This is a genomic window from Aquimarina sp. AWH4_224 (assembly GCF_056160245.1).
Window position 1 is genome coordinate 288,356 of record NZ_JBSWWU010000007.1, and the last position, 57,671, is coordinate 346,026.

Annotated in this window: 56 protein-coding genes and 1 tRNA gene (2 of these 57 running past the window's edge); 13 read left to right on the forward strand and 44 right to left on the reverse strand. The window is 35.5% G+C overall.

The window, feature by feature from the left end; all coding sequences use genetic code 11:
- The 3 genes from ACXAGJ_RS15355 to pbpC form a co-directional block, all read right to left on the reverse strand.
- Nucleotides 1-842, reverse strand: the beginning of a protein-coding gene (locus tag ACXAGJ_RS15355) for an AMP-binding protein (RefSeq protein WP_474841027.1). Its footprint begins 847 nt before the window's first position; 842 of the gene's 1,689 nt are visible here — the first part of the coding sequence; it begins with the start codon at nt 840-842; its stop codon lies off the left edge, out of view.
- 9 nt (nt 843-851) lie between these two features.
- Entirely contained in the window at nt 852-1,505 is a 654-nt protein-coding gene (locus ACXAGJ_RS15360) for a TetR/AcrR family transcriptional regulator (RefSeq protein ID WP_170864646.1), read from the reverse strand.
- A 108-nt stretch (nt 1,506-1,613) separates the two neighbouring features.
- Complete coding sequence (pbpC, locus tag ACXAGJ_RS15365) at nt 1,614-3,965, reverse strand: penicillin-binding protein 1C (RefSeq protein WP_474841028.1); 2,352 nt, start codon at nt 3,963-3,965, stop codon at nt 1,614-1,616.
- A gap of 303 nt (nt 3,966-4,268) precedes the next feature.
- Between pbpC and ACXAGJ_RS15370 the strand changes: the two genes are divergently transcribed.
- Complete coding sequence (locus ACXAGJ_RS15370) at nt 4,269-6,491, forward strand: tetratricopeptide repeat-containing hybrid sensor histidine kinase/response regulator (RefSeq protein WP_474841029.1); 2,223 nt, start codon at nt 4,269-4,271, stop codon at nt 6,489-6,491.
- A 12-nt stretch (nt 6,492-6,503) separates the two neighbouring features.
- On the opposite strand, the gene ACXAGJ_RS15375 is transcribed toward ACXAGJ_RS15370, so the two are convergent.
- From ACXAGJ_RS15375 to ACXAGJ_RS15400, 6 genes are all read right to left on the reverse strand, one after another.
- A complete protein-coding gene (locus tag ACXAGJ_RS15375; RefSeq protein ID WP_474841030.1) occupies nt 6,504-7,421 on the reverse strand; it encodes a bifunctional metallophosphatase/5'-nucleotidase in 918 nt (305 codons plus the stop codon).
- Nucleotides 7,411-8,175, reverse strand: coding sequence for a 5'-nucleotidase C-terminal domain-containing protein (locus ACXAGJ_RS15380; RefSeq protein WP_474841031.1), 765 nt, complete (start codon nt 8,173-8,175; stop codon nt 7,411-7,413). Before ACXAGJ_RS15380 ends, ACXAGJ_RS15375 begins: the two co-directional genes overlap by 11 nt.
- Nucleotides 8,176-8,298: 123 nt before the next feature.
- Nucleotides 8,299-13,827: an alpha-2-macroglobulin family protein gene (locus ACXAGJ_RS15385; protein ID WP_474841032.1), complete on the reverse strand. Its 5,529-nt coding sequence runs from the start codon at nt 13,825-13,827 to the stop codon at nt 8,299-8,301.
- Nucleotides 13,828-13,915: 88 nt separating this feature from the next.
- Complete coding sequence (locus ACXAGJ_RS15390; RefSeq protein ID WP_474841033.1) at nt 13,916-14,845, reverse strand: hypothetical protein; 930 nt, start codon at nt 14,843-14,845, stop codon at nt 13,916-13,918.
- Between the two features lie 166 nt (nt 14,846-15,011).
- Entirely contained in the window at nt 15,012-16,082 is a 1,071-nt protein-coding gene (locus ACXAGJ_RS15395) for an isoaspartyl peptidase/L-asparaginase family protein (RefSeq protein WP_474841034.1), read from the reverse strand.
- 13 nt (nt 16,083-16,095) lie between these two features.
- Nucleotides 16,096-17,079, reverse strand: a complete 984-nt coding sequence (locus ACXAGJ_RS15400; RefSeq protein ID WP_474841035.1) for a toll/interleukin-1 receptor domain-containing protein — start codon at nt 17,077-17,079, stop codon at nt 16,096-16,098.
- A gap of 148 nt (nt 17,080-17,227) precedes the next feature.
- On the opposite strand from ACXAGJ_RS15400, the gene ACXAGJ_RS15405 reads away from it, so the two are divergent.
- The 3 genes from ACXAGJ_RS15405 to ACXAGJ_RS15415 all read left to right on the forward strand — a co-directional run bounded on the left by ACXAGJ_RS15405 (nt 17,228) and on the right by ACXAGJ_RS15415 (nt 24,107).
- The gene (locus ACXAGJ_RS15405) at nt 17,228-18,301 is read left to right on the forward strand and encodes a PA0069 family radical SAM protein (RefSeq protein ID WP_474841036.1); all 1,074 of its coding nucleotides are present in this window, start codon (nt 17,228-17,230) and stop codon (nt 18,299-18,301) included.
- A gap of 458 nt (nt 18,302-18,759) precedes the next feature.
- A complete protein-coding gene (locus tag ACXAGJ_RS15410; protein ID WP_474841037.1) occupies nt 18,760-20,751 on the forward strand; it encodes a M12 family metallo-peptidase in 1,992 nt (663 codons plus the stop codon).
- 74 nt (nt 20,752-20,825) lie between these two features.
- Complete coding sequence (locus ACXAGJ_RS15415; RefSeq protein ID WP_474841038.1) at nt 20,826-24,107, forward strand: discoidin domain-containing protein; 3,282 nt, start codon at nt 20,826-20,828, stop codon at nt 24,105-24,107.
- Between the two features lie 82 nt (nt 24,108-24,189).
- Here the strand turns inward: ACXAGJ_RS15415 and ACXAGJ_RS15420 are convergent, their stop codons facing one another.
- The 4 genes from ACXAGJ_RS15420 to ACXAGJ_RS15435 form a co-directional block, all read right to left on the reverse strand.
- A complete protein-coding gene (locus ACXAGJ_RS15420; protein WP_474841039.1) occupies nt 24,190-24,843 on the reverse strand; it encodes an HD domain-containing protein in 654 nt (217 codons plus the stop codon).
- 12 nt (nt 24,844-24,855) lie between these two features.
- Nucleotides 24,856-25,851, reverse strand: coding sequence for an acyl-ACP desaturase (locus tag ACXAGJ_RS15425; RefSeq protein ID WP_474841040.1), 996 nt, complete (start codon nt 25,849-25,851; stop codon nt 24,856-24,858).
- Between the two features lie 13 nt (nt 25,852-25,864).
- Nucleotides 25,865-26,605: a lysophospholipid acyltransferase family protein gene (locus ACXAGJ_RS15430; RefSeq protein WP_474841041.1), complete on the reverse strand. Its 741-nt coding sequence runs from the start codon at nt 26,603-26,605 to the stop codon at nt 25,865-25,867.
- Between the two features lie 174 nt (nt 26,606-26,779).
- Nucleotides 26,780-27,190 (reverse strand): BrxA/BrxB family bacilliredoxin, encoded by a 411-nt coding sequence (locus ACXAGJ_RS15435; protein WP_073320105.1) that lies wholly within the window; start codon nt 27,188-27,190, stop codon nt 26,780-26,782.
- A gap of 215 nt (nt 27,191-27,405) precedes the next feature.
- On the opposite strand from ACXAGJ_RS15435, the gene ACXAGJ_RS15440 reads away from it, so the two are divergent.
- Entirely contained in the window at nt 27,406-28,137 is a 732-nt protein-coding gene (locus ACXAGJ_RS15440; RefSeq protein ID WP_473284766.1) for a TerB family tellurite resistance protein, read from the forward strand.
- A gap of 3 nt (nt 28,138-28,140) precedes the next feature.
- Here ACXAGJ_RS15440 and ACXAGJ_RS15445 read toward each other — a convergent pair whose 3' ends face one another.
- From ACXAGJ_RS15445 to crtD, 3 genes are read right to left on the reverse strand one after another with little or no spacing between them, the layout of a single operon-like run.
- Nucleotides 28,141-29,280, reverse strand: coding sequence for a lycopene cyclase family protein (locus tag ACXAGJ_RS15445; RefSeq protein ID WP_474841042.1), 1,140 nt, complete (start codon nt 29,278-29,280; stop codon nt 28,141-28,143).
- Nucleotides 29,281-29,907, reverse strand: coding sequence for a carotenoid biosynthesis protein (locus tag ACXAGJ_RS15450; protein WP_474841043.1), 627 nt, complete (start codon nt 29,905-29,907; stop codon nt 29,281-29,283).
- 5 nt (nt 29,908-29,912) lie between these two features.
- A complete protein-coding gene (crtD, locus tag ACXAGJ_RS15455; protein WP_474841044.1) occupies nt 29,913-31,394 on the reverse strand; it encodes a 1-hydroxycarotenoid 3,4-desaturase CrtD in 1,482 nt (493 codons plus the stop codon).
- 97 nt (nt 31,395-31,491) lie between these two features.
- Here crtD and ACXAGJ_RS15460 point away from each other — a divergent pair, with 97 nt between their 5' ends.
- Both ACXAGJ_RS15460 and ACXAGJ_RS15465 read left to right on the forward strand, forming a co-directional pair.
- A complete protein-coding gene (locus ACXAGJ_RS15460; protein WP_474841045.1) occupies nt 31,492-31,911 on the forward strand; it encodes a hypothetical protein in 420 nt (139 codons plus the stop codon).
- Nucleotides 31,912-31,956: 45 nt separating this feature from the next.
- Entirely contained in the window at nt 31,957-32,883 is a 927-nt protein-coding gene (locus ACXAGJ_RS15465) for a DMT family transporter (protein ID WP_474841046.1), read from the forward strand.
- Here the strand turns inward: ACXAGJ_RS15465 and ACXAGJ_RS15470 are convergent.
- From ACXAGJ_RS15470 to ACXAGJ_RS15485, 4 genes are all read right to left on the reverse strand, one after another.
- Nucleotides 32,880-33,032 carry a FeoB-associated Cys-rich membrane protein gene (locus ACXAGJ_RS15470; protein ID WP_474841047.1) on the reverse strand — a complete coding sequence of 51 codons (153 nt, stop codon included), beginning with the start codon at nt 33,030-33,032 and terminating at the stop codon, nt 32,880-32,882. The two genes, ACXAGJ_RS15465 and ACXAGJ_RS15470, sit on opposite strands and share 4 nt — an antisense overlap.
- Before the next feature lie 39 nt (nt 33,033-33,071).
- The gene (gene feoB / locus ACXAGJ_RS15475) at nt 33,072-35,168 is read right to left on the reverse strand and encodes a ferrous iron transport protein B (protein WP_474841048.1); all 2,097 of its coding nucleotides are present in this window, start codon (nt 35,166-35,168) and stop codon (nt 33,072-33,074) included.
- Between the two features lie 15 nt (nt 35,169-35,183).
- Nucleotides 35,184-35,411: a FeoA family protein gene (locus ACXAGJ_RS15480; protein WP_073320079.1), complete on the reverse strand. Its 228-nt coding sequence runs from the start codon at nt 35,409-35,411 to the stop codon at nt 35,184-35,186.
- A gap of 93 nt (nt 35,412-35,504) precedes the next feature.
- Complete coding sequence (locus ACXAGJ_RS15485; protein WP_474841096.1) at nt 35,505-36,182, reverse strand: SCO family protein; 678 nt, start codon at nt 36,180-36,182, stop codon at nt 35,505-35,507.
- Nucleotides 36,183-36,338: 156 nt separating this feature from the next.
- Between ACXAGJ_RS15485 and rseP the strand changes: the two genes are divergently transcribed.
- Both rseP and ACXAGJ_RS15495 read left to right on the forward strand, forming a co-directional pair.
- Nucleotides 36,339-37,661, forward strand: coding sequence for an RIP metalloprotease RseP (gene rseP, locus ACXAGJ_RS15490; protein ID WP_474841049.1), 1,323 nt, complete (start codon nt 36,339-36,341; stop codon nt 37,659-37,661).
- 91 nt (nt 37,662-37,752) lie between these two features.
- Nucleotides 37,753-37,826 (forward strand) — tRNA-Asn (locus ACXAGJ_RS15495).
- Between the two features lie 237 nt (nt 37,827-38,063).
- Here ACXAGJ_RS15495 and ACXAGJ_RS15500 read toward each other — a convergent pair.
- From ACXAGJ_RS15500 to ACXAGJ_RS15575, 16 genes are all read right to left on the reverse strand, one after another.
- Nucleotides 38,064-38,330, reverse strand: coding sequence for a hypothetical protein (locus tag ACXAGJ_RS15500; RefSeq protein WP_474841050.1), 267 nt, complete (start codon nt 38,328-38,330; stop codon nt 38,064-38,066).
- Between the two features lie 42 nt (nt 38,331-38,372).
- Nucleotides 38,373-38,795, reverse strand: coding sequence for a hypothetical protein (locus ACXAGJ_RS15505; RefSeq protein ID WP_474841051.1), 423 nt, complete (start codon nt 38,793-38,795; stop codon nt 38,373-38,375).
- Between the two features lie 71 nt (nt 38,796-38,866).
- Complete coding sequence (locus ACXAGJ_RS15510; RefSeq protein WP_474841052.1) at nt 38,867-39,871, reverse strand: hypothetical protein; 1,005 nt, start codon at nt 39,869-39,871, stop codon at nt 38,867-38,869.
- 39 nt (nt 39,872-39,910) lie between these two features.
- A complete protein-coding gene (locus ACXAGJ_RS15515) occupies nt 39,911-40,453 on the reverse strand; it encodes a hypothetical protein (RefSeq protein WP_474841053.1) in 543 nt (180 codons plus the stop codon).
- Nucleotides 40,454-40,726: 273 nt separating this feature from the next.
- On the reverse strand, nt 40,727-41,140 hold the full coding sequence (locus ACXAGJ_RS15520; RefSeq protein ID WP_474841054.1) for a DUF3157 family protein: 414 nt from the start codon (nt 41,138-41,140) through the stop codon (nt 40,727-40,729).
- A gap of 127 nt (nt 41,141-41,267) precedes the next feature.
- Complete coding sequence (locus tag ACXAGJ_RS15525; RefSeq protein WP_474841055.1) at nt 41,268-41,666, reverse strand: GIY-YIG nuclease family protein; 399 nt, start codon at nt 41,664-41,666, stop codon at nt 41,268-41,270.
- A 37-nt stretch (nt 41,667-41,703) separates the two neighbouring features.
- Complete coding sequence (locus tag ACXAGJ_RS15530) at nt 41,704-42,603, reverse strand: hypothetical protein (RefSeq protein ID WP_474841056.1); 900 nt, start codon at nt 42,601-42,603, stop codon at nt 41,704-41,706.
- 123 nt (nt 42,604-42,726) lie between these two features.
- Nucleotides 42,727-43,017 carry a hypothetical protein gene (locus ACXAGJ_RS15535; protein ID WP_474841057.1) on the reverse strand — a complete coding sequence of 97 codons (291 nt, stop codon included), beginning with the start codon at nt 43,015-43,017 and terminating at the stop codon, nt 42,727-42,729.
- A 21-nt stretch (nt 43,018-43,038) separates the two neighbouring features.
- Nucleotides 43,039-43,407: a hypothetical protein gene (locus ACXAGJ_RS15540; protein WP_474841058.1), complete on the reverse strand. Its 369-nt coding sequence runs from the start codon at nt 43,405-43,407 to the stop codon at nt 43,039-43,041.
- Between the two features lie 52 nt (nt 43,408-43,459).
- A complete protein-coding gene (locus ACXAGJ_RS15545; RefSeq protein WP_474841059.1) occupies nt 43,460-44,785 on the reverse strand; it encodes an ATP-binding protein in 1,326 nt (441 codons plus the stop codon).
- A 158-nt stretch (nt 44,786-44,943) separates the two neighbouring features.
- Nucleotides 44,944-45,780: a trypsin-like peptidase domain-containing protein gene (locus ACXAGJ_RS15550; RefSeq protein WP_474841060.1), complete on the reverse strand. Its 837-nt coding sequence runs from the start codon at nt 45,778-45,780 to the stop codon at nt 44,944-44,946.
- A gap of 96 nt (nt 45,781-45,876) precedes the next feature.
- Nucleotides 45,877-46,644, reverse strand: a complete 768-nt coding sequence (locus ACXAGJ_RS15555) for a hypothetical protein (RefSeq protein WP_474841061.1) — start codon at nt 46,642-46,644, stop codon at nt 45,877-45,879.
- A 102-nt stretch (nt 46,645-46,746) separates the two neighbouring features.
- Nucleotides 46,747-47,271 (reverse strand): hypothetical protein, encoded by a 525-nt coding sequence (locus tag ACXAGJ_RS15560; protein WP_474841062.1) that lies wholly within the window; start codon nt 47,269-47,271, stop codon nt 46,747-46,749.
- A complete protein-coding gene (locus ACXAGJ_RS15565) occupies nt 47,264-48,244 on the reverse strand; it encodes a hypothetical protein (RefSeq protein ID WP_474841063.1) in 981 nt (326 codons plus the stop codon). Before ACXAGJ_RS15565 ends, ACXAGJ_RS15560 begins: the two co-directional genes overlap by 8 nt.
- 211 nt (nt 48,245-48,455) lie before the next feature.
- Entirely contained in the window at nt 48,456-49,625 is a 1,170-nt protein-coding gene (locus ACXAGJ_RS15570) for an antirestriction protein (RefSeq protein ID WP_474841064.1), read from the reverse strand.
- A 59-nt stretch (nt 49,626-49,684) separates the two neighbouring features.
- Entirely contained in the window at nt 49,685-50,590 is a 906-nt protein-coding gene (locus tag ACXAGJ_RS15575; protein WP_474841065.1) for a DNA adenine methylase, read from the reverse strand.
- 433 nt (nt 50,591-51,023) lie between these two features.
- Between ACXAGJ_RS15575 and ACXAGJ_RS15580 the strand changes: the two genes are divergently transcribed.
- The 4 genes from ACXAGJ_RS15580 to ACXAGJ_RS15595 all read left to right on the forward strand — a co-directional run bounded on the left by ACXAGJ_RS15580 (nt 51,024) and on the right by ACXAGJ_RS15595 (nt 54,341).
- On the forward strand, nt 51,024-51,359 hold the full coding sequence (locus tag ACXAGJ_RS15580; RefSeq protein ID WP_474841066.1) for a hypothetical protein: 336 nt from the start codon (nt 51,024-51,026) through the stop codon (nt 51,357-51,359).
- Between the two features lie 91 nt (nt 51,360-51,450).
- The gene (locus tag ACXAGJ_RS15585) at nt 51,451-53,235 is read left to right on the forward strand and encodes a tetratricopeptide repeat-containing sensor histidine kinase (RefSeq protein WP_474841067.1); all 1,785 of its coding nucleotides are present in this window, start codon (nt 51,451-51,453) and stop codon (nt 53,233-53,235) included.
- Entirely contained in the window at nt 53,232-53,852 is a 621-nt protein-coding gene (locus tag ACXAGJ_RS15590; RefSeq protein ID WP_474841068.1) for a response regulator, read from the forward strand. Before ACXAGJ_RS15585 ends, ACXAGJ_RS15590 begins: the two co-directional genes overlap by 4 nt.
- 108 nt (nt 53,853-53,960) lie before the next feature.
- Nucleotides 53,961-54,341, forward strand: coding sequence for a hypothetical protein (locus ACXAGJ_RS15595; protein ID WP_474841069.1), 381 nt, complete (start codon nt 53,961-53,963; stop codon nt 54,339-54,341).
- Nucleotides 54,342-54,355: 14 nt separating this feature from the next.
- Here ACXAGJ_RS15595 and ACXAGJ_RS15600 read toward each other — a convergent pair whose 3' ends face one another.
- The 8 genes in view from ACXAGJ_RS15600 to ACXAGJ_RS15635 are tightly spaced (at most 38 nt apart) and all read right to left on the reverse strand, a layout consistent with a single transcriptional unit that may run on beyond the window.
- Complete coding sequence (locus tag ACXAGJ_RS15600) at nt 54,356-54,586, reverse strand: DUF4248 domain-containing protein (protein WP_474841070.1); 231 nt, start codon at nt 54,584-54,586, stop codon at nt 54,356-54,358.
- 4 nt (nt 54,587-54,590) lie between these two features.
- Entirely contained in the window at nt 54,591-54,809 is a 219-nt protein-coding gene (locus ACXAGJ_RS15605) for a hypothetical protein (RefSeq protein ID WP_474841071.1), read from the reverse strand.
- Between the two features lie 20 nt (nt 54,810-54,829).
- Nucleotides 54,830-55,006 (reverse strand): hypothetical protein, encoded by a 177-nt coding sequence (locus ACXAGJ_RS15610; RefSeq protein ID WP_474841072.1) that lies wholly within the window; start codon nt 55,004-55,006, stop codon nt 54,830-54,832.
- A 2-nt stretch (nt 55,007-55,008) separates the two neighbouring features.
- Nucleotides 55,009-55,668 carry a hypothetical protein gene (locus ACXAGJ_RS15615; RefSeq protein WP_474841073.1) on the reverse strand — a complete coding sequence of 220 codons (660 nt, stop codon included), beginning with the start codon at nt 55,666-55,668 and terminating at the stop codon, nt 55,009-55,011.
- A 12-nt stretch (nt 55,669-55,680) separates the two neighbouring features.
- Entirely contained in the window at nt 55,681-56,679 is a 999-nt protein-coding gene (locus ACXAGJ_RS15620; protein WP_474841074.1) for a peptidoglycan-binding domain-containing protein, read from the reverse strand.
- 38 nt (nt 56,680-56,717) lie between these two features.
- Nucleotides 56,718-57,146, reverse strand: a complete 429-nt coding sequence (locus ACXAGJ_RS15625; RefSeq protein ID WP_474841075.1) for a hypothetical protein — start codon at nt 57,144-57,146, stop codon at nt 56,718-56,720.
- Nucleotides 57,146-57,328, reverse strand: coding sequence for a hypothetical protein (locus ACXAGJ_RS15630; protein WP_474841076.1), 183 nt, complete (start codon nt 57,326-57,328; stop codon nt 57,146-57,148). The genes ACXAGJ_RS15625 and ACXAGJ_RS15630 overlap by 1 nt, the downstream gene beginning before the upstream one ends.
- Nucleotides 57,329-57,331: 3 nt before the next feature.
- Nucleotides 57,332-57,671, reverse strand: the 3' end of a protein-coding gene (locus ACXAGJ_RS15635; RefSeq protein WP_474841077.1) for a hypothetical protein. 476 nt of this gene lie beyond the right edge of the window; the window shows 340 of its 816 coding nt (coding positions 477-816); its start codon lies beyond the right edge, outside the window; the stop codon is at nt 57,332-57,334.

Sequence of the window (57,671 nt, forward strand, 5' to 3'; positions counted from 1 at the left end):
GCCAGATAAAATTTGGTCCAAATTCTGGGCACTGCAAAAAAGATTGTGGGTTGTGTATCTTGTAAGTTTTTGGCAAAGGTATCGATGCTCTCTCCAAAAGAAACAGTCCCACCAAGCATGAGTGCTACGGCATATACCCCTATTTTTTCGGCAACATGATTTAGCGGTAAATATGATAATAAATTAGGTGTTGGATGCTTAGCGATCCCTACCCAATCATTCTTACTGTCGTCCTTAATAATCTGCACCGGAGTATTATGGATATGCATTACTCCTTTTGGTGTACCTGTGGTCCCAGAGGTAAATAAAATCGTCCATAATTCTTCTGGATCCGAAACATGAACTTCTGGTAATAGTTCATTACTATTCACCAAATCATCCCACAAAACACCTTGGGTTACTTCTGCATTGCCTTGATAATGCGGAAAACGTATAATTTGAACATCATTGGGTACGTGCTCTGGATGAGCTAACCATTGATCGAGCTTACCTATAAAAACTGCTTTTGCATCAGCTAACTTTAGTACTGTAGAAAGTTGGTTTGCAGAAAGGTTGTGATATAAGGGTACCGAAACCATCCCACTCATCATTATGGCCAAATCTGCCAGAATCCAGTGGTAACAGTTTTTGGAATAAATGGCTACATGATCTCCTTTTTTTAAACCCATAGAAATCAAAGCATTTGCCATTTTTGAAGCCTGTTTGTAGGCTTCACCAAAGGTTACTATTTTCCATTGTGTTCCTTTTGGTTGTTTTAAGAATGGAGCATCAGGCTTTTCCTGCACCCAATGATAAAAATACTCTGGGAGCGAATCATGATCTGGAATACCGATGCTAGCCATATCTGAAGTTTAAAAGTTGATATACGATTCCATAGTTTGATCAAATCCTTCGCCCAAACTATCCAAATAAGCATCTCCAAAGAATTTTTTGAAGGAAGCCAATCCCTTTTCAGTAAGATGAGGCAGTAACAAACTCCAAATTACCTTCTCTCCATCTTCCTTTGTTTTATCTCCTCGAATCATTTGCTGGGATGACCAAAAAAACATCATCATCCAGGATGTTAATGCCAGGTTTTTATATACCCCTGGTACTGGTTCTGTTTGCATATTTCCTAATTGAATAGAAAATGCAATTGCTGTTTCGATATCCTTTACCGTTTTATCACAAAGGGATTTCATTTTCGGTGCGATCAGTTTGTGTTTCAACACCTGGTTATCATGAAATATAAAAGAGTATTCTTTTTGCAGCTTGTAATACAATTGTGCATCATGATGCAAGTTCTGAAATGAGGGAATCCCTTTGGCCACTCGCCCACTGGTTAGCTTTTCCCACAATTGGTCCATCAATGCTTTCAACAAAGCTTCTTTATCCTTGAAGTGATAGGTCATATTACCTCTGCTCATCTCCAAAGATTTTGCAAGTTCGAATAGATTTACTGCACCGTATCCTGATTTATTGAAGGCCTTAAGCGCCTGACTGAGTATCCTTTGTTTCGTTTCCACGTATTCCTTTTTACTCAAATATAGAAATAAATTTTATATAATTAGCAATATTTTTAGTCATTTATGACTAATTTAAGAAACTGAAAGCACTAATACAGCAAAAGAATACTATTCCTTCACTTCCATAACGCGTTTTAATTCATTCCCATTTTCATCCAGAATGGTGATCAGATGTTTCCCCGGCTCGGGTAGGATTGGCATTTCATGAAATTGCCGGGTTGTCCCAACAAACTGCTCATCGACGTACCAGAACACTTGCGCTTCTGGATTGGTATGCGCAATTTTAAGAACAACTTCGTTGGTTTTACCATCAAAACCCTTAGGCAAGTAAACACTACTATTGGCTTTGGGAAAAATAAAATCCATTCGATCTTCATCTACGGTACTACAACCAGGACGAAACGAAGGCAATTCATGATAATCAGCATTGTTATTTTTGAAATAGTATGCTTGCAATGATGGTAATACAAACCACGACTCGTGAATCATATTATCTACAGATTCGCAAGAGGAATTTACCTGATACCTCCTCTCTTTGTCCAAATGAATTAGTCGATGATAAGTACAAGGTTCTGTTTTGGTTCCAGAAAGCGAAACATTAATAGTTTTTTTAGGACAATGCTCTCCAGCTATATGACCACTTTGAGCACATATTGTTGTCGTAACCAGATCGTCGTATGGAGTTGCAAACCATTTTGTATCCGGAACAATATTAAACACATCAAAGAGCACAGGTGCTGCAGCAGTTAGGCCAGTAACTTCTGGACGACCTTCTCCATCGGCATTTCCGATCCATACGCCAACCACATATTTTGAAGTAGCACCTATTGCCCAAGCATCGCGATTACCATAACTGGTACCTGTTTTCCAAGCGATTTCTTTGGAAGAATCATAGAACTCCCAAGCATCGTCTCCTTCAGGTCGGTTTACTTCTTTCATGGCTTCAAAAGTGAGCCAAATACTTCCTGCTCCAAAAATCAATTTTTCTTTGATTGGTTTCCCAAAATCAACCTCCCTATTCTTTTCAAGGATAGGTTCTGCAAATTCATTGGTAAAATACTCACTCGAAGACTCCAAAAAATGGTTCAGCGTTCCTGCCATCCCCGCATAAGTTTTACATAGGTCCCAAAGGTTAGCCTCTGCACCTCCTACTATCAAAGACAACCCATAATGATCTGCGCTATATTGAATATCTTTAATATGAAACGCGTTCAATTCATCTCGAAAACGCTGTAATCCATATTGCTGCAATAATCGTACGGCGGGCACATTAAGAGATCTTGCCAATGCCCTGTTTGCCGGTACGGCGCCACTATAGGTTTCATCAAAGTTTTTGGGATTATACCCTGCTATTACCGTTGGGATATCGGATACCAATTGTTCTGGCAACAATTCTCCTTTATCCATCATTGCTGCGTACAATAATGGTTTTAAAGTACTCCCTGTGCTTCGAGCTGCTTGAATAATATCTACATCTTTTTGATGCGTCTTGTCTGTGGGAGTGTTCCCTACATAACTCAATACATTTCTGGTCTCTACATCCAATACCAAAACCGCCATGTTGTACACCTCATTTTGACGAAGCTGATCATAATGTTTTTTTACAATGTCATTGACTTGTTTTTGAAGTGCCAATCGGAGTGTAGTTTGCACTCTTTCTCCTTTATGTTTTTTTGCGATGTTATCCACCAAATGCGGAGCAATTTGCGGCAATCTGTATGGCCTTTGCGGTAAAGTTTCTTGAATGGAAAGTGTATAGGTCAATGAATCAATAGTCTGCTGTTCTAGTAACGTTTTTAATAGTCGATTCCTTTTCTTCAGCAATCGCTCTTGATTTTTTCCGGGATAAATCAATGAAGGTGCATTGGGTAAAACAGCCAAGGTCGCACTTTCTGCCCAGGAAAGCTGATGCGCAGGCAATCCAAAGTAACGCCATGCTGCCATATCAACTCCCACTACATTTCCTCCAAAAGGAGCGTGAGAAGCGTATAGTTTGAGGATGTCGGACTTTGATTTACCCCATTCCAATCGTGTAGCTAAAATGAGTTCCTTTAGTTTTTCAAAGTATGTTCTTTTTTTCCCCTTCCTGGATAGTCGAATCACCTGTTGTGTTAAGGTACTTCCTCCTCTTACAATTTTACCTGCTTTACTATTATCAATCATAGCATCTACAATAGCAATAGGATTGAATCCGGGATGATTGTAAAATTGCTGGTCTTCAAAAGCAATTATACACTTTGCAAACTTCGTGGGTACACTGTCTGTTTCCGGAAAACGCCATTGTCCATCCTTAGCTATTTTGGCTCCAATCAACTCACCATCTACAGATTCCACCACTGTTGCTGTTGGATCTTTAAATAGTGTAGCAGGAAGAGAAAAATAATACCATATCAATAAAACGGCTATCGTTATAATACGTTTAGGATGTTTTTTGATGTATGTCTTTATTCTCTGAAACACAAATATGCTTTGTTTATGGTAATCGCTTTCTAACCTCTCAAGTTTAGAAAATAAAATTAGCGTAAATGCAGGTATTTATCCTTCAAAACTATTAGAATTCATTAAAGTACCGCTATCATTATTCGAATAAATCCCAGATTTTCATTAAATTTAAGAACCTCTTAAAACAAGAAAATGCTTTTTTTTCTTCAGTTCGGTTGAGAAAATTAAGGGACTCAAACGTAAAAATACAATTGGTCGGTCATTGATATAATGGGTATTACCCCTACGCAATCCGTGTATTTTTATTAAAATTGTTGTGTGTTGAAAAAAGTTACCATCGTCATTCTCTTCTGGCTTATGCCCGGGGTTCTGCTTTCTCAAAACGATAAAGGTTATGAGAAAATAGATAGTCTTGATGTGCTCATTCAGCAATCTCAAGAACTAAGGTTGGAGAATAACATGTATGAGGCCTTAGAACTTGCCTTCAAGGCGGTCACCTATGCTAACGAGATCAATCACAATCATTATTTGTCCCATTCTTATTTTATGATGGGTACTATTCAATATGAAATTATTGATTATGACAATGCTAAAACCAATCTACTAAAGGCATTAGACCATAGCGAGAAAACCACTTCAAAAATACTATTACCCTATATACTACATAGCCTAGGAAACATTTACTACGATGATAACGAAGATTATGAAAACGCATTAATTTACTATAAAAAAGGGGTTAAGCTCAGTAAAAAAATCAATCCGGCTAATAACTATCAAATCCCCTTACATAACCTTATTTGGACCTTTATGGATTTGGATAGGTACGAAGAAGCTGCTCCCTATCTTAAAGAAGCTGACAGTTTGGATCTTATCATTCCAGATAGTATTCAACTCGGTAAAAGCACCCTGTACCTAATACGTGCAAGAAACTATGCTCATCAAAAAGATTTTAAAAGTGCTGAAGAAAACTATGATAAAACATTCGACCTGTTGGAAACCGAAGATAAGTACTGGCTGAAAGGTAAAAGCTATTTTTATCAATATCGATCAGAGATGTATCAGGCGATGGGTGATTATCCCAAAGCCATACAAGATCTAAACAGAATGCAGAGGAATGAGTTTGAAGTTTTCAAAAACGCCCGTAATAAAAATGAAGAAATTGCAAAAATCCGGTTCAAAGTAGATGAATATGAACGAAAATTAAGCGCTTCAGAAAGAGAAAAGGAACTATTGCAAAACATCGATAGAAGTAATAAAACTATTATTACTATTTCTTTGGCAGCACTTGTTTTACTCATTTTTGTAGTTTTCTTTTACTACCGGGGATATATATCAAAGAAGAAAGCAAGTGAAATTCTTGAAGCTAAAAATGCTGAACTGAATCAAGCTAAGCTTCAGGCCGAGAAATTGAGTAATATCAAGTCTCAGTTTATTTCTACGGTAAGTCATGAACTAAGAACTCCGCTATATGGAGTGATTGGTATTTCGTCTCTTTTGATAGAAAACAACAAACAGTCTGACAACGACAAAAAACTACTCAATTCCTTAAAGTTTTCTGCAGACCATTTGTTAAACCTGGTCAACAAGGTCTTAAAAATTAGCAAAATCGATTCAGAAAAGACAGATCTTACACAAACCCCTACCAATCTGGCTTCACTGACAAAAAACATATTGCAGTCCTTCGAATTTCAAGCTGGAGAAAAAGGAAATGAGTTAATTTTTGAATACAATCACTCCATTCCTAATTCGTTGTTGATTGATCCCTTAAGAATCTCCGAAATCCTAATCAATTTGATCAACAATGCCATAAAATTTACTGTTAATGGAAAGATCTGGCTTCGGGTCAAACCAATTACTACCTCTGCCGATAGGGTCACCCTTCGGTTTGAGGTGGAAGATACTGGAATAGGAATTCCAGAAGATCAGAAAGAATATATTTTTGAAGAATTCTCTCAAATCGGAAGTATTTATAGCAACAAACAAGGAACAGGGTTAGGATTGGCTATCGTAAAACGATTGTTAGGATTGATGAACAGCAGGATTCAATTTGAAAGCAATAAAAAACAAGGAACTCGCTTTTACTTTGATCTTGATCTACAAATTGCAGATCAGCTAAACGGCACTCCTGGCCTGCCTACAGATATAGAAGTTAGTCATACCATTTCTGCTCACATCTTGATTGCCGAAGACAACAAAATCAATCAGATGGTAACCAAAAAATTACTTACCCAAATTGGTTGCAAATCAACTATTGTAGAAAACGGAGAAGAAGTGCTCGAAATTTTGAAAAAAGAAAATTTCGACCTGGTCTTAATGGATATTAATATGCCTGTAATGGACGGTATGCAAGCCACTTTGAAAATTCGCGAGTTTGATACTATTATCCCTATTATCGCCCTTACTGCATCAGAATTAAGCGAAGTAGAAGAAGAATGCCGAAAAGCAGGCATGAATGATTTACTCAATAAACCGCTACTTAAAATGGATTTACGTAATGCTATATTTAAGCATCTTGTAAAAAGAAAGCGTCAACCAGATTCTTAAGATTGCTATAAACTACACTGCAATAGATCTTCCTTTTGATGTTTTATTACCCTTATTATCTAGATAAAAATCAATTTGTCCCATATAAACACCACTGTTACCGCATTGATTGATTAAAACTTTTTCACCTACCGCATTGTCAACTATAGTAGGTTTTGGTAATAAGGTATGGGTATGCCCTCCAATAATTAAATCAATATCCTTGGTTTTTTTGGCCAAATTAAGGTCTGATATCCGGTCTGGTGATTTTTTGTAGTCATACCCTATATGCGATAAACAGATAACGATATCACACTTTTCTTCTTGTTTTAGTGTCTGTGTCATATCCTGGGCAATCTCTATAGGATCCAAATATTTTGTTTCTTTATAAAGGTTTTTGTTAACCAGTCCTTGTAGTTGAATTCCAAGCCCAAAAACTCCAATTCGGATACCATCTCTTACCAATACTTTATAAGGCTTTACATGAGTATCCAAAACGGTATTTTTGAAATCATAATTAGCCGACACAAAATCAAAAGTAGCATTGGGTAACTGTCCAAATAATCCATCAATTCCATTATCAAAATCGTGATTTCCTATTGTAGCCAGGTCATAATTCAGCTTCGACATGAGTTTAAATTCAATTTCACCCCCATAATAATTGAAGTACGGTGTTCCTTGAAAAATATCACCAGCGTCTAATAAAATTGTATTTGGGTTCTCTTTTCTGATTGCTTCGATGATCGAAGCTCGTCGTGCAAAACCTCCTAATCCCGGATATCGGTAATGGTTCTTGGGAAGTGGATCTATTTGACTATGTACATCATTGGTGTGTAATACGGTAATCTTTTTGGACATGGGTTGTGTACACGAAGTTAAACTTAACCCTCCCAAGCTTGCAAAGGCTGTAGCCGATGCCATCTGCTGAATAAACACTCTTCTACTTTGCATAACTCATTCTTTTATCTAGTGAAACATGAAGTGTATCTGTCTTTTTGAAATAATCAATCAAAGCATTCCTAAGCTTATAATCTGTTTTATAGAGATGTACTGGATCCTTAAAGAAATCCATACGATCGCCACCTTGTTGCAAATAATCTGTAGTCAACACCAAATAGGTTCTTCCTTCTTCCAAAGGTTTATCATCGATTAGTACTTTTTCTGCTTGCTTGGTTTCCTTATTAATGCTTAATTCCAGATTGCTTATCGGATGGGCACGAAGTCTTGCAGTCAAATAGGAAATTAATTCTTTTGTCTTTTCAGAAGTCAATTCCGCAACCACCAGTTCATTTTCAAAAGGCATTACCTCGAAAGCAGTTCTTGCTGTAACGTTTCCTTTTAGGATTGGAGCTCTTAATCCTCCATGATTTAGCAATACCAAATCGATGTTCTTGTTGTGCCTTTTCGTAAAAATGGAAGCCGTTTGTTCTAAAGATATATCCGCTACCAGATTTCCTAAAGTACTTTCTAATTCACCATCACCTTTGGTAAGATCCTTTGTTGCGATACAAAGTGGAGCATCCAGTGTCTCATTTAAATGCTTGCGAAATGGCGCAATAAAATCATCTACTTCTTTATCGTCGGCAATCGATGCATCGATTTTTTGAGGACTAGAGGTTACTTTTTCTACTGTAAATGGTTGTTGTTTACACGAAAACAAGGTTCCGGTAAGCAACATCAAAACTATTCTGATTCTAAATTTCATGTTTTTACCACATATAATTTCCACAATGGTACGCAAAATTGTTTTAACTCACTGTTAATTCTAAGATCATCATATCATTTAACATTTTGCTAAGTTAAAATAAGGGATTTCACCCTGGTGTATTTATTTTACTACTTCAATCCACCTTCCTTTTGTTCTTACCAAATAGTCATTGTCATACATCGCTTCACACTGGATACCTGGCAAATAATATTTCCCTAAGTAGGAAGCGTTAAGCAACAAGGTCACTTTTTTGCTCTCTCTCGGTTTCAAATCAAAATAGAAATTAACACGATCATCTCTGATATCGGTATGAGTCACTTTATTGGCTTTAAAGGAGCCAAAATCAGTAAATCGGGTATTCACAACTTCCCATCCCGAAGGGAATAGTTCTGTAAGTGCAATATCCTTCACCTTGGACCCAGTAGTATTGGTAATGGTAACTTCGGCAACAAAATCGGTCCCTTGGGTCAATTTTGTAGGATCAATGATTCTACCATCTCTATTTTTATAATCTACGATCGCCTTAAAATTACTCTGAATTACTTTCTCTTCTCCAACCGGTAAAATCCCACTAGTTGCAATCTGTACGAAGATGGTATTGTCTTTATTGTTTTTCAGAACCAGCGTATTGTTTTTGGTAATACTCAACTCTCCTGAGCTCGCCAATGTTTTCTCTGTATTTGCCGTATTGGATTTTCCGTTGAGACTGTATCCCACGTTTACTCCTTTACCACCTACATAATCCGCATATTTGGCCATAGCTACCAAGGCATACGCCGTGGTTTGTGTACTCATCCAGCTATTAGAAGATAGCTCCTTTGCCAAGGCAACGGCTACTTCTTGTGCTTTTTCTTTACGATCTAGCGATACATAAGTTTCGATAGCCATAGCTCTATTTCGATTGGTAGAACCATAAGTGTAATAGCTATTTTTTGTTACGCTATAATCGATATTAGCCGAATTCAACAATTGGTTGGCTGCGCTCTTTTGTCCTGCCAATCCATAAGCTGCAGCTAATCTAAGTTTGGCATTGTTAGATAAATTCGAGGACTCTCTCAATCTATTCATGGATGATAAATCAGGACTTCCAGCCAACGCCAAGGTATATAATCTGTAAGCCTGAGCCAAATCATTGTTTCCACCCCTCCATCGTTTGGCTTGCTGTTGTTGATAATTAATCCAGTTACTCTTGAAACCTATTGGCAACACATACCCTTTCTTATTCGCCTCTAACAAGAAATGACCTGCATAGGTCGTTCCCCAATCGTTAGGATTCGTGTATCCTGGCCAGTAGGACATCCCTCCATTGGGTTGTATAAAACGTTTTAATCTTCGGATAGCCGCTTCAATATTTTTCTGAATTTTATCTTTCTTTTCTGAAGAAAGGTTGAATACATCTCCCAGATACAACTGCGGAAATGCAGCCGAGGTAGTTTGTTCAACACATCCATGCGGATAGCGTATCAAATAGCTTAAACGACCTTCAAAATTCATTGGTGGCAACGAAGAAAACTCGATTGTAGCACCATTGCTTCCATCAATCCCAAAAGCGTCAAAATTGATCGTTTGTTCACTATTCGGTTCAAGTACCACCGAAGTGATTTCGGTAGTCATAGGATTTGGATTGAGAATATCGATAGGTACACTATATGAGGCTTTCTCACCATTACCACTAGCTACAACTTCAATATTGGTAATCGAAGCGCCTTCAAGTACCTCAATATCAAAATAAGCCATTTTTTCATCCGGTTGTGCAAATGTAAGCTGTTGTTGTGCTTCTCCAACAACAGTAAACCCTTTGTTTGGCTTCAAACTAACAGTCACATTTTTTACCTTCTTCTCCATTGCAAAAACAGTAACAGGTATGGTTACTTTTTCTCCAGGAGTAATTTTTCTAGGAATTGAAGTCAGTACCATTAATGGCTTGCGAACTGGTGTTGTTTTATCTGTACTTCCATAAGCCGCTTTTTCTGCATCGGATGCCACAACCATTGTACGTACAGAGCCTACATATTTTGGAATTTTAATTTTGTGTGCTCTGGTTTCTCCTTGTTTTAATTCAAACGGCCCTTCATAAACCACCATTGGCTTAAAGCGATTTGCCTTCTTGGATTTACTTCCCCCAGCTTCTGCATCACCACCAATGCTGAACACCTGATTAATACTACCACCATACGCACCAATCACCTCATCATAAATATCCCAGGTTTTTACTCCCAACGCTTCTCGTGCATAAAAACTAGTCCACGGATTCGGTGTTTTAAAACGGGTAAGATCCAATAGTCCTTCATCTACTATAGCAATAGAATAGGTCATTGCCTTCCCGTTGGTCTCGCCCACTTTTACCGTGATCGTCTCTTCGGGTCGTAACACATCCGGCATGGTCAATTTTGGTTCGATCTTCGTATTAGGATCTTCTACGGATATCGGCACGACACCATACAATCTTATGGGTAGGTCGTTTTTGGTTGAAGAATGTGGTTGTAACAGGGTAATATGGATATATACATTGGGCGTGTACAATTCTTCTATTGGGATTTCGAACTTGGTCTCGTCCTTTTGAGGAGTCACCCACTGAGATAATAATACCTCTGTACCGTTCTCTACAGTTACCAAAGCACGACCTCCTTCGCTGGATGGGAAGGTTACTGTGGCTTTTTCTCCTACGTTATAAGTGTTTTTATCGGTAGAAAACAATAACATCGTAGCTGCCGAAGGATCATTTTTTCTTGATTTTCCTGCCCAACCTGGCCAGTCGATATAAATGGTTTTTCCGGTAGCATGTCCTCCTGAAGGATCTACGACTCTTACTAGATATCTCCCCCATTCAGGATATTTGAGTTCAAAATTGAAATTAGCTTTTCCATTGCTCCCGGTATTCACTTTGGTTTTGAATACTTCATCTCGGTATGAACCTCGGTTATACGACGACAAGTTATCTTCAGAGGTGTCCCACCACCATCTCCAATTTACTTTATACACAAAGACCTCTAGATTGTTGACTGATTTTGGATTTCCTTTTTCGTCTACCGTAACCACTTCAAAACTGTGTTGAGTATCGGTAAGCAACATCCCTCTGGCTTTATCTCCTTTGGGAGTATTGAGACCCACATAAGTTTGATACGGAGAATAGGTTTTGGTCATCACATCGGTACTAAAATCCCCTCCGTTTTCATATACTTTGGTAATAAATGCTGCTCTCAGCATTCCGGGAGCCTTATTCTCCAGATTAGGTGTAAGGTTAAAACTTGCTTTCCCCAGGTCAGAAATTTTGCCATTAAAGACCTCTTGCTCTTCGGTTCCAAATCTTCTGGTAGGATCATCAAAAACATAGCCTGGAAATGTTGTAAAGCTGGTTTTTGTTGGGCTGAATCGAGTATTGATGTCAGCCTGCAGATTTTTGGCAATAGCCCCGTGCAACCATAGCACTTCCAGATCACCTTGTATGTCTTTATTCGCTCCAAGAATCTCATCTTCAAAAGTTGTTTTTATTTTTAATCGATTAGGTTTGATCGTTTCGATTTTCAAGGTTTTGCTAAAGCTGGCTCCTCCGACATTTACTTTTGCCTGCCAATTTCCTGTGGGTGCCTCATCTGAAGTTGCTACTGTAAATCGATAGAAGTTATTTATTCCTTGAGTTTTGGTTTCTTGATACGTTACCTTGCCGTAAGGGTCCTTCAACTCGAATTTTACAGGATGTCCCTGTGGGAGTTTATTCGCATTATCATTGAGCATGAACGATAAGAACAAGGTATCTCCAGGTCGCCAAACACCTCGTTCACCATACAAATACCCTTTGATTCCTTTTTGCAGTCGAACACCAGCCACATCGAATTTACTCACTGATAATGCATTACCATCGTTCAGCTTTACATAGGTTTGTTGTTTTCCTGACTTGGCAATTGCAAAGTATGCTGGTCGATCAGCATCAAAACCTGTAATCCCTTCGGCATCGGTTGTGGCCTCACCCATCTCTTGCTGCTGATAGTTATAGAAAGTAACCTTGGCATTGGATACTGGGTTGGTGGTTACGATATCATTTACACTAACCATATAGGAATGGTTCAATCCCTTTTTGACCACAACTCCCAAATTGGAAGCCAGAATATTAGCGCTTAGCTTTCTATCTCTATAGTACGAATTGTCGCAAGGGTTGTCTCTCTCATTCCAATTGTACCCGTAATAACTTTCATAATAATATTGAGACGTATCCCAAAAACTCGACTCTGCTTCTTCTTCATCATAATTATCGGCAAGTTCTTCGATAGGAGTATCCTCTACTGCTTCTCCATCACAACGATATAGCGAGTATGCCTTTTTGTAGTTTAACTCTACTCGGTAAATAGCTCCTGGATCCGGAGTGATTAAGTCTTTAAGATCGATTGCAAAAGCATTCCATTTGCTAAGATTCAAAGAAGCATTTTCCTGAAGGTTGATCAGTTTTTTTGCTATTGGCCTTGCTACACTTCTCAAATTACTTGAGCCAGACAAATTGTTGTTTTGAAGGAACTGCAATACATTATCTTCAAATACTTTGATCACCTGTACCTCTACTGCACGAAGGTTAATTGCTTCGAAATTGAATTTCAGATTGTCTGAAGTTGGTAGAATAACACCACTCTGTAGTAATCGAATTTCCGGTTTGGGTTGCTGAAACGAAATGTTCTCTGTATAAGTGTTTTTTAGACGATAATCATCTGTACTTTTAATTCCTTCATGAATGGTAACCAATTGTGTACCTTTCAATTCTTTTTTGGGATAAGCTTTTAGTACATTTCCATTCACTACATATCGTAAATTGCTTTCATTTCCAACAGTTACCAATCCTCTGAAGTCCTGATTTTTTCGTAACGGGTCAGAGAAGTTAACCTCGATATATTGATCATCTACATTGGCCACAGATACACTGATTACTGAAAAATTATTCTTACCAGGTATAGACAGCACTCCCTCTCCTTCGGTATCAATATCCAAGGATTTGCCAGACCATTTTACTTCTACTTCAGAATCATCTTCAAAACGCTGTATACTATCAATTCTGAAACTAAATTGTCTACTTTTACTCCCAGATTCACTAAATTTTACGGATACCTTTTTTCCTTTTTGTGTTGCCGTTACCAATTGCTTCGCAATCTCAAAAGTCATTTGATCGCTAGAAGACAACGTACCGTCAATATATTGCCAATCCTTACTATACGACTGTAAGTTGTTGGTCAACACAGAAAATTGCTGTTTCAGGGTTTTAACTCCAAATACAAACTCACCATCAAGACCATCTTTGAGATCCTCAACCAAATCTTCCAGTTCCAAAGTAAATGTATATTGCGTATCTTCTTTAAATTGAGTTTCAGGTTGAAAGGATATTGTTCTGTTGTTCACAGCAATTACTTTACCTTTTACTCTGGGAGATACAGACAATAAATCACTTGGTAATTCTTGATTATCACTCCATCCTTCTATCGGGGTTTGTAAGACCACATACACCTGATCATATACCGAAATTACTCCAGAAGAGATATCTGAAATATACTCATGATACTTACTAAGTTCTGAGGCGTTGAATCTTGCCATTTCGGCCTCGTCCTTTTTCTTACAGGAAAAAATAAGTGTTACGAATAGTAATCCCCAAAGAATTCTAGAATACTGCATACAGATTGGATTTAGTTGACTTTATAAATGTAGTGTTTTTTGCTTTTCTATATGGTATCCCAATGTTTATAAATTAAGAACTTATATCCTAATCACATTTTTCAATAAAAATTGATTCCTTATCAATCTCTATCGCAGATATGTCCAAAATATTTGGATTACATCTACGGTAAGCATAAATTATCGACATATCGTCATAATCATATTCATCTGGGATAAATTCCTGATCTTCTTGATAACTATCGGGATCTAAATAAGCTCCTTTCTCTTCGTTAAACACATAAAACGATGGGATTGGATCTTGAAAAAGATGGTATTGCGGATTACAATATTTCACTTTTTCAATGTGATCTATAGTATTTGCCAATTCCCTGGCATATTGTATATCTTCTCCTTCCTCAGGTAAATCACTCCGTGTTATACCTGCGTTTTCATCAAAAAATAATTTGTTTTCCTTAAAAACTGCATAAAAAGAATCGACTGGTTGTGGCCCAATATAGTAGGTTATAAAATCATTATAATCCTCGATATTAAACCCTGTTGCTTCTATGTTTCCTAATTCTGGTTGCGCTGCAAAACGAATTTCCTTGGTATTTGTATCAAAAACTTCGACATGAAGTGGGCCAAAACAGTTGGCATCGTCATTAAAAACTTTTTTGAATGAATCCTTTCTTGATGTATCTATCCCCAGGAGAGTAGGTCCATTTTCAAAGCCGAAAAAAGCAATCCTAATTTTGTTATTTAAGTCACTATCTTTTCTACCATATACTTGAAAACCGCTTTCTTCCTGATGAGGAGTAAACACCACATTATGATCTCCAACATTTTTCCAACGCCCTATCTGTGCTCCTCCAAAGTAAAAAATAATGTATTTCCCATTTTCCAAGGCAACCAGGGTACTTCCTCCCTCTGGGTTACCCGACGGCATCCTATACATTCCTGTAATATCTTGTGCTATCATATTGGTAGTGGTAACGATAAACAAAAAGCACATCAATCCGTTCAACACTGTTTTCACAAAACAAATTTTAGTCCCCAAATTACTTCTAAATTGTTATTCAAAAGTACTAGGATTTTTTTACCCGTTTTACCCTGAAAACAGTGATTATAAGGTATAAATGTATCGTTAAGAACACAAAAAAACCTCCATTTCTGGAGGCTTTATAATTTTGTTTGTATACGTATTACTTTTTATAAATACCTATAGTGAGTTCACCTTTTGCATTCATTGTAGCTCTATACATTCCTTCGGTATTAAACTCCATAGACACATTACCTTTATGATCAATAGCAACAATACCTCCGGTTCCTCCAAGCTCTGTAAGCTTCTTTTGAATTACCTCTTTGGAGGCTTCTTCAAGAGATAATCCTTTATATTCCATCAATGCAGAGATATCATGAGCCACCATAGCCCGAATAAAGTATTCTCCCCAACCTGTACTAGACACTGCACAAGTCGCATTGTTGGCGTAAGTTCCTGCTCCAATAATAGGAGAATCTCCTATACGATTCCATTTCTTGTTGGTCATACCTCCCGTAGACGTCCCTGCGGCCAGATTCCCATGTTTATCCAACGCAGCGCATCCTACTGTTCCATATTTTGAATTTTTGATGACCGGATCATAAAAAGCAGTCGTTTTACTAGCTTCTTTTTCTTTCATTTTCTCTTTTACACGCTCCAAAGCTTTCATACGACTTTCCGTAAAGAAATAAGAAGGGTCCACAATCTCTAAATCTCTTTCTTTGGCAAAGACTTCAGCACCAGTACCCGATAGTAATACATGCGGTGAGTTTTGCATTACTTCTCTGGCTAGGTTGATAGGATTTTTTACCGTCTTTACCCCAGCAACAGCACCTGCATTAAGCGTACTTCCATCCATAATTGATGCATCCAATTCGTTAGTTGCGTCAGCCGTAAACACAGCTCCTTTTCCTGCATTAAACAACGGAGAATCTTCCAAAACATTAATGGTCTTTTCTACAGCTTCCAGACTAGTACCCCCGTTTTTAAGAATGGTGTGCCCAACTTTTATAGCCTCTTCTAATTTGGCTTTGTACGCTGCTTCTTTTTCTGGGGTCATATTTTTTTTCAGAATAGTACCCGCACCTCCATGAATAACAAGCCCGAAAGATTCTTCCGGGGTCTTCGTATTCACTTCTGAAGTATTAGCCACTAACGTTTCGGCAGTTTCCTTAGGCTGTTCTTTACAAGCCCAAAGCATTGCCAAACTTAATAAGACGATGATCTTTTTCATAATGAGTTAAATGTTAGAATAGTTTGTGTACACAGTAATCTACTAAAGCGATTCTTCCTTGAAAAAATCTAAAGGTTAAATGTATAATATTTCCTGCATTATCCTCAAGGCTTAAGGATTTATTTAACTCAAAATCACAGGGCTGCGGTATTCCTCCTTCAATCGCAATGTTGTCTGCATATAACGCATACTTTTTATCGCTGGTTAAAATAGGTTCTATTTTTCCTGCTATCATTGGCAATTGCCCTGATTTATTAATCACCAAAGATCCAAATCCTTCTGTTTTCTCAATAGTAACCTCAATATCCTCTTTGGGATTCATATTCGGGAACAGCACAGCGGGGTACTCTGGATGAGCAATCAAAACCGTATATAGTTTTCGGGTTCTAACCAATACATGTGCAATTCCGTTCTCGTCTGAGTTGCCCTCCAAATAAGTGGAGTTACCCGCCACCAATACCACTTTTGCATTCTTGACCGGGATCCCCGACTTGTCGACGATCTTTATCGAAAAGATAAAAGGCTTTGGACTGATCATGGTAGAGAGTTTCGACCATCTTCTCCTAAAAAAAGTTTGATCTTTTTTTATTTTTTTTTCGATAAGAATGGCTAATTCCTCCGGAGTTTTGGACTGAAGACTAACATAGCCCACTGTTTTCAGAATGCCGGGAATTTCAGTATCATCAAACCTAGCCGGTAAGATGTATTCTCGACTCTCCTGAAACGCACGTGCTTGCATCGAAACCCTCTCATGATTGGTCCATAGTTTTTCGTTATAAAAATTGGAAATAAACATCACCGTATATCTCGCTTTATTTTGATAAATATCTGAGAGGTACTCATATAAATTTTTACCCCACAGACTTGCCTCCTCAAAAGCATCATAAAACACTTTGATTCCTTTCTCTTTCAGGCTATTTGCAACTTCATCTACATATACCCTATTCTCTCCCGCAAAAGAGAGTGCCACATCATACTCATAGCTTTTATTCTTCATCACTGACTATTTTTTTAAACCTAAACCTATCCGTTTTTTTATCAAAAACCTTCTATACAAAATTACTTTCTTTATTTGGAATATTTCCAATTTTACTAGGAAAAATTCCAACAAAAGTTTTACTTTTAAACCGTAAAAAACCATACTCATGAAACCAAAAAAACACATCAAAGGACGAGGTGCTCAAGAAAAAGTACACAATCGATTTTCAGAAAATCACTATGAAATACGAGATGACTTTCTTAATTACTGCATTGCACAAGGTGATCCCATAAATAAGTTTGCCACCTCCTATATCGAAACCTTTCCTAAAACAATCGTAAACAAAGTAACCAGTCCCGATGTTGGCATGGCCTATTCATTGAATCCTTATCAGGGATGTGAGCATGGATGTGTTTATTGCTATGCACGAAACAGTCATGAATATTGGGGATATGGTGCTGGAATCGATTTTGAAAGCAAAATTCTGATCAAGAAAAACGCTCCAGAGCTTCTAGAGCAAAAATTAAAAAGCAAACGCTGGCAAGCATGTCCTATCTCCCTTTCTGGAAACACCGATTGCTATCAACCTGTTGAGAAAAAATTAAAAATAACCAGGCAACTACTACAACTATTTCTGAAATACAAACACCCTGTAGGTATCATCACAAAAAATGCACTCATCCAAAGGGATATGGATATCTTGTCTGAACTTGCCAAAGACAATCTAGTGGTTGTATTTTTATCCATCACCTCTTTACAAGAAGAAACCCGAAGAATATTGGAACCTCGTACAGCTAGCATAAAAAAACGATTGGAAACTCTTGAAAAACTTACTGCTATCGGCGTTCCTACCAATGTAATGATGGCTCCTATCATTCCTTCGATCAACAGTCATGAAATTCTACCACTTACTCACGAAATTGCAAAAAGGGGTGCAAAGAGCGTTGGATATACCGTTGTTCGGCTCAATGGAGCCATTGGTCAGATATTTACCTCGTGGCTGGAGAACACATTACCTGATCGAAAAGACAAGATTTTACATCAAATCATGCAATGTCATGAAGGGAATTTAAATGATAGTCAATTTGGAAGAAGGATGTCTGGAAGCGGTAAAATAGCGGATCAAATCCATCAACTTTTTGCACTTGCGCGAAAAAAGTACTTCCCAAAAAACGAAAGAATTCAATTGAATTGTGAATTGCACGCTCATCATAAAAATGGACAATTAAAATTATTCTAGAACAACTATCTATGCTTTTGATTTATAAATACATACATTTTTCATTTTATATTTTCTTTATTTTCTATTGGACGATAGTATGAAATTTTTGTATTTTTGGGCAACCAATTTAACGAAACACAAATAATTCATTTCCCAACCAAAACAACAACAATGAAAAGGAATTCAGTACCCCAAAAAATGACTTCTTAAGCACTCGATATTTCGAATTCTTATTGCATTCATGCACCAAGTAATTGTTAAACGTTAACATTATTACTTGAATTTACGATCTATACTCACGGATTTTTTTCCGTAGAATTTCAATAGCTATTTCTTCCCCTACAAATAGGTAAAGACATTGTTCTTTCCCTAAAAGTATTGGTTTAAGAATCAGTTCTCACTGATTCTTGAACAATAACCCCTGTTGGCGTAAACTACCAACAACCAAAAACTAAATAATCTTAAAACCTAAACACATGAAACGTATTTTTACATTTCTTGTCATTTCATTTTTGACAACCCCTTTTTTTGCCCAAACCCAAAAATATAAACCCAACCAACAAGTGCTTCATGCCAAAATCCTTGGTAAGGAATTCAAAGAAATTTCTCTTTTTGAAGTAACCACTGGAAAAACGAAAATCAACCTACCCAAAGAATTCAAAAATTTCTCCATCCTTTCGTTGAAGTCTGAGACCATGAGAAGCTTTGAAAAATCTACACCAGATGCTATTCACTTTTCCTTACCCAGCAAGCATTCTTCTATGCTTTTAGAATTAGTGAAGGTAGAACTAACTACAGATGATTTTTCTATCATTGAAATGCCATCAGGTAAAGTCATCAAACCTAATGCGACCCTTGTTCATTATCGAGGTATTGTAAAAAACAGTCCAAATTCTATTGCTGCAATAACCATTAGTAATGGTGAAATTTCGGGAATCATTAGTCTAGAAGATCAAGTCGGGAATTTAGTTCTTGGAAAATTGGATCATAGTAAATCACATATTCTTTATGAAGACAAGGATATTAGTCATTTGAATGACTTTGCTTGTCAAACCAAAGATACTCAACACAAATCCCCAGAGGATGATCACACAAAACAAGAACCATCGGCTAATCGCACTAAATGTCCTGAGATTTTCTTCGATATTGCCAATGATATTGTTCGGGATAAAGGAGGATCCCAAGGAGCTTCAAATTACATTCAGTCTGTTTTTAATCAAGTAGCCATTCTATATAACAATGAGGACGTCAACCTGAAAATCTCAGGGATTAGAGCCTGGACCTCTACAGCACCTTTTAATAATCTTGACAATTATCGTAGTTACCGCAACCAAAATGGTTTTAATGGAGATCTGGGTCATTTCGTAACCTACAACTACTCCGGTGGTGTAGCCTGGTTAAATGCTTTATGTGGATCGTATCGTTACGGGTTATCTGGGATTAATCGGAGCTACGATAATGTCCCGAGATATTCCTGGACTGTATCTGTAATCGCACACGAACTGGGACATAATTTTGGATCGAATCACACCCATTCTTGTGTATGGAACGGTAACAACACGGCTATCGATGGTTGTTACAACACCGAAGGCAGCTGTAGTCGACCTGGAGTACCATCAAACGGAGGAACGATTATGAGTTATTGTCATTTAACCAGTGTTGGTACTAACCTCAACAAAGGCTTTGGATCACAACCTGGTAATGTTATTCGTAGAACCATAAGCAGAGCCAGTTGTGTAGGTACTTGCGAAGGTGGAGGCAGTGATGAAGTCAGCTGTGCCGGAATCGAAGAATGGTCTGGCAATGTCAATTACACTGCCGGAGATAAAGTAACATACCAAGGTCGACTATTTGAGAGAACAGCAAACAACAGCTGGAATGACCTGGGGCAATGTAGTGATGATCCCTGTTTTGAAGTACCACAGTGGTCCTCGAATACCACATATAACCCAGGAGATTTGGTGGTCTATCAAGGCAATCTGTTTAGAAGAAACAATAACAACGGTTGGGATAGTTTGGGTTCTTGCGAGAACAACAACGATCCTTGTTTTGGCGTAGCCCCATGGTCTGAGGGCACCAACTACGGTGCAGGGGATCAGGTAGTTTATCAAGGCAACCTTTTTGAATGGAATGGAAGCGAATGGATAGAACTTGCTGCATGTGCGGGATCTTTGGCTTCGTTGCCCGGAACAGTATCTCTTATCGAAGATCAGGATGAGATAATTATATATCCAAATCCTGCCAAGGAATACATTCATATAGAACTACAAAACACTAACCATCCTAACACCATAATAATCATTAAAAATCTTCAGGGCAACGATGTGCTTTCCAAAAAAATAAACACCTTTTTTCCTGCTAAAAGAATTAAAGAAACCCTGTCGTTACAATCACTTGCTAGCGGAATTTACTTCGTAAAAGTGCTGTACGGCAACAACCAATTTACCAAGAAAATTACCGTAAACTAAATCAACAATAATTGCACTACGAGGGCATGTTTGGTAATACATGCCCTTTGTATTGCTTTCAAACACACATCAACATGACACAACTCAAAACACCAATTCTAGAGCACAGAAAAGTGCTGCTGCTGATCATTTTTTTGATCAATTCGATCAACTATCAAGGATATTCTCAAGAATTATTTGAACTCATACAAGAGGAAGATATCAAAGTGAATAGACTTGAACGCTTAGGGAATAAGTATTACAAAAACCGGGGAAAAGGAAAAGGTAGCGGTTATAAACTTTATATGCGAAACTTATATTGGGCCAAGAGAAATCAAAATGCCAATGGCCGTATCATTAGCAATCGAAAAGTGGTAGACGAGTCTAATAAATTTCGAAAACTCTGGAGTCAAAATGCCAATCCCGATCTAAAAAACAGCACCAAAAACAACGGATGGCAAGAGCTTGGTCCTTTCAGCTGGACACGTACAAGAAGTTGGTCGCCTGGATTAGGAAGAATCGTATCGATAGCTGTCGAACCTACTAATCAACAAATCATTTATGCTGGATCTCCTGGTGGTGGTATCTGGAAATCGGTAGACGCGGGACAAAGTTGGGAACCCAAAGGTGATCAAATGGTCAATATGTCTATCTGGGCCATTGCTATTGATCCCAACAATACCAATGTGGTATACCTTGGTAACGGAGCTGGACAAATTATGAAATCTACAAATGCAGGAAACTCGTGGACAGAGATTTATCGTGTAAACGGAGTACCGCGTACCATTCTTATCAGTCCCGCTAGTAGTCGTATCTTTATCGGAACAACCAGATCGCTATACCGCTCAACTGATGGAGGAAGTTCCTTTAGCCGAGTACTTAACGCAAGAGCAGAAGATGTAAAGTTCAAACCCGGAAACACTAATATCGTGTACTCCTGTGGGACCAGTTTTTATCGATCTACCAATGGAGGGGGTTCTTTCAGCAGAATAACGAGTGGAATCGTTTCTTCAGAACGAATGAAAATGGCCGTGACTCCGGCAAACCCTAATGCCATCTACTTAGTACAAAAAAGAGGAAGTAGTTTTGGATATTTATATCGGTCTCTAGACGGTGGATCTAATTTTAGTATACGATCAAGTTACAACACCGTTTCTACAAATCAGGTTTATTTCACTCAAGCATCAAGAGATATGGCGATTGCGGTATCAAACACCAATGTAAACGAAGTACATGTGGGTGGCATGAACTATTCTCGTTCATTGAATGGAGGTTCTAGCTTCACTACCCTTGCTGCCTGGAATCAACCCAATGACAGATCTTATGTACATGCCGATATTGAAGTCATCGACTATATCAACGGAACCCTATACATAGGAACTGATGGTGGAATTTTTAGAAGTAGGGATCGAGGCGATAATACTACAGATTTAACCCAGGGAGGACTAGCTGTGAGACAATACTACCGAATCGGAAACTCTGTTACAGATCCCAACATGATTGTTGGAGGAGCCCAGGATAATGGGACTAATATCATGAGCGGATCTAATCGTCGATTTAAAGAATGGTTGGGAGCCGATGGGATGGAATGCTTTGTAGATCATAAAAACAGTAACGTGGTGTATGGTACTACCCAATTCGGAAACTTATACAAGAGTACCGACAAAGGGAACAGTATCGGAAGCATCAGTAAACCGGGAGATTTTAGCGGAGAATGGGTTACTCCTTTTATGAATGATCCTATTGACAACAAAAAGATTTATGTTGGTTATCGAAATTTATACCGAAGTAATGATGGTGGAAGAAGAGGTAGTTGGAGAAATATAACCAGCAATATCAATCTACCAGGCAATTTGGATGAAATGGCTATTGCTGCTTCAAACAACAACTACATCTATATCGCTGAAGAAGGGCGCGTATGGAGAACCAAAAACGGGCAAAGCAACACCCCAACGTGGACAGAAGTAAGTAATTTCAGAGGAGATGTCAATTTTATCACAGTAGATCCCAATAACCCTGAACGCGTAGCTATTGCCGCCACAGGATCAAGAGTATATGTATCCAATAATGCTGGAAATTCCTGGACCAATATCCGAGGAAATCTGCCTAACATTTCTGCCCAATGCCTGGTGTTTGATGATACTTCGGCAAACGGGTTGTATGTAGGTATGCAATCTGGTGTGTATTATACCAATGATAATCTGAGCTCCTGGGTGCCTTTCTCCACCAATTTACCAGGAGTACAAACGACCGATCTTGAAATCCACCATCCAACTAGAAAACTACGTTTGGCAACCTACGGTCGTGGGATATGGGAGTCTGATCTATATGATGAGCAAACAGATCCTATCGAGATCAACCCACCGAGTGATCTAACTGCAGAAATTGCTGAAAAGGACGTTACCTTGACCTGGAAAGACAATTCTACCAACGAAAATGGATTTACTATCCAAAGAAATGATGGATCTGGTTTTGAGCGTATAGATTTTGTGGGTAGAGGGGTACAAACCTATGAGGATAAAAACCTAGAAAACGGAAATTATTCTTACCGGGTTAGAGCCTATGACAGTGATAGCTATTCTGATTTTTCCAATACTACCGAAGTGGTAATCGGCGATACCAATCCTCCTAATGTTCTGGACAATTGTACAGGGTGTACCGTATACGATACCAATAGTGAAGAAACCGGAAATGCAGATCACGCCAAACAAAGAGCTGCCGATGGTGATCCTAATACCTATTGGCACACCAACTGGTATGACGACAATAGCTCACAACCTCACTTTATTGCCATCGATTTTGGAGAACAAAGAGAACTGGTAGGATTCTCCTATTTAGGTCGCCAGCAAGGCACTACAGGAATGGTCAAAGACTATATCTTATTTGGATGGGATGGATCTAGCTGGCAACAACTCTCTACGGGATCTTTTCAAAAATCTACGTTGAAGCAAAGTGTAGAGCTCAATAATTTCAGCTGTCGTTATGTTTACTTCAGGGCACTTTCTGAAGTCGACGGAAAACGATGGGCATCGGTTGCAGAACTAAGTTTCAAATACCTGGCTCCATCTGCCAGAAACTCTATTACCAACAAGCTATCTGAAAATACTCCGCCTCCTGTTGTCGATCTAAAAGACTTCGATGGGATCATAGTATATCCTGTTCCTTTCAGAGATCACCTTACCGTGAAAGGAATTACTTCAAAAAAAGAAGTACGTTCGATACAACTGATCGGAAGCAATGGCGTTGTACAACCGATTAAAGTAGAGGTCACAGAACAGGGCATACAACTAGACGCGCACGCACTCTCTAAAGGGTTCTATATTCTAAGAATCCAAAAAGACGGAGTAGAAAAAAGTGTAAAAGTCTTTAAACAATAAACTTAACCAACTTCGCTATATTAGACTGAAGCAAAAAGCCGGAAGATATTCGTTCTTCCGGCTTTTGTATTGGATATGTATTTTAGGCTTTACCTTCCCATTCCTGATAGAACTGAGAAAGGTATTGCTCCATAAAAGCGTGGCGTTGTTCTGCTATTCTTTTTCCAGCCCTGGTATTCATCCGATCTTTAAGCAAAAGTAGCTTTTCGTAAAAATGATTGATAGTGGGTGCTGTAGAGTTTTTATACTCTTCTTTGGTCATGTTCAAATTAGGTTCGATTTCTGGATCATAAAGCGCCCTGTTCTTGAATCCGCCGTAATTAAAACATCTTGCAATTCCTACAGCTCCAATAGCATCTAATCGGTCTGCATCTTGTACAACCGCTAATTCTGGAGAAGTGAACTTTTGTGTTGTATTTCCACCTTTAAAAGAAATGTTTTCGATAATCGCTACAACATGGTTTACTACATCTTGGGCAACTCCTAATTCAAAAAGAAACTCACTTGCAACTTTGGGCCCAACAGTTTCATCTCCATTATGAAACTTAGAATCGGCAATATCATGCAGTAATGCTCCTAAAGCAACAACAAAAGTATCAACATCTTCTTCTTTGGAAATTAACAACGCATTTTTGTATACTCGTTCTATATGAAACCAATCATGCCCTCCTTCTGCTCCTGCAAGCGTATCTTTTACAAAAATGATGGTTTTTGAAACAATTTCTTCATTAGTCATTGTGACCGGTATTTACTTCACCACTGCAGGTTCCACCCATTTGAATTGAAAGACATCTTGTGGGATTACCAATCGCTCATTGATTCGCTGCATTCTAGCAGGTAATTTCATTACAAAATCACGAGCTCTCTCTGCTTCGTCGGTAAGATCTAATAACTTATCGATCTCCCACTTATCAATGAGTCGTTGCATGATATCTATATAATCCTGAGAAGTGTATACTCCTAATCGTTGAGCTGCATAAGAAAATTCTTCAAAAGCAGATCCTATACTTTCTCCTGACTCTCTAAGAAAATGCGCAGGCATGACAATATTCTTTTTCATCATGTCACTAAAAGCAAGCATCATTTGACTCGGATCTACTTCAAAAATATTCTTTACAAACTCGCTATACGCGTTAAAATGCCTCATTTCATCTCCGGCAATAATCTTACACATTTTTGCCAAAGACTTGTTTGAATATTGTTTAGCCATTTTTGCCACACGGTTGTGCGAAATATATGTTGCCAATTCCTGAAAACTGGTATACACAAAATTCTTATAGGGATCCTGATCTGTTCCGATATCAAAACCATCATTGATCAAGTGTTGCGTGGTGCGTTCTACTTCTCTCATGTTCACACGTCCCGACAGATACAAATATTTGTTCAAAGTATCCCCATGGCGATTCTCTTCGCTAGTCCAAAAGCGTGTCCATCGCGACCATCCGTTTCCTCCTTCTTGCTGATTGATGCCTTCGACATCCATCAACCAAGATTCGTAGGTAGGTAATGCTTCTTCGGTAATGGTATCTCCTACCAGTACTACCCAAAAATCATAAGGAAGTTCTTTGGCCAATTCTCTTAGTTCTTTTACCTCATCAAAAAAGGTATCCTCATTTTGAGAATCCGGTAAAAAATCGGTGGGTTGCCACACCTGATCTATCGGGATCAGGAATTTTTCGATAAATGCATCTATCTTCTTTTCCAACAGTTGCATTACTTCTAGTCTAATATTGTCTAAAGCCATTACATTAAGTGTATTATGTTCTTACTCCTTGGGTTACTCGTTCTTCTACAGTTGCAATCACCTCTGCAACATTTTTGCGATCTACTGGGAGGGGTTCATGAACATCCAAGGTTAGGTGAATGCCAACTCCCATAGGGAAATTTCCGAATCGTACCAGTTTCCAGCTGTTGTTGATCGTTACAGGAACCACCAACGCCTCTGGTGCATATTTGAATAACATCTTGAGTCCGGTTTCTGCAAATTTCTTTGGTTTCCCAGTTCTACTTCGGGTTCCTTCAGGAAAAATAACCGCTGCAAACTTATTTTCTGCCACAAACTTGGCAAATCTTGTCAACTCTGGAATTGATTGTTTTGGATTTTTTCTATCGATCAACGCATTACCCCCATGACGAAGGTTAAATGAAATACTTGGGATTCCTTTGCCTAATTCTATCTTAGAAATGAACTTGGTTTTGTGCGTCCGCATAAACCAGATGATCAAAGGAATATCAAACATACTTTGATGATTCGAAACAATGATTTTTTCTTTGTCTTTGGGCAAGTTTTGCTTGTTACGATAACTAAATCTCACTCCCAAAATCATCAAACAACCTAAAAGGCATAAATTCATGAGGTTTACCATTCTTCGGTGAGCTCTAGGACCAATACGAACAGCAATCCATTGTAGTGGATGAAACACCACCAAAGTAAGCCCGAAAAAGAGGTAAAACAATACGCTTAACGGATAAGACAGTATCTTTTTGATCAATTCCATTTTTATTATTGTGTGAATGCCTAAAGACCATTACTTGTATCTTTTAGGACGGTGCAATGTCTGATATTATTTTTAGTTGAGCAACTGTTTAACAGACTAAATTATTGCGTTCAAAAAATAAAAAAACCGCCCTACATGACAGAGCGGTTTTTAATCTTATTTTGCACAGTATTTTTAGCAATGCTCGTTGTATGCGTCCATTAAGTTTTCTGCAATCATTTCTGCAGGTCTTCCTTCGATATGGTGACGCTCTAACATGTGCACCAATTCTCCATTTTTAAATAATGCCATAGAAGGAGAAGATGGTGGAAACGGAACCATAAACCCTCTGGCTTTGTCTGTTGCCTCTCTATCTACACCTGCAAATACGGTTACCAGATTATCTGGTTTTTTATCATTATTTAAAGAAGCTTTTGCTCCCGGACGCGCATTTGCTGCAGCACAACCACAAACAGAGTTTACAACTACCAGTGTTGTCCCTTCTTTTGCCATTGCTGTCTCTACCGCTTCTACTGTGTGTAATTCTTCAAAACCAATATTGGTCAAATCTTCGCGCATTGGTTTTACTAAATCTGCTGGATACATATTTCTTTTTATTTTTTTGTTTACATTTCTATACAAAGGTACAAATTATGTACCACATATGGTTACCTGACATGTAGTCGTTAATTGATCAATTCCCCAACAATATTCCTTGATAATGAGTAACAAAAAATCATAAGTGTGGACCAATATTGTAATAGAATAAATTAGGTTTTGGATAATTAGGATTATCTTTACCTCTCAAAAATTGCAACGGAATGATCAAATGGCTTGCCACCTTATTAGGGTATATATTTTTTAGGTTTCCCGGAGCCGTTCTTGGATTTATATTAGGAAGCCTTTTGGATACAACCTCTATTGGTAAAGGTGATTTCAAAACGGTTTTTTCTGATCAACCTAAAGTCACACCTGCCGATTTCGAGTTGAATCTTTTATCGCTCTCCTCTATCGTGATCAAGGCAGACGGAAGAGTCAACCAAACCGAATTGGATTATGTGCGCCGCTATTTTGTGAGTGCCTATGGGAAAGAAAGAGCCAATGCCACCTTTAGAACATTTAATGAAATCATTAAAAAAAGGGAGGTGTCCGCTCCACGAATATGCATGTATATTAATCAGCATACTCGCTATCCTTCGCGATTACAAATTCTTCATTTTTTATTTGGGATTGCCAATGCCGATGGCAGCATCAGTTCGTCTGAAGCTTCAGAAATACAGAAAATAGCTGGTTTCTTAAGAATCAATGTTCGGGATTTTGAAAGTATTAAAGCGATGTTTTTCAAAACAGGAGATCATGCGTACAAGATTCTTGAAATCGAAAAAACAGCTACTGATTCTGAAGTGAAAAAGGCCTATAGAACCATGGCAAAAAAGTATCATCCCGACAAATTGCAGCATATGGATGAAGTGTATAAGAAAGGGGCCGAAGAAAAGTTCAGAGAGGTACAAAAAGCTTATGACGCCATAAAAAAAGAACGTGGTATTAGTTAGATTTTAAAACAACCTTCTCCATAGGGCTTTCAAAAACAATAGATTTGGCAAACTGGTTGTAATTTTGATTTCTTCCCAAAGGGTAGTTTCCTCGTCCAAAAATTTTAGAATTTTACGACTGTCATTTTTCTTAAATAATATGGAGAACAATCGGTGTCCGAACCCGTTATTTTTGTACAACACGTCCAAAAACAACAGATCGTAATACCAAAATCGAGTTCTTTTTTCAAATTTTGATAGGTCTGTATTGCTTTTGATATAGGCTACCAATCGTTTCGTCTTTTTTGAAGAAATCGCAAAGGTGTATCCAGTACTTGCTTTGGTCCATCCTCCTGCAGTACCCATATGGATGATATTAGTACTATTGGATTTTTTGAATTCATACGAAGTCATCGGGATGCATCCCTTTTCTTTTTCTACAATTTGATAGTTCTTGATTCCTTTGCTATCTAAATAGGTTACAATAGCTTCTTCGTACTCTTTTTCTTCCAATAAATCTTCAGAAAACAGGGTGTATTCAAACAGAGCTTCTTGTTTTGAAGTAGGCAGCACATACATAAACCGGGTATTCCCTTTTTGATCCACCGTAAAGTCCATAAAAGTGGCTTCCTGATCATCAAAAGCATCTGTTTCGGTTTTAATAAACCAACCCAAAAAATGTTGATTCAATAAGGGAAACTGCTGTTGCTTTTTATACGCATCGGATAGAATAACGCTATTGAATACTTTACCTGCCTGATAGGTGGTCTGATCTGTAACAACCTCTGCATAAGATCCTTTTTCATTTAATGCAACAAGGGTCTCTTTGGCAATCCTTACATTGGTTTTTGAAGCTATTTTTTTTAAGATAAAATCATAGAAATCCTTTCCTCGAATCATCTTATACTGATATGGCAAAATAGCTGTGTGTTCTTTGTAGGCAGTGCTTCCGAAATAGATATTATCCCACCTTTTGTGCAATATAGCATCCCAATCTCCATCTTTGAGATCCCAATAACACCAAGTACGATCATTTTGATCTTTGGAAACTTTATCGATCAGTAATATGGAATGATCATCGAAGTAAGGATCAGACACTAACCTATAGGCAAACATAAGGCCAGACGCTCCCATACCCGTAATGATGTAATCATATTTTTGCATTCAGAACAATATGAAAATGGAAAAGAAGACCAATATAGCAATAAAAATATGTACCGAGATCGTGAAACGAAACATGTTCACCATTTTTTGAAATAAGAACTGAACAATACATGCCGTTACCAACCAACCCACATAATTTTGAAATGGAGCAATTCCTCCTTCAAATTCCCAAAAATCAAATCTAGGTGCCGAGAACTCCATGACCACATCCAGCAATACCATAATTATTGCTCCCAATGCTGACGAAATCAAGATAGGATCAACAATTTTCTTTGCTAAAGCGGCACAACAATACGTTAAGATAGCCCAATTCACCCCAATCATCCAAGGTACACCATACACTTTTGGGCCTAGGTTCTTACCATACTCATAAACTCCAAAAATCAATCCGGTATTGACACCAATAATTTCGGCAATCATACCAATACCAAAAGGAATACACAACGCATATATCAATTTCAGATTAAAATCAGCATTCCAAAGAATTAAAAAAAGGTATATCGACAAATGGAGCCAGGTCAGCGATAAAAACCATGTTTCATACCCCATAAGAATTCCTAAAATCCCAGAGATGGTAAATAACCAAACAACAACGATGGAATATCTAAGTTTTCTATTTGGGGCCATTCTTATCATTTTTTAGTGTCTTTTGAAATGAGTTCTGCAACTATCTTCCCGGATAACAAGCATAAGGGGATCCCTCCTCCTGGATGCACGCTACCACCACAGAAGTACAGTTTCTTAATCTGTTGAGAAAAGTTAGGATGCCTTAAAAAAGCTGCGTATTTATTATTACTAGACGAGCCATACAAAGACCCTTGATAGGATTGTGTTCTTTCTTCGATAGCACGCGGATCTAGAATAGACTCGGTCTCGATGATTTGCTCAATATCTCTCTGCAAAACTCTAGAGAGTTTCTTCAAAATATTTTTTTTGGCCGTTGCGATGATATGATCCCAATCCTGGCCATCATTTCTAGGAACGTTAATCATTACAAACCAATTTTCGCACCCCTCTGGTGCATCATTGGGCTCATTTTTTGCGGTAATATTAATGTATACAGTCGGATCGTTACCAACTTCTTTCCGGGTAAAAATACAATCGAACTCTTCTTTGTAATTTTCGCTAAAAAATATATTGTGAAGATCCAATTCTGGAAATGTTCCTTTGATTCCCCAATAAAATATCAATGCCGAACTCGATCGTGGTTGTTGTAGTGTTTTTTCTGGAGCTTTACAATCAGGAAGCAACTTTCGATATGTAGGAACTATATCCATATTAGAAACTACCACATCAGCATCAATACGTTTCTCCCCAACAAAAACTCCTTCTGCACTATTATTTGCAACAGCTATTTGCGTAACCTTTGCATTGAAATTAAACACCACTCCCAAATCTTGAGCCAGACGATATAGACTATGAGCTATGCTATACATTCCTCCTTCTGGAAAAAAGGTACCATAGTATTGTTCCAAATGTGGAATCATAGACATGATTCCTGGAGTTTTGTATGGATTAGAACCATTGTAGGTGGCAAAACGATCAAAAAACTGAACCAATCTACGGTCTTTAAATTTTTTTGAATTCACTTTATGCAACGTTGCACCTATATCCAGCTGTCCAACATGAGTTATTGCCTTTATCGTATCTGCTGATAAATAGGTGTTTAATTTATGGAGAGATTTCTCAAGAAATAAAGAGGATGTTAAATCAAATTTCTTTTTACTACGATCAAAATAATCTTTGATAGTTTGAGCTTCGACTTCAAAAGCTTCGGCGGCAGAAGTTGCAAATTTATCAATATCGGCATGTGCCGTAAATCGGGTATCATCCTCATAGAAGTAGTTACAAACGGTCTCTTTTTTTACATAAGAGAAATATGCCGACATGGGTTTGCTGGATACCGTAAATAATTCTTCTATAAACTGAGGCATTGTAAACAAGGATGGACCACAATCAAAACGATAACCTTTTTCTCGAATTTCTGCCAATTTACCTCCTGCACTTGGATTGGTTTCGAAAACCTCAACATCAAAATTTGCACTTTGCAGTCGAATTGCTGTTGCCAAACCAGCAATGCCAGCACCTATTATTATCGCTTTTTCTCTTTTCATAAATTTATGACGATCACTCAAAATTCCGTAATATTAGGGTCTTTTACCGCATAGGCATTTCATTTTTTATATATCTTTAACACGTGTTGTAGCTGTTATGATCAAATCCATTATTTTTCCGTTAATAATCCTACTATTTCAGGTATCGTTATCCGCACAAGATTCGACTAACACTGAGTCTCCAAAAATCATTAGTAAACTGAAGTTAGGATCCTCGATTGAATTCGACTCAAAGAGCATCAAATTTGTAAAAGTTATGGAGGATTCAAGATGCCCAACAGGAGTATCTTGCATGTGGGAAGGGCAGGCAAAAGTGCAGATTGAAATCTATGAAAATGGAAAGCTACTCGAAACGAAGGAATTAATTTTTGGTAAGACGAACATTAATCCCAAAAAACAAGAGGTAGTTATGCCCCATGAGGATAAAACAGTTTATGCATATACAATTAGTCCATACCCTGCCAATCAACAACCCATCCCCAAAGCAAACTATTATCTAGAATTGATCATCAAATAAACAGCTAAACAATAATGTTGCCAACCCTTTTATTATTCGCACTGTATGATTTCTAATACTGGAAAGGCTCATATTGCCTTATTGAGTGTAAACATTGTTTATGGTGCCAATTATTTAATCGCCAAAGGGTTGATGCCTAACAAAATGGAAGCCTCTGCATTGGTATTTCTTCGTATAGCGGGAGCTGGGATTTTATTTTTTATTCTGAAAACATTTATCAAAGAATCCGTAGATCGAAAAGATATTCCTAGACTTGCGCTATGTGGTTTTTTGGGAGTAGCTACCAATCAGTACTTCTCGATGAATGGTTTAAGCCTTACCTCTCCGGTAGATGCTGCCATCATCATTACTGCCATGCCTATTTACACGGTGATTATAAGTCGTTTTTTACTGAAAGAGCCTTTTACCTCGAGACGAGTACTCGGGATTACTATTGGAGGACTAGGAGCCATATTGCTTATCTACTTAGGAAATTCTGGATTGGGTACCGGGTCGATTAAAGGAAATGTTTTTATTGCCATCAACGCCCTGGCTTTTGCTTTTTATCTGGTGATTGTAAAACCTATGATGTCTAAATACAAACCCGTTACCGTGATCATTTGGACCTTTTTGTTTGGGTTTATATTCATGTTCCCGTTATGCATTTCTCCCTTACTAAACACTGACTTTGCTGCTTTTGAATTTACCAATTGGATATCGCTAATCTATGTTGTCGTTGGGCCCACCTTTCTTGCTTATTTACTCAACATGTTTGCGTTGCAGTACGTGAAACCAACGGTATCTAGTAGTTATATCTATGTGCAACCTGCGGTAGCTATGATTTTGGTTGCATTGGTGTCGTATTTGGTAGTAGATAGCCAGTATCAAGGAGATATTACCATCTCAAAATTACTTTGTTGTATCCTTATTTTTATGGGAGTCTACTTGATTAGCAGTGGCCCTTTACCTTGGAAAAGAAAGCCTAAAAATTAATGGCAGCCACAACCACCATCATCGCATCCCCCTTTATTCTTTTTCTTAGCTGAAGACCAGGAAGGCTTCCAAAAGAACTTTTTGATCAAAAATCCCACTGCGACCGCAAATACCAGAAGTACTAATATGTTTTGAATTATAACATTCATATAAAATAGGTCGTATAAAGATACGAAACCTTAAGTGATTTATTTTAAAATTTGATACGCAATCAACGCTACAACATAGGCCAATCCACTCATAAAAAACAACTGAATAGTAGGCCATCTCCAACCGTTGGTTTCCCTTTTTACGATCGCCAACGTACTCATACATTGCATCGCAAAAGCATAAAACAATAACAGAGATATTCCACTAGCAAAATTAAACACTGGTCTTCCTGTTTTTTCATGTACTTCGGCAGCCATTCGATTTTTGATGGTTTCTTCTTCATCGCTCCCTACGCTGTAAATCGTAGCCAACGTTCCTACAAATACTTCTCTGGCTGCAAAAGAACTTATGATCCCAATTCCTATTTTCCAGTCATATCCCAAAGGAGCCACCAAAGGTTCTATCCCTTTACCAGCATACCCAATAAATGAATGCTCTAATTTATAAGACACGATTTCGTTTTCAAGTTCTTCACCAGAAAGATCACTATGCGCAGCAGTAACAATCTCTTCGGCTTTATTAAACTTATCATTAGGACCAAAGCTTGCTAATACCCACAAAATAATCGAGATCGCCAAGATGATTTTTCCTGCTCCAAATACAAATGCCTTGGTTTTTTCGATCACGTTAAAAATTACATTTTTAAACAATGGCACTTTGTATCCTGGCATTTCGATAACGAAATACGACTTGCTTTTTATTTTAAGAACTTTATTCAGTATCCAAGCCGCTCCTACAGCAGCACCAAAACCTAAAAAATAAAGGAACATTAAGGTAAGACTTTGATATCCAAAAATCCATCCAACCTTTTCGTCTGGGATCACCAATGCGATAATGATTAAATACACTGGTAATCTGGCAGAACAAGTAGTAAACGGAACTACCAAGATCGTTATGAGTCGTTCTTTCCAACTTTCTATATTTCTGGTAGCCATTACTGCAGGAATTGCACATGCTGTTCCCGATACCAAAGGCACTACACTTTTTCCACTCAATCCAAATCTGCGCATTCCTCTATCCATCAAAAACACCACACGGCTCATATAGCCACTTTCTTCGAGAATAGAGATAAATAGAAATAAAAATGCAATCTGCGGGATAAAAATCACAATACCTCCTAAACCAGGTATGATCCCATCGGTAATCAGATCCACAAACGGTCCTGCGGGTAATACCGATTTGGTGGCTTCACTAAGCCATGCAAAAGCTTCGTCGATCAAATCCATGGGATAGGACGACCAGTCATAAATGGCTTGAAAAATCAATAATAGAATTCCGAAGAAAATAAAATAGCCCAAAAACTTATGGGTAAGTACTCTATCTAATCGTTCTCTAAGTCCCGTGGCTGCTTTTTCGTCTACAGTAACTCCTTGTTTGAGCACATTATTGATAAACTGGTAACGTTTGATCGTTTCCTTTTGCTGTAGTCGTTTGAGTTCACTTTCAGATTTAATCTGAAAATCCGGAGAGATATCCAATTCTTGTTTATCTACTTTTCTGAAATTGACATCCTGAGTAATCACCAACCAAAGTTTGTACAAAGACTGGTTAGGGAACGCTTGTTGTAATCTTTCAAAATAATCTGGTGCAAAAGAAAGTGCATCTACACAAGGGGATTTGGGCAAAGATGCATAGGATTCGATCATTTTTTTTAACTCATCGATTCCTTGCTTTTTTCTGGCACTTACCAAAGCTATTTTGGTATTCAATTCTTTTTCTAACCGTGGAATATCCAAAGAAATTCCTCTTCGCTGCATACGATCAGCCATATTGATTACCAAAATGGTAGGAATCTCCAAATCTTTGATCTGTGTAAACAGCAATAAGTTTCTTTTTAGATTTTCAACATCAGTAACCACCACGGCCACATCTGGAAAATCTTTATCTTTTTTGTTGAGTAACAACTCAATTACTACATTTTCGTCTAGCGACGATGCATTCAAGCTATAAGTACCCGGTAAGTCCAGGATATGCGCTTTTACTCCTCTGGAGAGTTTGCAAATCCCTTCTTTTTTTTCTACCGTTATTCCGGGATAATTCCCTACCTGTTGATTGAGTCCTGTAAGTAAATTAAAAACCGAAGTTTTTCCTGTATTTGGGTTTCCTATTAGTGAAACTTTAATCTGCTTAGCCATAAAAAGAAACTACCTTTATAAAATTTGAACTTCGATTTCTGCTGCCACTTCTCTACGGATTGCAAGATGGCTGCCATTGATATTGAGATACATTGGACAACTAAAAGGAGCTGTTTGTAGTAACTGTACCTCGTTACCCGGAAGACATCCCATTTCTAATAATTTTAACGGTATCACATCGGTGGGAATCTCCTTAATCAAGGCTCGCTGACCTTTCTTAAGATGGGCAATAGTAGTCTTCAAAAGCTTATTTAGATTAATTTTAAACTAGGCAAAAGTACGGAAAAAAACCTAGTGCAAATGCTAAATTCTTCAAAATAAAAGGGAGAAAGTGGCCTATTCTGAGGGGTTTTCTTGCTTTAATACTTTAATATCTTCAATCAAGCGATCAATTTCTTCAGGATTGGTACCATCATAAAACCCTCGTATGCGTTTCTTTTTATCTACTAATACAAAGTTCTCGGTATGTACCATATCATAGGGGCCACCATCGCCATCTGATTTGGCTGCCAGATAGGATTTGCGGGCCAGATCATAAATCTGTTTTTTGTCTCCTGTTACCAGATTCCATTTGCTGTCGTCTACTCCCTTTTCTATAGCATATTTTTTTAATCGAGCTACGCTGTCAATTTTGGGAGTGACACTGTGGGATAGTAACAATACCTCCTGATCATCTTTAAGTCGATCCTGAATCTCTTTCATATGCCCAGTCATAATCGGGCAAATGGTTTGGCAAGTCGTAAAGAAAAAATCAGCTACATAAATACGATCTTTGTAATCCTCTTGAGTAATGGTTTTTCCGTTTTGATTGGTCAATTTGAAATCGGCGATCTTATGATACTTGCGCACATATTGCACCGTACTATCAACCAGTTCGGTATTTACCATTTCTGGTGCATATACCTGTAGCGTTCTTTTGGGTTTAAGAATGGTATAAATGATACTGATGATTATTGCAGATAGTATGAAGAGTACTACGGCAAAAAACTTATACTTTGAAAAAAACTGAAGCATACTCATTTTTCTGGCTGCAAAAATACGAGGATTATCCTGTATTTGTGTTTTCTTTTTCATTAAAAAAATACTAAATCTGGTGATATCGAGGGTAGATTTTTTTTATATACCTCTTAAAAGGTTACTTTTGCGTGATTAAATTTTGAATACGACCTAATGAGTCCATTTTTTGTAAAAGCCATTCAGTTACTACTGAGTTTATCGATCCTAATCGTTTTGCACGAGTTAGGGCATTTTATACCTGCCAAATTATTTAAAACCCGAGTAGAGAAATTTTTCCTCTTTTTTGATGTGAAATTTGCGCTCTTTAAGAAAAAAATTGGTGAGACCGTTTATGGTATCGGTTGGTTGCCTTTGGGTGGTTATGTAAAGATTGCCGGGATGATCGATGAAAGTATGGACAAAGAGCAAATGGCTGGACCACCTCAACCTTGGGAGTTTCGATCCAAACCGGCTTGGCAACGATTGATCATTATGCTAGGGGGAGTTACTGTAAATATCATCCTTGGATTTTTGATCTATATGGCCATCATTTTTACATGGGGTACGAACCATGTAGGATTTGATGACTTACCACAAGGGTTTGCTGTTGCGGATTCGTTTAAAGAGTTAGGATTTAAAGATGGGGATCGTGTGATGGAAGTAAATGGTGAAACGCTGGAAGATGTGATCCAAATCAACCATTATCTGTTTATGAGGGATGTAGAAAACATCACCGTAATGCACCAAAATGGACAAAAAGAAACATTGTCTATTCCTGAAGATATCGGAACGACGATGTTTGAATCTGGAGTACTACGCCCATTCTCCCCTATTGCTGAACCTGTATTGGATAGTGTAGTAGCAGATACTCCTGCAGATAAAGCAGGATTATTAAAAGGAGATCGCATCGTAAGCCTAAATGATCAAAACGTGGTCTATTGGAACGATTTTAATCGATTGAAAAGAGCGGATACTACTAATTCGGCATTAAAGATAACTTATCTAAGAAACGGAGCAGAACAAACCGTAATGGTAACTCCAAACGAAGATGGTGTGGTTGGGGTATATCCTAAAGCAAACTTTGAAATCCAGAAAAGACAATACAGCTTTACCGAAAGTATCTCTGCAGGTTTTGATTTTGGATATTGGACGCTGCATGACTATATCGCACAATTTAAATATGTATTTACCAAAAAAGGCGCTAGCCAGGTAGGTGGTTTTGGTGCCATAGGAAATCTTTTCCCAGATGCCTGGAACTGGAAAGCCTTTTGGGGTACTACCGCTTTTATTTCTATTATTTTGGCTTTTATGAACATCTTACCGATTCCTGCATTGGATGGTGGACATGTGATGTTTTTACTGTATGAAATTATTGCAGGAAGAAAACCAAATGATAAATTTATGGAGTACGCCCAACTTGTTGGTTTTATTATTCTTATCGCCTTATTATTATTTGCTAACGGAAATGATATCTATAGAGCGATCACAGGAAAATAATAAAAATTAAAAAAATCTTTTTGAGAATCAAAAATTAGTATATATTTGCACTCGCAAAAGAGAAATACTAAGTATCTTTGCAAACATAAATTCCTCCTTAGCTCAGTTGGTTAGAGCATTTGACTGTTAATCAAAGGGTCCTTGGTTCGAGCCCAAGAGGGGGAGCTTAACACTCAAAGAGTTACGAAATATAATCGTAACTCTTTTTTGTTTTTAGGGTGTTTTCATCAAAGTTTGCTTGCATTTTGCTTGCACTACGAGGTTTTATATGAATAATTATGATCTCATTTGATCAGAATTTGAATTAGATGGTGTTTTGAAATTATAGAATAGTCGTTTCAACTATTTTGCTTATTCAATATTAGTATATTCAATTAATAATTATAAAAAACACTGATACTTCTAGCTAAAAGGTTTTAATTGTTTTATTCCATTAATCACATCTTTATTATCGCATAACCTCATCAATTTAGCATTTAGTTTTTCAGTATACTCAAATGACACCAGTCCTTTTTTAACAAGTTCCAAATCCTTAACAATTTCTCCAATCGTTACAATGGCATCTTGATTTTGAAGACTTTTCTCCTCTGAAGTTCCTATACGTTGTAAATGATCTACATCTCCACCTACTTTTTTATATAGTTTTATATGATTTTCTGTGATATTCATCTTTTTATTAAACTTTCTTGTATATCTGCTATTTTATAAACATTAATCTAAATTCCAATATACATCATTCATAGTTTCAGGGTCATCAGTCCCGGCAGCATTCCGCAACCAATTATCCTCATCGTAATGGCTTGAGGAATTAAAATCGACTTCATTATCTTCTTCTCTAAAGCCGGTGGGATTTTTATGTACAATTCCATCTTCAACTAGTTTTTTAAAATTGTACACTTTTTCTTTCCATTCTTTCACAATAGCTGTAAACCCATCACCTACAGAAATATCTTTAAAAAATTTCATGTCGCTTTTGAATACCATTACAGTGCATCCGTTGCATCTTAATTTTAGTGTAGTAGCCTCTACTTCATCCCATCCCGTAAGTTTATCAACCATTGTCTTTCCATAGACAATTTGCCTTACCACTACCTCAATTTGATAAATCCCTGGATTTATTGTATTTATTTTCATCGTTTTATTGAACTTTAGTTAATAATGAAGAATTTTAATAACCCTAATGCAAGATTTAATCCTCAAATAATTTAAAGATTAGCTTCAACAATACTACCATCACTCATAGCTAAAGACTTAAGAATTACCTTTAACTTTATTTTATGCTGTTTACGATATTTTCGTGCTTGCTCTAATTTTCTATAATTTAAATCTCGAATATCGTATGTCATTCTTGCTGTTATCTGATTTCCATCATATATATAATCTGTTTGGTGTTGGGTTATTGGAAACTTCAATTCGTGTGTAAAATCATTAACTATGTATAACGTTTTATTAAATTGATCTGATATCACTATATCATATCTTAAGGCGGTTATTGCTCTAGGATCATAAGGATCTTTTCTATAATAATGATGCACATCAATAATAAATTCCTTTTTGTATTTAGATATGTCCTTCCAATGTACAAATGGCCCTTGATTTATCTCAACTAAATTATCAGGAAATTGATTCGCTATTATAGAGTCTTCAATTCTTTCAATTTCTTTTTCGTATCCGATCATTTCGTACGTAACCATAGTATTCATAGTAGAATCAAACGTGATATCCTTCATAGTAATACTACCGTTATTTACTTTCCAGAAAAGAAATTGTTTATTAATCTTTTGTTGAGTATACAGGTCACTTACTTCTCTAATTATCGTATCTGGCACACCATACCATAAGCTATATAATTCTGTAATTCTTTTAGATTTAGATAATCGAATACTATCATTTTCATCGAAATTTAATATATCTATATTATTAAATTGAATCTCAATTTTTCTTAATTTGCCAAAACCAAATTTTGGGTTAATTTTTACTACTACGGGGAAATCACCCTGTTCATCCGTAAAAGTAAAATCGAAACTCAAAGTATCCTTTCTTGGATCTAATGATTTTTTAGATTTGTCAAATTGATAATTAGTCTTCATTTTCTTAATGAAATTATTTTTTGACTCATCACCCAATGCTATATCTTTAAATGGATCTTTATTCCTGGAACAACCGAAAATAAATATGGATGCAAAAAGATAAAGAAAAAAGAATTCCATAGATCGTCTTAGTTTATTTACTTTATAGAATCTCATCGTTTATCTAGACTTTAATAATTCTTCTTTCATTTTAAGGTGCTTTTCCTCCAGCGTGGAGTACATTTCCTGATATAAACTTAGAAAATCGGTTAAAAACTCAAATGTGTTTTTTGATTTAATAATACCTTTACCATTCATAACATTCATAACATCTTCGTGCCAAGCTTTTTCCTTGTAACTTAAATTAAGTATTTGAGTATTATTAACATGTGCAAATGAATTTCTAATAGATCCTAATTTTTGAAGTTTTGAAATAATATCGTTAGTATCATTATTTTCGCCTAAAATGCCGCGTAAAACTTTTAATTTACCTCCAAAATGCATAATAGAACTATTCAAAACATGAGTTATAAATAATTGAGAATTACTAGGCTGAAAATAAATAAAAATTATATCGTTAATTAAACCTTCAATTATAATAGAAGAATTAATTACCCAGCCTTGTGCCTCAATTTTATTAAACTGTTTTAAGTCTTTTTTTGTAAAAGTTTGTAAGTTAATTACTTCTTTATCTCCACCGCATTTAGGACATTTTCTACTCATCGTTTATTTAAACTTTATTAAAAATGTAATTTTAATTCTTCTCTTAAATGAGTTAATTGATCTTTTTCAATATAAAGGGAAATATTTTCAAGATTTCAATTTTCGTCGTAATTATGCTTAGGAGGATATTTTTCAATATCCTCATCCAGAATATTTACAAGAAGTGAATAGTTTTCCGAACTAACTCCCCAAATCACTTTTTTAGTCTTTCTCATCGTTTATTTGAAATTTTATTAACTAATCTGTAGGAAAAACATTTCTGCGTTATCTAGCTTAATCCATTTTTAAAACATCTTCTCCGTCTTTCCTAAATACGGAACCTGTTCGTCTATATTTCATTTTCTTTCCGTCCACGCACAAAACATAAACTGCATTTCCAAGTTGTTCAGAAAGTTGCAAAAGGATGATTTTCCTTTCGTCTACTCCCAAGTCAACTGAAATATGTTTTTTTAAATCATCAACTCTTGTTCCCATTTTCTTCCACGAACCACTTTTATTCCATTTAGGTTCTTTATACCCATCTTCAATGGCGCATGTGTTTGTCGGCTTGGCTTCAGGATTTAGATATTCCCAAGTTTTATCGTCGTTTAAAAGAACTTTCTTTCCATCTTTAGTTGTTGCAATAATGGTTTGAGCAAATGACAAAGATGAAATCAAGATTAGATTTATAAAAATTAGTTTTTTCATAATTTATTCAGTTTGAGCTTGAGTGAATACAATGATTGTAACAAAGGGATAAAGGGCATTTCCCCTATCTTCTATGGGTTTTTATTTATTAAATCCTCATTTATCGTATATTTGAACTTTTATAAAATTACTTACCCTGAATGTTCCATTCAGGTTTTAACCTAATTATTAATTCCAATTCAATTGTTGTTCTCAAAGAATCGGGTTCAATCAATATAGTTTTAAATGTTATTTTCTTGCCTTTGGCAAGTTCTTCTCGCACTCTATTCCATTTGGAAACTGCACCATTCTGTACATTGTTTTCATCAACCGAAAAAGACTTACCAAACAAGTGCTGGTCAAGTCTAGTTTTTATGCCTTTTACTTGCCTTTGACCAATGTACTTTAATTGATTGTCTGAAAGAAGAAAATATATATTTCCATTAGCACTAAGTCGATCTTCATTTGTTCTATTCTTAACAGGGGCATTTTTATACTCTTCTAATGCTATTTGAGTAATCTTATCTATATCTTCCTCAAAATTCATCGTTTTATTGAACTTTTAAGTTACTATTCCGTAAGGATTATAAATCTGTGCTATCTGGATTATCTCTAAATTCATCTAATTTTGGTGACGTCGAAACTGTCTTAGCCTTTCCTTTAACCATTGTTTCAGAAACGAAAACAACCTGCCCTCTTTTATTGACAAAATAATCTGATCGGAGAACTCTAAAAAATCCTTTTCTGAAATGCGGTATTTTTGAATGCTTTGAACTTTTGTCTTCTCTGACCTTTTCAGATAGTTTTAATGTAAAATTTCTTGCCGACATATCTTCGCTTCTTTCCAACAGATTCTTTGGAACACCATCGGCAACACAATCTGGGAAGCAATTTATATAAGCGATTGTATTAATAGCGAGTCGGAACATTCTTGATTGGATTTGAGATTCTTCATCATCTTTCTTGTTGACTTCAGCATAGAACTTATCCGACATTCGACCACCATTTTCCCCTAATGAAAAGTATAGTTCCAAACTTCCATCTTCCTCAACACTCAAAGAAAAGGCATACCCATCTGATTCGTAGGGTAAATGCAATGCAAATCTATATACAATATGATTACTATTCGTTTTTGAATATAAATGAAAGATATCTCTGCTTTCACCTTTTTCGTAGAGAAATTTTTTTACGCCTTCTAAATCTGACAATGAGGTAGTCTCGAGAAAGTCCCGCAATTGTTTATCAATAAAGAAAATATGCAAAAGTTCTCCTTTCGAATCGTCTCTCCACAGTTCTAATCCTGATACTATAATTTGTCTCGAATCATTACTTTCGAAGGTTTTCATAGGAGCACCTAAAATATTTTGCCGAAGAACAGCGAATATTTGATCATCTGTAAAATTCGGAGTCAACTTTTTTTGAGTTCCATAGAAATGTTGCCAAAAATACTTCAGTGGTTTACTGTAATATACTTTTCTAGCCATGTCGATTTTATTTCATTATCATGTTGTCAAACAATTGTAAATAAGGTAATTATATATCCACTGGTAGATATTATAAATATATAAAATATAGCTGCTTGAACGTATCAACAGTTGATCGTTTATTTAGATTTTGCTTTTAAGATTGAATAATTTAATGCCTTTTAAAAACTTTCCATCACTAATGCCATCTTTTTTAGATAATGTAAAATGGATAAAGGAATTTTCTCCAAGACTTCCATCAGTGTAATGAATATTACTAAGTTCTAAGATATCATCTAACTTACCTTTAACAATGCAATTTTTAAGAGTTTCTTTTACGGATTCGTCATTGTAAAAAGAAGTGTTTTTAATTCCTAAAATTTGTTCAGTTAACCTATTGAATTCAAGTCGGAAAAATTGAAAGCTTTGTTTCATTATTTATTCTTTTCTGATCGTTTATTTGAACTTTTTCTTTATAGACCTTAAAGATAATCCAGATGTGGAATACTTAGGTGGTGATTTTAGAATTGGTATATATTGTCTTAGTAGACTCAAATCGTCTGCAAAGTCAAAATTAAATTTAAGCGTTTTTCGATTAATGGCTGGAATTACCCCTATTTGAGAAGAATCTTTATAAATACTAATCCAGGAATCAAAGCCTTGTAAATCCTTCGTTTTGTTTTCATTGAAAATGGTAAAAATTACATATTCACTTCTACTCATATTGTAATAATATATCTTGCAACCTCTATTGTAATCTCCTATTATATCTATAGTATCTTTAAACCCTAGTGCAAATAGTGTTTGGATTCCTTTTTCAATCATCGTTTTATTGAACTCTTAGTACATGTTAATACACTTTTGACAACAAATAACTTTATTCATAATCTTCCATAAAAGCATCTCTGGCAATTTCTAGTTCTCTCAAGACAAGATTATTTATATCTTGAATTAATAAAGTCTCATTCATATCTTTTTTTAAGTCTTCTCTCAATGCACATTGACAATAAGCTCTTATAAAAGGATTATTAAAATAGTATGAATTAGAATTTTTGTTGAACCTAATAATTTCTGCTCTTTCAGATGTCGTCAGCTCATCAAGATATTTTTTTAGATTATTACCCTTGTACTTTTTGTCCTTTATTTTTAACTTATCCTTGATTTTATAAAAAGGAATTTCCTTCTTTGGAAACAATAGCATTATTTTTAAAAGATCATCTGGGTTTTCGTATTTTCTTTTATTAGTAATTTTAGTGGCTTTCTCAAAAATAGATTTATATGTATCTGAATTTTCTTCTAGATATTCTCTTATAACTCTATCAAAAGTATTTAAATTGATCTTATTACTTTTATTCGAATATGGCTTAATAGTTTCTTGGATTTGATTTTCTTCACATGATAAAAGTGCGAGTTGATGTGTTATTGCAGGTAGTCCATTTGAATATTCAACTACTCTTTTTTTAATATATTCAGGTATTTCAATTTTTAATAATTTTTCTCCTAAAGAAAGAATTTGCATTAATTGACTATCAGACATAAGAGGCACTTCAATTTCTGAGATTCTACTTTTCATTTCAGAATCGTACTGTATTACCTCGCGAGCTGAATTAACCGCTCCCAGAGCAATTATTTTTAGTTGAGGAAAGTCTACAGAATTATCCATAAAGACTTTCATAATTTGAGATAATAATGTTTTGTCTTCGGTTTTAATTTTATGATAGTCTTCCAAAACCCAGCCACATTTTGACATACCTAAAAATTTAGCCAGTGTTTGAGGGGAGATAGGTAAATCAACTACTCTTTTAGCTATTTGCTTTTTACTTTCAGATAACTCCGCTGTTAATGATGCTTTAATACCAAAATATGATGCGCTTAATCCTCCTCCTATTTTTTCTCCTTTATTTATTTCTTTCTGCGGTAAATAATAGGTCTCAAGTTGATTAAAAGCATCAACAATTATATCAGTTAAGGTCATACCAGACATGCATCTGGTTGTTATATAATTTAATTTCTCTTCTTTTAATTTTTTTCTTAGTAAGGTTGTTTTTCCAACTCCTGAATGACCATAAATTATTATTTGTTTACCAGGAGTCGACAATACTCGTTTTAATCTCTTGTTCACAAATTCTCTTTCTACGAAAGTGTAATTTGCAGGTTGGCTAGGAGTAAAAACCTCTGTTATTTTAAAATATTTTTTTTTCATATAACTATTGGTAACAAATGAATAAAGAACTTGTCTTTTATTTTATTGGTATTTTTTATGTATATATTAAAACTTCAAGTTATCATTTTATTAAATTTTTAACTTCTCGTGTATCTTGTGTTTTCTTTCCGAAGAAAACATATGTCATACATTAAATATTAGCTACCGGCTTCTTTTATTATTGGCATTAGACACTCTTCATATTTCCAAACGATTCCTAACTCAGCTTGATATTCATCGGTTTCTTGTCTTTCTCTTCCAGAATAAACACCAATCAAATCAATTCTACCATCACTCCAATTCAAAGTTCCAGAAGTAGTAAATATCTCAAGCTTATTACGTTTTATTACTGGCGAGCCTGACATACCAGTTTTTGTTTTTCCATCTACATAGAACAGGGGTAGTTCCCCAAACAAATTAGGTTCAGATGCTATGGTTGCACCTTTATAAATAGGGAATTCGTTAGGAGTCGTATTTGCTGGTAATGGATAACCAACTATAAAAACATCATCCATTACATTTAAATTTTGTTCCTTTTCTAGCTCTTTAGTTAAATCAAATGCAATTACATCTAATTTAGAAACTGCTTCAATTTTTTTTGTTATTTCTAGTACAGCTACATCTATTCTGCTACCAAGAGTTGGATGTTCTAACCACAAAGGTTTATCCGTATATACCTTTTCCTCGTTTTCTATTTTTGAATCATACAATTCCAAATTATTTATTTCACATTTCAACGGGATTAGTGTTGATTCATTTTTATTTGCTGCAATAACCATTTTTATATTAAAGAATCCAGGAATCGCACCAGATTTATGGAGTGTTTGATTTGTTTGGAAGTTTTTACCAGATACCATATGCCAGTTAGTAACTAAATAGAACTTGTTATTTACTCTGCATATAAATCCTGAACCCCAAGTTAAATGAGCTTTGGTGTTTTCAGCAAGAACTTCAATTCTAACAGATCTTAAGGAATTTTCATGAACTTTACTCATTTCTATACTTCTTATAGCTAACAATGAAACAAAGGACAGGTCCTTTATATTCCTTGTGTTTTTATTTAAAATTTCAAATTATCGTTTATTTAAACTTTAATTTAATAGTTTAGTAACCACAAATTGATTGATTTTTTTCCATTGTTCGATACTACAAAGGCTAACAAAAACTTCATCATCTTGATAATTTGTGAACTCTTTTAATTTCATACTTACTGTTTCTTCTTTGGTATATAAATATATTGCCATATCCGGGGTAAATATTACATACAAATCCTCTGAAGCCTGAAAGGGTGTAAACACCCCACGACTAAATTGGTTTTTAACTATAGGTTTGAAAATTATAAAATGATATTTAGGCGTATGAACTGGAGTATTAAATGATTTAATTAATTCTTTATGATTAGGTTTTAATTGGTTATTCAGAAAAGAACTGAACTGGACTTCAATCTCATTTGGCAATTTAAAACTTTTATAAATTGGTAGTTGCGAAATGGAAACCCTCCAAAGTATAGAATAAAAGAAAAGCTTATTGGCCAAAGGAGCAATTCTTTTACACTTCAATATTAAATCCTGGTCAGATTGAATAATATCAAAATCATTAGCTCTATTGCCATAATCATTAATGGAAATAATTTTTCTAGCAAAGAAGGTTTCAAGAATAGATATACGTTTCTCACAATTTTCGCAAAAGATATAATCTTCTTTCGGAGTGTCCTGTAATTGCCTAGTTTTTCCTTTTCTATCAATTTGCAATGAATATCTCGGACTATTACCCTCAAACAATCTTTTACCTAAAAACTTAGGTATTATATGAGAGTTTTTTTTATTAGCCTCATTATTCTTACAAAGTTTACAAATCATTACTTCATTGAACTTTTAAAGTTTTATATCTAAACAATCATACTAGTTCCCAAATTTCCTCTAAATTCAGATAAAAAAAGATATTGTATATATGGTACAAGATTAGTTCTCATTATTCTTATCTTGAATTGAAAGTACACTTGAAAGAACTAGCACACTCCTCCAAAGAACTAGTGCAATCGCTATGATTCCTGTAACATTAAAATAAAATAATGTAAGTACGTTCAAATTAGGAACAAATAATTTTAACGAATAACCTACTACTGCAAGAATGATGAGTTCTTTTATTCCTATTTTGAGATGCTTAATAGTTTCTTTGTACAACTCAGAATTTAAAAACAGATCGAACAAAGGAGCTTTTTTGTATGTGTCCTCAAGGGTGGTGTTTTTTATTTTTTTAATTGGCTTAATGCTAATTTTAAAACTAACCAAAAGAGTTAAAAAAGTAAGAACAAATCCTGCAGAAGTAAAAGCTACATTCGCAATGTCTGAAGTAATAGATAGTAAAGTTTCTTCTTTTGGTATTGTCAATAAATTTTGTACCATCAAAAAATGGCACACGCCAATTGCGAGTGAAAAGATTATAATATCTATTAAAATGGTATATCTAAAATATCTATCAATCATCCATATAAAAGTTTACCATAAATTGATCAAGTGCTGGCTTTACCAAATTATACATTTCTTTATTTTTTAAATCATCGTATGCTCCTATTTTTAAAATGATTTCTTCTCTGTTTTTCGATAAATTAAAAATGTTTTCCATCCCTTCTTTGTCCTCATACTTCACCTCAAAATTATCAAAAAGCTTTTTATTTCTACTTCTAGATTTAAAGACTTTTAACATCTCCCTAAACCAGTTATTAGCTTCATAATTTATATCAACAGTATTTCCTGAACCTGGTATTTGATAATAGGTCTTGATCCGAAAAAACTTTGGTTTAAATTCCTTTTCAATATTTACCATTGAAGAGTAATAGTTTTTCCGAACATCTGAATCCATCTTTGCAAGATTAGCGGGCTTTAATTTAATATCCATTTGTAAAACGTTCTGTAAACTTTCTAAAGTTTCCTCAATATTGCTAGAAAAAAGTGCTGTAACAGTGGTAGCTTTAGCAATTTTTAAATTATTTGGACCTGCCACATTACGAAGATAATATTCAAAATCACTTAATCTAGGCCCATTATGATTATATTCAGCACATACAATGCACCTTGAGCCACTAAAATCTATAAAAAAATGAGTTTCTTCTGCTATATCTCCTCCTATAGAACTTAGCGGTATAAGTTTATAATCATCATTCGGTTTTAGCTTAGGTTGTTTCCCCTTTCGAAGTAACGCCATGGAACATCGAATCTGTCTTTCTTTAGGATAAAATCTATGGGTTACCATATATATTTCCCTAGGTTCTGGCTTATCCTGATTTTTATGTTTATCAATTAAATGTCCTTTACCTTTATTTCTTTCATTTCTCAAATAATCAAATACTCCTTTCAATATGGATTGAGTATTTAATTTTCCTTCATACTCTTTATAAGGATCGAAACGCAAAGTATTTAAATGTAATTTTAGTTCCCTTAATTGTTTTTTCTTAGCCATTGGCTCATTAAAATATTTATATTAAACATTTGTTGTTTGACAATGTCAATAATTTATCAATAGTTTTATTACGGTTTTCCACAATGCATAACATTTTATGTGTTTTTTTATATTACCACCTTTCTTTCCTATTAAATATTTATACTTTGAACACATAAAATTCATTATGACGGGATTCTACTTTTAAGCCCTTCACCTACTTAAACCAGTATTATTTTTGAGTATAAACATTGTATTTAATCCCTGTAACCCCATACCGATTCTTAGTAGTAACTACATAATTATTCTCAAAAGTATCATCAACCTTAACCACTTCAATATTGATCCCGGCATCAAAAAGTGGAGCTGTACCGCCTCGAATGATACCTTGAGAAGTACGTTGAAAAATCACGATAAAGATAGTATTGGGGTTTTCTTTTCGCAGCCGATCAAAATCTTGAGAAGGTAATCCCGTTTTGTTCCAGCTATCGATTATAATCACGTCAAAATCTTTTGCTGCTTTTGAGATCGTTTTATATCCTTCTGGTAGCTGATCTGTAATATATATGTTGTTCTGGTTCTGAGGTTGCAGATATTCTTCTTTCATACGAGTGATGAGATCAGATCTACTACCAATTTCCAAAGAAAAAATAGCAACTCGATTTCTAATCTTTGCAAAAGCATCTGCTAACTGATAGGTAAATCTGGTTTTACCACCACCTTGATCACCTTCTATAGTAATTGCTAATTCGAATTTTTCCAGATCTCCTAAAAGTCCTCCAAGAGCTCCATTGAGTCTAAATGTGTTTTTTGATTTCGCTATGGGTTGTGCATTGATCGGTAGGAATAAATTTAAAGATCTTTTCTTTTCTTGATCACCTTCCAATCCATTAATATTGTTATCAAATTTTGAAGGATCTTTTAGGATCTTTCTTAATTGTCTTAACCATTTTCTATTAATAACAATTCTAACTTGTTCTTTTAAAATTAGACTATTATGCTGTTTAATGAGTTTTTCTTGTATTAGGGTAAGGTGATCTGCTACTTGGGAATCCTTGGTAATTTGTTTCTCTAAAATTGCTTTTTGGAGATCAAAAATATAGTGTTTCAATTCCTCTCGAGATATAATTCTTCTATGCATCTCCAGGAACCGTTTTATAAAATCTAATTCGATCAATGAAATCTCTCCCAAAAGGTTTTCATCCCTCTTTCTAGATAAATGCGTATTTAATTTATCAAGATATAAGTTAATAGTTTCATTTATTAAAGGTTCTTCGTAATAAAAATCTTTTGCCTCCAAAAGAAATTGATGGCCTTCTTGCAAAGTTTTAGGAAGATTAGTAATTGTTGTAGAGTTGACTTCTTTTTGATAGTTCTCAAACGAAATAACTTGTTTTTTCATAAAACAATACTAGAAAGCAAAGATCTATCGGTTTCTAATTACCTCCGTTTTGTTCTTGATTAGTTATAATTTAGTAATCTAAATTTTAGAGCCTTGGATCGTAATCGAATGTTCTCCAGATTAGGAATACCGGAGAGGTTACTTATTGTCATTTTGATATTATAATTTGCTGTGAGCACTTCAGTTTTCTTTTTATTCGTTTCTTTTGTGACTGCTATCTTCTTTTCTAAGGAATGTTGAAACCAATTGTTTCTACTTTTGTATTTACTTAAAATATTAGATGGATAACTACTCAACAAAAATTTCCCTTTGATCTTACTTAGAACCTCTAACAAATCCCTAAAATCATTTTCTGTATACCCTTTATAATGTCCCATGTCTGAATTAAAATAGGGAGGGTCCACATAAAAGAAACTATCTTTTGTATCTCTACTTTGAATCACTTTTAAGGCATCATTACATTCTATATCTACCAAATCTAAGCGTTCACAAATTGCTTTAGTGAAAGCTTGCTTTTTATTAAAAATAGCTTTGGAAACTCCGTTAGTTTTCCGCTCAAAAGCATAACCACCAAATATCCTTGCAGAAAAACTCATATTGGTTTGTACCCAGAATGCCCAGGCTCTCTTTATGTTATCTTTTTCCTTTTCATCTTTAAGTATTGTTGCAGCTTCTGAATGTAATTTTCTGCTATGCGGTGTGACTTGGATTAGTTTATTTAGTTTAGAAAATTCTTGTTTACATACTTGATAAAAGTTGACCACATCACCATTTAAATCGTTAATCACTTCTACAGGACTTGGTTTTTTTGCAAAAAACACAGCTCCACCTCCTACAAAAGGTTCACAATACAAATTATGTTTTGGAATTAATGACATTATTAGTTTGGACATGGTTTGTTTTCCTCCGTAATAGGTGATTGGGGTTTTGGCTGTTCTGTCTAACCCGTATAATGGAGATATCATGTTTTTTTTAGCAATGTTGCGAAAACAACAAATATTGATTTCCCTTTAAGTCGTGATAAAAAAACAATTACGGAAAAGCATAAAAAATGTGTTAAATAATTTTCTAGCTTTAACCAAATAATCTTTTTTAAAGGATTACATTTTTTAATAAACCTTTCCTCAAGTCTCTTGTAAATATACCCACATATGGGTATTTCGATTCAGATCAATACAATATAATTTTATCAAAACTTTAAAAACAGGTGATATGTTAGTGTTCTCATTAGTTTTTTCTTTAATATTATTATTATTAATCACTTACATGGTCTTTAGAATTTACTTTCATCCACCCGCAGAATGCGATTTATCAGCTGTGATGAATATTACTCTTAACCATCCAAAAAAGTATCAACCAATTCTAGTGGAAAAATATTTGGGTATAACATATGTAATCTTGGGAAAATTCCACAAGAATGATGATACTGACGAAATAATGGTAAATCTAAAAATTATGCATCTCTCAGGTGTAGGAAATTTTAAGATTGAGTCGGCAAAAGTTATTAATCATTCCAAGGATAAAATGTTCATACAAACGATATTGAGTTTCGGAGTAAAAAAGGAAGATACTCCTTTGGACAACACTTGCAAACTACTAGAAGAAACCAAAATAATAACAAAAGCAAAATACCGCCTTCCTTTTAAAAAGGAACTTAAACAAATAGATAAAATTTGTCCCAGATGGGTAGATGGTCATATCTGCAACTTCAAAATACTAAGTAGTGTGCCATAAAGTCATAAATGTATTATTTATTCTTATTCTCTGCTGTAACTGTAGTAACGAAAAGCCTAAGAGTTTTGCTTACGAAATATTGGATGATAATATGCATAGAACTATTATGTTATTGAGACATAAGCAATTTGAGAAAGCATCTACATTTTTGGAAAAGTCCAAGCAAAATGAATTATTTTATAGTTGTCTTTCTTGGGAGTTGAAATTCGATAAATACGGAGAAAATGATTCCATCCTACACAAGTTGAACTTAAAAAGGGAAAAAAAACACCTTCTAGATAGTATTATTTATCAACAACATCTAGGAAAATACTACTCCAGTATCAATAAACAAAAACTTTCATTTTCTAATTATTTCAAAGCCCTGCAAAATTCTAAGAAACTTTCGGATTCCTTATTAATTTGCAAAAGTTTACACAATATTTTATTACTCATGACAAAAAATGATAGTCTATGGAATCTATCTAAACAATCAATTTCAGAGTATAAAAAATTTGCATTCAATGATTTTGAAAATTCTTATGCAGAATATTTTAATCAATACTTTAAAACTGTAATAACCAGGAAATTTAATTTAGATAATTTTAATAATGGGCTGAATTATACAAAAAAAAGCAACATTGATATTCAATCAATTGTCTACTACCAATTTATTGGTGTTGGTTACAATGCTTTAAAAAAAGAACCGGATAGCGCGAAAAAATATTATAATAAAGCTTTAAAATTAATTGATAAAAATTCAAAGCATTACTATCTATTGAATAAAAAAAAAGGCATACTTAATAACCTTGGAATAATTGAATATCAAAAAAAAAATTATGAAGAAGCGCTAAGTTACTTTTCAAAAGCATCAGTTATTAACGTAGATAATAACGTTTTGGAAGCAGATCAAATTATTAATGATTGGCTTAGTAAAACATATGAAAAAAAAGGTGATTACTACAAAGCCTTAGTTTTTCATAAAACAAAGGATTCTATAGAGTTAAGAATAAACAAATTAACTTATACCTCCAAGATCAATGAAATTCAAGAAAAATATAATATAAAAGAAAAAGAAAATGAAAACCTTATTCTAAAACAAAATAGAAATACCTTAATTGTGATGTTACTTGTAGCGGGCTTATTATTGGCAATAAGTTATTTCGCTTATCGTAATTTGCTCTCAAAAAAGAAATTAACTCAAAAAGAAAAAGATCTACAAAAGCAAAAAATAGAAAAACTTTTAAGAGATCATGAATTAAGTAGTATAGATGCTATGATTGAAGGACAGGAGAAAGAACGACAACAAATTGCTAACGATCTTCACGATAACTTGGGAAGTTTATTGGCTACCCTTAAGCTTCACTTTGAAAATTTTAAAATAAAAAAAAATAGAATTAAGGAGGAAGAAAGCATGTTAATCAGAAAAGCTGATGAACTTATTGAAGAAGCCTATCAAAAAGTAAGAAGTATCGCTCATATTAAAAATGTAGGTGTTCATGCTAAAGAAGGACTGCTGCCAGCAGTGAAAAACTTTGCCACGAAGGTGTCCTCTTCCAATCAATTAGTAATTGAAGTAATAGATCATGGTATGGATCAACGACTTGAGAATTCTTTAGAAGTTACAATTTTCAGAATTATTCAGGAGCTTATTACCAATATAATTAAGCATTCTAAAGCATCCGAATCGACAATTCATCTCACTCATCACGAAAACTCCGTAAACATAATGGTAGAAGATAATGGAATAGGGTTTAAGGTTTCAAATATTACACCTAAAGAAGGGATGGGGTTATATTCAATACAAAAAAGAATAGAAAATCTGGATGGTAATGTTACTATAGATTCTATTTTGCAAAATGGAACCACTGTAATAATAGATATCCCAATATCATGATACGATTAGTAATAGCTGAAGATCATAATGCTCTAATAGATGGAATACAAGTTTTCCTTGAGTATGAAGAAGATATTCAATTTATTGGCTATGTTAATAACGGCAAAGAACTATTAAAAATTGTAGAAAAGAAAAGACCTGATGTAGTAATTACGGATATTCGAATGCCAATAATGGATGGTATTGAAGCTACAAAACAAATCCTAAAAAATTTCCCTAAAACCAAAGTTATAGCTTTTACTATGTTTGATCAAGATGGAGCTATAAATCAAATGCTTAATGCAGGAGCTAAAGGTTATATCTTAAAGAATTCAAAATTAAAGGAACTACTAAGTGCAATCCGAGCAGTTTCCAAAGGAGAAAACTATTACGATCCTAACATTTCTATCTCCTCAACTAACACTATTAAAACGAAGGGAAAAGGAATTCTTACAAAACGCCAAAAGGAGATTCTTCTTTTGGTTGCTCAAGGGAAAACAAATCAAGAAATAGCCGATCTTTTATTTATAGGTAAAACGACTGTCGAAACCCATCGTAAAAATATGATACAAAAATTGAATCTAAAGGGCTCTGGAGAATTACTTAGATATGCACTTGAAAGTAAATACAGATTTTAGCATATCTTAACCGTTTGATTATCAGTAAATATACCCTTGTCTGGGTATTTTTTTATGCCTTTACTTAAACTAGATTTGAAATATATTAATCTTATTAAATATTCAATTATGAAACTATTCACATTTATTATCAGCATGTTTTTAATTTATGCTTTCGCATCACACGAAAAGGTTGATTCTAAAACCGCGCAAATCAATGATCTCAACGAAATGAATATTTTGAATCACGAAACAAACATTGATGAATTAAACAACAATGAAAAAACCATAGAAAAAAATAACTTTTATGGTTCGACAACATGGTACTTTAAAAAAAATGGGCGTAAATATAAGATTTGCCAAGACCAAGATGGTATAAGAGTAAAATTGCCAAACGGAAATCATCATAGTTATGGAACCGGATGGACACTTAAAGAAGTTAAACGAAGTCACGGGTTATCTGGTATAAAACCATATAGCCGTTCATCATCGAGTTTTGATTGTGATTAAAAACCATAACTTAATCACGGTTCCCCCAAACGCTCAAATAAAAAACGCACCACTTCTGGTCTAAGGAGTTTGGTGCTTTTTTTATATCCGTATTGTCGTAACTCTTCTAGGTATATATGGATCCAGGAGGAAAAGGTTTTTGTACATACATTATATAATGCCGCCAACTCATATTTGTAGTAGGCCTTTATTTTTACTGGTTGTTCCCCCTCAAAATAGGTAGTATTTGTTTTTGTTACACTCATACTCTCATCTTTTGACATTGTATCTCTTGTAAATACTATTAGCCACTTTTTTAGCCTCTGAAATTGTAGTATAGAACCCATAAATTTTATTGGGTTTCAATCCTCCTCTAAACTGTAAACACAGATCATGTATTGAAGTTGGTCCATTACTAAATACATCTACTTTTTCAGCATATTTTACTGGTTTATATACGATATAAAGTCTTTTAAGATTGATTTTCATTGTTTTCGTTTTTGCTAATATTATAGTTCTGGCCGCTCTTCTTCCACTAATTCTTCTCCCAAACAGTTTCCAATAAACCCTCCTATTAAAATAAAGGGATAGGTTTCCTTTGGAGAGTATCTTTTGGCAACGATAAATCCTAGCATACTTCCTATAAGAGCCAGTCCGGCTTTCTTTGTATGTTTTGATAATCTCATTTTTAGTTCAATCGATTAATAAGTAGCATTGCTCCTCCAGTTAAAACAGTCCCCCAAGCGATCTTTTGTAATCGTCTCCTTCTTTCGTCCCTAAAATCTACAAGAGTTAGTGTAAACGAGTTCCCGTATCGTTTTTGATGTTCTTTTGTAATGCCTATGAAGCGGTCAAAATCTTCTGCGTTTGCAAATACCAAACAGCCTGCAGAGAATCCATCAATTACTTTGGTTGTTCCTTGTTTTCTAGCTCTATGTATATTGATACCAAATCTACCTGTGTGTTGAGTTCCACTTTCAAACCATTTAAATAATCCTTTTCTGTTATAGTTTCTTACTATGCTTACTGGTTTTGTCTGTACTAATGCCTGATACACTCCTCTATGTAATCCCAAGCTATGAGAGTCAATATATTGTCCTTTCTTTAAAAATGCAGTTCCTTGTGGATGCATAGGATTTTCTAACCAATATTGTCCAGGGTCTGTTGTTGCTTTAAATATGTGATAAACCCATTTCCCTTTGTCTGTTGTATAAAACACATGGATCTCATCATCAAACGTATTGCTTCGAACCTTACGACTTCTATACCCTACGATATTTAATCGATAAGGTTCATGGTAAACCTCGTATTGTTTGCTTTTTAATATTTGTAAACTTTTGGTCAACATCCATTATGATAGCTATACCGTACTTAAATTCTGTGTTGGAGCAAAAACGGTTTCTCCAGACTGTGTAAGTATTCGTGTTACTCCATCCTTCATCCCTGTAATATATCCAACCACGGCCTTTGGCAACACCTCTGGAACAATAAAAGTTCCATCCTCAGATCGAAGTATGGTGGGTGTATTGGCTACTGCTAAATTCCATTCGTATGCTATCTGGTCATCGACATCCATAAAATCTTCAACTCCACCTAATGTCGGTATAAACCAAATTCCTCGACTGTTCTGTTTTAATCCCATTCGTCTAAACTCGGCACGGATTTTTACCTTCTCTAGTTCCTTTCTTGCAAATGCTACGCTCAAAAGCGCATTAACTAATGAGGTAACTCTTACACCCAAGATTCTGATGTTTTGAAAAAAGTTGCTCACCTGGCTATACTGTTTTGTGGTACCGATTTTCTTTAACCCCCCTAGAACTCCAAACAAATTTCGAGTATTGGCAGCTGCAATAATCTCATTAGCGATCATTCCAGGATTAAAGGTCGAGCTACCTTTGCTGTTTCCTACCAATGACCTAAATATCGTTTGTGTAATCACTGAAGGGAATCCAGCGGCTCGTAACGCCCGCTCTGTCCCTCTGCCAAATATGCCATCAGGTTGTCCTGATTTTAGACTGGTTTCTTTAATGATCAACGCGGCTTGCCCTCCTTTGCCTAGCAATGCTTTTTGTAGTAATTGCACCAAAGATCCTCTGCTTCCTTTTCGTAATGGAAAATCTCTGGAAGTGGTAACTGGTAATATAGGTGTATTAACAATATCTCTAGGTTTGGGTACTGCAATAGGTTCTTCTATTCCCCTTTGTCTGGCAGCTTTATTTCTAAAAAACTGAAAGGCTAAATATCCTCCACCCAGCAAGGCTGCAATGCCTAAACCATACATTACATATTTCTTTGGAGGTTTACTCCCTGAATCTCTTTTAGGCTTAGATTTTGATTTGGAAATTGTTCTTTTTTTCATCTATTGGTTTTTTAAAAGTCAAAAGAAATTGCTCTTGCTTATCGCTTTGAATTGATAATATCCAGTGCAATAGCATACTCTTGACTAGTCAATTCATTTTTTAAATCTGCCGATAGGTTTTGATTGTATAGGTCTTTATATGCTCTTAATACTCTTCGCATCATGGAAGCAGATGGTATCTGTTCCAATGTTCTGTACACAGCTTCCTCATCTGTTCCCCATCCAAAAGCATTATCATTCTCAAAAGCCATCTTCAATCGGGTGGCATAGCTAGAAGGATTCCCATCATTCAATGCTTGTCGCTCTCTATGGTTTCTTTTTAATTTTCGAACCAGCGATCGTACACCAAAGAACATCCCAAGTCCTAAACCAGTAGTTACAAGGACTGTCGTCACCTTGGAATTGAAATGTATTTGTGGCTTTCTTTGAATTCCTTCCTTTGCCAATGCCACCAATGGTGCTGCCATTATCGTTTATTAATTTTCATTTTAACCAGATTTCTAATAAAAGCATCACTCAAAAAAAGCTGCTCCATTTTGATAATCCCTCTAGCTTTAAAATGTTTATTCATAGTTTCAAAAGCCTTTCTTACTTGATGCGCTTCTGCCTTATCTTTTACCTCGATGGTTATGGTAATTGGTGTTCTCATATTCTATTCTTGATTGTTTCTTTTTTCTTTAAGTTGATCTATGTAGTAACTTATCTTTTGTACCAGCTGTTGATCTTCTTCCATCTGCTCTCCTAACTTCATCATTAGCTGTACTACTTGTACAAACTGCTCTTCAGTAAATATCTGACTCAAATGATTTAGTACCTGAAGCAGATAATCCTGGTCTTGGTCAGTATTTGCATTTGTTTCTTTGAGGCCTAAACTCCCTAGAGTAGTTGCTATACCTTTCATTTGTTGTGGATATTGTTTGGCTAATCCAGATATCGCACCCGGAAGCAGGGCCTTACCTAATTCTACTAATCCTAATTTCTTGACCAAAGCT

Excerpts from the sequence above, each read along its gene's own strand:
- ACXAGJ_RS15530 (WP_474841056.1), bottom strand. The coding sequence starts at position 42,603 with ATGGCTAGAAAAGTATATTACAGTAAACCACTGAAGTATTTTTGGCAA.
- ACXAGJ_RS15630 (WP_474841076.1), bottom strand. The coding sequence starts at position 57,328 with ATGAGAACACCAATTACCATAACCATCGAGGTAAAAGATAAGGCAGAA.
- ACXAGJ_RS15430 (WP_474841041.1), bottom strand. The coding sequence starts at position 26,605 with ATGGAATTGATCAAAAAGATACTGTCTTATCCGTTAAGCGTATTGTTT.
- ACXAGJ_RS15380 (WP_474841031.1), bottom strand. The coding sequence starts at position 8,175 with ATGAAATTTAGAATCAGAATAGTTTTGATGTTGCTTACCGGAACCTTG.
- ACXAGJ_RS15520 (WP_474841054.1), bottom strand. The coding sequence starts at position 41,140 with ATGAAAAAACTAATTTTTATAAATCTAATCTTGATTTCATCTTTGTCA.
- ACXAGJ_RS15535 (WP_474841057.1), bottom strand. The coding sequence starts at position 43,017 with ATGAAACAAAGCTTTCAATTTTTCCGACTTGAATTCAATAGGTTAACT.
- crtD (WP_474841044.1), bottom strand. The coding sequence starts at position 31,394 with ATGAAAAGAGAAAAAGCGATAATAATAGGTGCTGGCATTGCTGGTTTG.
- ACXAGJ_RS15545 (WP_474841059.1), bottom strand. The coding sequence starts at position 44,785 with ATGAAAAAAAAATATTTTAAAATAACAGAGGTTTTTACTCCTAGCCAA.
- ACXAGJ_RS15610 (WP_474841072.1), bottom strand. The coding sequence starts at position 55,006 with ATGAGATTATCAAAACATACAAAGAAAGCCGGACTGGCTCTTATAGGA.
- ACXAGJ_RS15560 (WP_474841062.1), bottom strand. The coding sequence starts at position 47,271 with ATGATTGATAGATATTTTAGATATACCATTTTAATAGATATTATAATC.
- ACXAGJ_RS15505 (WP_474841051.1), bottom strand. The coding sequence starts at position 38,795 with ATGAAAATAAATACAATAAATCCAGGGATTTATCAAATTGAGGTAGTG.
- ACXAGJ_RS15605 (WP_474841071.1), bottom strand. The coding sequence starts at position 54,809 with ATGAAAATCAATCTTAAAAGACTTTATATCGTATATAAACCAGTAAAA.
- ACXAGJ_RS15460 (WP_474841045.1), top strand. The coding sequence starts at position 31,492 with ATGATCAAATCCATTATTTTTCCGTTAATAATCCTACTATTTCAGGTA.
- ACXAGJ_RS15445 (WP_474841042.1), bottom strand. The coding sequence starts at position 29,280 with ATGCAAAAATATGATTACATCATTACGGGTATGGGAGCGTCTGGCCTT.
- ACXAGJ_RS15425 (WP_474841040.1), bottom strand. The coding sequence starts at position 25,851 with ATGGCTTTAGACAATATTAGACTAGAAGTAATGCAACTGTTGGAAAAG.
- ACXAGJ_RS15600 (WP_474841070.1), bottom strand. The coding sequence starts at position 54,586 with ATGAGTGTAACAAAAACAAATACTACCTATTTTGAGGGGGAACAACCA.
- ACXAGJ_RS15565 (WP_474841063.1), bottom strand. The coding sequence starts at position 48,244 with ATGGCTAAGAAAAAACAATTAAGGGAACTAAAATTACATTTAAATACT.
- ACXAGJ_RS15395 (WP_474841034.1), bottom strand. The coding sequence starts at position 16,082 with ATGAAAAAGATCATCGTCTTATTAAGTTTGGCAATGCTTTGGGCTTGT.
- ACXAGJ_RS15465 (WP_474841046.1), top strand. The coding sequence starts at position 31,957 with ATGATTTCTAATACTGGAAAGGCTCATATTGCCTTATTGAGTGTAAAC.
- ACXAGJ_RS15620 (WP_474841074.1), bottom strand. The coding sequence starts at position 56,679 with ATGAAAAAAAGAACAATTTCCAAATCAAAATCTAAGCCTAAAAGAGAT.
- ACXAGJ_RS15415 (WP_474841038.1), top strand. The coding sequence starts at position 20,826 with ATGACACAACTCAAAACACCAATTCTAGAGCACAGAAAAGTGCTGCTG.
- ACXAGJ_RS15540 (WP_474841058.1), bottom strand. The coding sequence starts at position 43,407 with ATGATTGAAAAAGGAATCCAAACACTATTTGCACTAGGGTTTAAAGAT.
- ACXAGJ_RS15385 (WP_474841032.1), bottom strand. The coding sequence starts at position 13,827 with ATGCAGTATTCTAGAATTCTTTGGGGATTACTATTCGTAACACTTATT.
- ACXAGJ_RS15400 (WP_474841035.1), bottom strand. The coding sequence starts at position 17,079 with ATGAAGAATAAAAGCTATGAGTATGATGTGGCACTCTCTTTTGCGGGA.
- ACXAGJ_RS15510 (WP_474841052.1), bottom strand. The coding sequence starts at position 39,871 with ATGGAATTCTTTTTTCTTTATCTTTTTGCATCCATATTTATTTTCGGT.
- ACXAGJ_RS15515 (WP_474841053.1), bottom strand. The coding sequence starts at position 40,453 with ATGAGTAGAAAATGTCCTAAATGCGGTGGAGATAAAGAAGTAATTAAC.
- ACXAGJ_RS15405 (WP_474841036.1), top strand. The coding sequence starts at position 17,228 with ATGAAACCAAAAAAACACATCAAAGGACGAGGTGCTCAAGAAAAAGTA.
- ACXAGJ_RS15625 (WP_474841075.1), bottom strand. The coding sequence starts at position 57,146 with ATGGCAGCACCATTGGTGGCATTGGCAAAGGAAGGAATTCAAAGAAAG.
- feoB (WP_474841048.1), bottom strand. The coding sequence starts at position 35,168 with ATGGCTAAGCAGATTAAAGTTTCACTAATAGGAAACCCAAATACAGGA.
- ACXAGJ_RS15375 (WP_474841030.1), bottom strand. The coding sequence starts at position 7,421 with ATGCAAAGTAGAAGAGTGTTTATTCAGCAGATGGCATCGGCTACAGCC.
- ACXAGJ_RS15485 (WP_474841096.1), bottom strand. The coding sequence starts at position 36,182 with ATGCTTCAGTTTTTTTCAAAGTATAAGTTTTTTGCCGTAGTACTCTTC.
- ACXAGJ_RS15410 (WP_474841037.1), top strand. The coding sequence starts at position 18,760 with ATGAAACGTATTTTTACATTTCTTGTCATTTCATTTTTGACAACCCCT.
- ACXAGJ_RS15570 (WP_474841064.1), bottom strand. The coding sequence starts at position 49,625 with ATGAAAAAACAAGTTATTTCGTTTGAGAACTATCAAAAAGAAGTCAAC.
- ACXAGJ_RS15525 (WP_474841055.1), bottom strand. The coding sequence starts at position 41,666 with ATGAATTTTGAGGAAGATATAGATAAGATTACTCAAATAGCATTAGAA.
- ACXAGJ_RS15590 (WP_474841068.1), top strand. The coding sequence starts at position 53,232 with ATGATACGATTAGTAATAGCTGAAGATCATAATGCTCTAATAGATGGA.
- ACXAGJ_RS15435 (WP_073320105.1), bottom strand. The coding sequence starts at position 27,190 with ATGTATCCAGCAGATTTAGTAAAACCAATGCGCGAAGATTTGACCAAT.
- ACXAGJ_RS15575 (WP_474841065.1), bottom strand. The coding sequence starts at position 50,590 with ATGATATCTCCATTATACGGGTTAGACAGAACAGCCAAAACCCCAATC.
- ACXAGJ_RS15420 (WP_474841039.1), bottom strand. The coding sequence starts at position 24,843 with ATGACTAATGAAGAAATTGTTTCAAAAACCATCATTTTTGTAAAAGAT.
- ACXAGJ_RS15450 (WP_474841043.1), bottom strand. The coding sequence starts at position 29,907 with ATGGCCCCAAATAGAAAACTTAGATATTCCATCGTTGTTGTTTGGTTA.
- ACXAGJ_RS15615 (WP_474841073.1), bottom strand. The coding sequence starts at position 55,668 with ATGTTGACCAAAAGTTTACAAATATTAAAAAGCAAACAATACGAGGTT.
- rseP (WP_474841049.1), top strand. The coding sequence starts at position 36,339 with ATGAGTCCATTTTTTGTAAAAGCCATTCAGTTACTACTGAGTTTATCG.
- ACXAGJ_RS15500 (WP_474841050.1), bottom strand. The coding sequence starts at position 38,330 with ATGAATATCACAGAAAATCATATAAAACTATATAAAAAAGTAGGTGGA.
- ACXAGJ_RS15555 (WP_474841061.1), bottom strand. The coding sequence starts at position 46,644 with ATGATTTGTAAACTTTGTAAGAATAATGAGGCTAATAAAAAAAACTCT.
- ACXAGJ_RS15440 (WP_473284766.1), top strand. The coding sequence starts at position 27,406 with ATGATCAAATGGCTTGCCACCTTATTAGGGTATATATTTTTTAGGTTT.
- ACXAGJ_RS15470 (WP_474841047.1), bottom strand. The coding sequence starts at position 33,032 with ATGAATGTTATAATTCAAAACATATTAGTACTTCTGGTATTTGCGGTC.
- ACXAGJ_RS15585 (WP_474841067.1), top strand. The coding sequence starts at position 51,451 with ATGCATAGAACTATTATGTTATTGAGACATAAGCAATTTGAGAAAGCA.
- ACXAGJ_RS15550 (WP_474841060.1), bottom strand. The coding sequence starts at position 45,780 with ATGAGTAAAGTTCATGAAAATTCCTTAAGATCTGTTAGAATTGAAGTT.
- ACXAGJ_RS15595 (WP_474841069.1), top strand. The coding sequence starts at position 53,961 with ATGAAACTATTCACATTTATTATCAGCATGTTTTTAATTTATGCTTTC.